Raw genomic sequence first — 55,494 nt, 5'->3', positions numbered from 1 at the left:
CGGAGCACGTCACCCAGCTCACCCGGCTCGCTCCCCTGCAGTCAGGTGCCCCCACGTTCACGCCACGCTGACCGACGCGGACGGGCGGGCGTCCGGTCACTCCGGCCCCGCCCGCGCCGTCGCGGTGGCGTCGGACATTCCGAATCGCCCGAGGAACACCGGTTGGCCCACGGTGACGATCACATCCCACTCGTCGATCGTGCACTTCCGCAGCTCCGTACCCATGCGCACCGCCAACCCCCGCGCCGTCTCACATGCATCGGCGACCCCACGATCGAGGGCCCCCGCCCCGGCCAACGCAGCGAGATCTGCCGCCGACTGCGCCTGATGGCGAGCACCCACCGCCGAGCCGACATGCATCACCATCACCACGACGGCGATCAACGCCGATATCGCCAGCGCCGCCAACACCGTCGCCCCACCCTCGTCGTCCCGCAATCTCATTCGGGTGCAACCGGTTCCGCGGCAGCAACTGCCTCCGCCGACAACGTCAATCCAGGCAAGGGACTCGCCACCTCCACCCGCGCGACGAAGAAGTCGCCGTCCTCCGTCACCGTCACCCGTGCGCCGTCCGGAGCGACACGTTCTCCTGCCGAGACCGCTTGCGCTGCATTACCTCTGGCCGCCAATCGAACAGCTTCTCTGGCAGCGTCGACGCACCCGATGTGCATCGTCACCGACACGATCGCCCCGATACACACCACGATCACCGCGACGATGGACGCGATCGCGAACGCCGCCTCCACCGTCACGGCACCGTCGTCACCGGTCGCTGTCAGACGGCAGTGTTCAACGCTCGATCGATGATCCCGGTCAACGCAGACAGAATGCTGTCGCCGGTCACCACCGTATAAAGCACCGCCCCGAATGCCGCGGCGGCGATGGTGCCGATCGCGTATTCCGCGGTGGACATCCCGTCGTCCTCCACCGCCAACAGCGCCATTCGAGTCTTCAACTCCTGCAATGCATTCTCGATCATCTCGATTTCCCTCCCTGTTGCCCGGTGCGGCTGTTCCGCAACCGAAAATCGTGTGCGCGGCTCTCACAGCAGGCCACCGCCCAGTACGTTCCCCGCCAGTCCGATCACCACGGGAATGATCCCGAGACAGATGAAGGCAGGCAGAAAGCACAGACCCAGTGGCCCGCTGATCAGAACGCCCGCGCGTTCGGCCGCAGCAGCCGACGCGTCCTCGGCGCGAGTTCGTTGTGTCGCAGCCAGTTCCGTCATCGCCGACGCCATGGACGAGCCTGCCCGAGCCGACCGGCGTGCCATCCTCGCCAGCGCCTCGGTGTCCGGATCGTGCGCGACGGCGTCCCATGCGGTCTCGGCATCGGCCCCGAGTTCTAGTAGATCGGCTGCCTTGCGCAACGCCGTCCCGAACGAGGCGGGCGCAGACTGCGCCGCGGCGGCAGCGGCCGTCGCTATCGGAAGCCCCGATCTCAAGCACGCCGCGAGTAGATCGAAGGTCGTCGCCACCGCCAGCGGGTCGGGCGTGGGCGCATCGACGATACCCACTTCGGTGTGGGGATCGGGCGCGTGTCTACGAAGCCCGCCACCTGCTGCGGGCAGAGTCACCAATGCCGTTGCGATACAGAGGACCGCTGCCCACATCATGTGGTCACCTTGCCGGTGATCGCGTCCGTCCACAGAAGACCGGCGCACCCGAGGGCCGTACCGATGCACAGCAGAATCCCGCCCATTCCACCGCCGAGCAGAATACGCAGCGGATCGGCACCCATAATCTGGCCGAGAGCGACCCCGAGAAGAGGCAGTCCGGCCAGGACCAGTGCCGTGGCCCTCGCGCCGGCCAACGACGCCTCCGTTCGTTCCCGAAACCGTCTGCGGCCCAGCATGTCGTCGCGAACTGCGTCCAACAACTCGGCGAGTGCGAGTCCGTGCTCGTCGGCTACCCGCCACGCTGCGGCCAGCCGGCCGAGCTCGGCGTCCAGCAGTGGATCGCACGCAGCGATACCGTCAGCAGCCTTGCCGCCGAGTCTCGACCGCGATGCCGCACCGCGCAGCGCAGCCGAGGCGATTCCCCCGCATTCGCCGGCCGCCACCGCACTGGCCGTAGCCGGGTGAGATCCGACGCGCAACTCACCGACGATGACCTCGACTCCCGTTGCCAACCAATTCAATTCGGTCGCCCGTCGATCGCGCTCGGCCCGCCGCCTGACGCGGCTCCACCCGGTACCACCCGCCACCGCCGCTGCACTCACGGCCCAGACGCCGCCCAGCCACCAGACCACGCCGACGGAAACCAGCGCAGTGCAACTCGGCACCAGCCATCGCGGAACTGTCGTCGTAGACCGGACAGACCTGCGCGTGAGTCCACGAGAGCTGTTCGGCCACAACAGTAATGCTGCGGCGGACAGCACCAGCACGGCAGTCATCGGGCATCACCGCACCGGCGGTCCAGCAGTTCGACCAGTCGGCTCTCACCCGGCGTCGCCTCGCGATCCACCGACCACGCAGGCACGATGTGTACCCGCCCGGTCGGATCGACGTCCACTACCCCGATCTCCCGGAGCCGACGCCTACCGTCCGCACTGCGATGAACGTGCAGCACCACGTGAACGGCGGCAGCAAGCTGACTGTGCAGCGCATCGCGGCCCATTCCACCGAGCGCGGCGAGCGCTTCGAGACGCGCAGGCACCTCGGCGGGAGAGTTCGCATGGATGGTTCCGGCTCCGCCGTCGTGGCCGGTATTGAGAGCCGTCATCAGGTCGATCACCTCGGCACCGCGGACCTCACCGACGACGAGCCGGTCGGGTCGCATCCGCAGCGCTTGCCGCACCAGCTGCCGCACCGTTACCTCCCCCACGCCTTCGACGTTGGGAGCACGAGCCACCAACCGCACCACATGCGGATGCGCCGGTGCCAGCTCCGCCGCGTCCTCCACACAGACGATCCGCTCGGCCGGATCCACTTCACCCAGCATCGCAGCGAGTAGCGTGGTCTTTCCCGCGCCGGTTCCGCCGACTACCAGAAATGCCAACCGTCCGAGAATGATTCGACGCAGCAGCTCGTAGCCGTCATCGGTGATGGCTCCCGATGCCCGCAGCGCCGCGAGGCCCTGGGTAGCGGGTCGCAACACGCGGAGCGACACACAGGTCCCACCGCTCGCCACCGGTGCCAACACTGCGTGCAACCGGACCCCGAAGACCTCGCGCCCCACTCCGGGAAGCCTGCCGTCGACCCAGGGTTGGGCGTCGTCCAATCGTCGACCGGCCGAGAGCGCGAGCCGCTGCGCCAACCGGCGCACGGCGGCCTCGTCGACGAAACGGATGTCGGTGCGTTCGAGGCCGTGTCCCCGATCGATCCACACCTGATCGGGGGCGGTGACCAGCACGTCGGTCACTCCCGGCTCGGACAGCAGCGGTTCGAGTGGGCCGGCTCCTGTCAGCTCGGTCTGCAGAACACGCAGGGCCGCAAGCATATCGGTGTCGCCGATGACACCGCCTGCTTCGGCGCGGATGGCCGCGGCGACGCTCGCCGGAACGGGAGCATCGGCAGAGGCGGCCAGGCGGTCACGGACGCGGTCCAGCAAATCGGCGGTCACGACGGCACTCATGCCGCACGCCGCCGCGCGCCGGGCTTGCGACCGAAGGTCTCGAGCACACTGTGCGCCGCCGCAGCCAGGGGCGACCGTCTACCGAGAACGAGTCCGCCTCGCTCGAGTCGCTCGGACAATCCCGGCTCGGCTCGCATGGACGTCAACAGTGGGAGGTCGAGGGCCGCGGCAATGTCCGCTGCCCTCAGCCCGCCCGGCGCAGGCCCGCGAACGACTATGCCGACGTTGGCATTTCGCTCTGCCACGTAGGAAACCACTTCCCCCGCGGACGTGACTGCGCGCAGCTCCGCCGGGAGCAACAGCACGACGAGGTCCGCTGCGGCGTAGAGCGCGTCCGAGATGTCGCCTGGATGCCGCGGGGCGTCGCACACCACCAGATCGCCCGCAGCCCGTCCTGCGTCGAGCACAGCGGTCACAGCGACGGCAGTCGGTCCGACGGTGCGTTTCTCGGATCTGCCCAACGCCAACACCGACAGCCCGTCCTGCGACGGTAGGGCCCCGTGCAAGGCGTCTGCGGATACTCGGCCACCTTCTACGACCAACCCGGACCACCGCAGACCGGGCCGGTTCTCCCAGCCGAGCAACAGATCCAGACCACTGCCGTACCGGTCGCCCTCCACGAGCAAGGCGCGCCGCCCCGCGCCGGCACCGCTCAGCCCGAGCGCAGCGGCGAGCGTCGACGATCCTGCTCCACCTCGCGCGCCCACCACGGCGATGACTCCACCGTCTCCTGACGGTACGGACATCGGCTCGCCGAGGAGTCGAACGAGGGCGTCCTCGTTGGTCGGCAACGACATCACGTGCTCTGCCCCGACTGCGGTGGCGGTTCGCCAGTCGTCGAGTGTCGGCGGTATAGCCGTGACCAGAATGACGCCATTCCGCCGCGGAAGTGCGGTCGACAACGCGTGCTCGGCGGACGACAAATCGATCAAAATAATTCCGGCGCGATCCCATATGGACCGTGTCGAGCCGTTACCGACCAGTAAGTTCCGCTCTTCCACAACACAATCCGCGGCCGCCGCAATCCGGTACACGTCCTCGCGCAAGCCGCGAAGTTCGATCGACATCGCGATCGTCGGCTGTGCGCTTCGCTGTCGCGAGTCCGATTTCATGCGCCAAGCCTGCGTGAGAATGTGCTCGAGGTGGGCGCGACTTGGGGAAATGTGGATGGATTCGGCCCTGTGGATGAATAACGGTACCCATGTACCATTTTTCGGCCTACCCCAGAAATGAGGACGACCCTCGCCAGGGGGGGAGGAGGCGAGGGTCGTCTGGTTCAGCCCCGGGGGGTCGGGCTGAACACCGCCCGGAATGAACCGGGCTCACAGAAAATACTACACCCGTGGACGTCCTTGTTTGCAAGTTCAACCGTCGGATTTTCCGGAGCGAGTTCTGCCGAGTCCGCCAGTGTCACCACGCAACATCCACCGGTCACCACCGGCCACTATGGTGACAAACGTGACCCAGACCGCGAGCAACGACGACGCCCCCGCCGCCCGACGCCCAGCGCGCGTCGCGGCATTCTTCGACCTCGACAAAACCATCATCGCGAAGTCCAGCACGTTGGCATTCAGCAAGCCGTTCTTCGATCAAGGTCTCATCAACCGGCGCGCAGTACTCAAGAGCAGCTACGCACAATTCCTTTTTCTCCTCTCCGGGGCGGATCACGACCAGATGGAGCGGATGCGCGCACACATCGCCGGCATGACGGCCGGTTGGGATGTGGAGCAGGTACGAGCTGTGGTCGCAGAGACCTTGCACAACATCGTCGATCCCCTGGTGTTCGCCGAAGCCGCCGACCTCATCGCAGATCACAAGCTTCGTGGACACGACGTCGTGATCGTCTCGGCGTCCGGCGACGAAATCGTCCACCCCATCGCCGAACTTCTGGGGGCCGACCACAGCATGGCGACCACGATGGTCACCGTGGACGGCAAGTACATCGGCGAGGTCGAGTTCTATTGCTACGGCGAGGGCAAGGTCGACGCCATGAAGTCCCTGGCAGCGCAACATGATTACGACCTCGCGTCGAGCTACGCGTATTCGGATTCGATCACCGACGTGCCGATGCTGCGCGCCGTCGGGCATCCGACGGCCGTCAACCCCGATCGCGCGCTGCGCAAGGAAGCCGCGACGAACGGGTGGCCGATTCTCACCTTCTCGAACCCGGTGTCGCTGCGCTCGCGCATCCAGACCCCGTCGGGAAAGACCGTAGCCTTCAGTGCCGCAGCAAGTTTCAGCGCACTTGCGGCCGGAGCCGTCACCTACGGATTACTTCGCAGAAAACGATGAGGCACAAACCCTTGATGTGAGGCGCGTCACGGGGTACAAATGACGTACGGAAGAACGCGAGGCCAAGAACGAATCGGAAGAGAAGATTCGCTCTCCCGACCGGGATTCCCAGCACGGACACCGGCACCCACGCGGAGCTTGCCACCTAATGGCAGAAGCGCTGTGGGCCTGCGAAATTCGAGAATGATCAGCAAGAACCCTGCACCGGTTGCAGGGATGACCTCATCACTGTCGAATTCTCGCCGAGGCCACGTGGTAGTCCATCACAGCCCACCTGTGCACGCTTGGTAACCAGGCGCTCCGTGCTAACGGGCGGCGACGTCGACGCAAGTCGGCATCGCCGCCCTTTTACGTGCTCACTACTGCAGGCTCCGCTCGCGGCCCTTTTACGTGTGCGCTACTGCGCAGCCTCGGCAATCGAAGTCGCTTCTGCTGCACCGGCTTCGAACGCTCCACAACACAGGATCACCCAACTCCCGACGCCCGTCGCGGTGCCCTCGGCAAATCCTGCGGCTCCGTCCCGGTATGCCTTCGCCCGACGCATCCAGCTCACCTCGGGCACGCCGAGGTTGTGGGGATCGAATCCCGACGATGCGGCGACCAATCTCGATGCGGCCCGCGCGACGAGACCGTCGGCCGACCCGAACGGTTCGAGCGTCAACAACTCACCGTGCACCACCGCTGCGATTACCGGGGCCGGGGCCGACGTTCCGCCGGTCACCAACTGAGCGAGTAGGTCGAGTCGCTCGCCGACTCCGGCATCCGCGCGCGGACGGCCGAGCGCGGAGGCGTCCTCCACGAGGTCGGCGGCGGCCAACAAGTGCAGCCGGGCAAGGGTCTGCAGTGGGGCGCGCTTCCACGTGGACAACGTGTTCTGCAGGGCGTCGCCGTCCAGAGCGGCAGCCACTCGCAGCGCACCCGCCAGAATCGGGTCGCCTTCCTCGCCTTCGCGAGGGAAATCCATCGAGCCACCCTCGAGCGCGGACGACGACCGAGCCGCCCGTACCGCAGCCTCGGCAGCGGTCGCCGGCCAGCCACGACGATTGGCCTTGTGCCGATGCACTGCGCCCAGGGCGTCACGCGCACGTTCGGCGGAGTCGACGACTCCGGGCAATTCCAGCAGCGGGGCGAGGGGGTCCGTCACGACAGACGACGGTACCCCCTCACCCACCGCGGTTATGCGCCCAGCTGCACCGAGCCACCCGGGATGGCTGCGAGCAGCTTCTGGGTGTACTCCTGCTGCGGGTTGTCGAAGACGGCATCGGTCGACGCCGCCTCGACGATCTCGCCGCTGCGCATCACGAGCACGTCGTCGGCGATCTGGCGGACCACTGCGAGGTCGTGCGTGATGAACAGGTACGTCAATCCGAGCTCGGCCTGAAGGTCGTTGAGCAGCGACAGGATCTGCGCCTGCACCAGCACGTCCAGAGCCGACACTGCCTCGTCACAGATGACCATTTCGGGCTCGAGGGCCAGCGCACGAGCGATTGCGACACGTTGCCGCTGGCCGCCGGACAGCTCGTTGGGGAACCTGCGCATCACCGACGACGGCAGTGCCACCTTGTCCAGCAGATCACGGACTCTGGCTTCCCGCTCGGACTTCGACCCCACCTTGTGAGTGCGCAGAGGCTCCTCGATAGTGCTGAAGATCGAATACATCGGGTCCAGCGTCCCGTACGGATTCTGGAAGATCGGCTGCACTCGACGACGAAACGCGAACGCGTCCTTGTTGTTCAACCCCGCCACATCACGCCCGTCGAACTTCACCGAACCTGCAGTGGGCTCGAGAAGTCCCAGAACCATCTGTGCCACAGTCGACTTGCCCGAACCCGATTCGCCGACGATCGCAGTGGTGGTGCCACGTGCGACTCCGAACGACACATCTTTGACGGCCGTGAACACGGATGACTTGAACGGGTTGCCGCCCCGGAGCTTGAATTCCTTCGTCAGCCCCTCGACCACGAGCACAGTGTCCGCGGCCGGCTCGAATGCCGAGTCGGTCTCCTCGGTGACGGCCTCGACCGCCACCTGCTTGGCATGCTCGACGATGTCCTTGCGCACCACCGACGACTTGAGTCGCTGAGACGCCAGAGACGGCGCGGCGGAGACGAGCTTGCGCGTGTACGGGTGCTGGGGATCCTGCAGGATCTCCAGTGCCGGACCGGATTCCACGATCCGTCCCTTGCTCATGACGACGAGGTGCTCGGCTCGTTCGGCAGCCAGGCCCAGATCGTGGGTGATCAGCAGAACCGCGGTGCCGAGTTCCTTCGTCAAACCCTCGAGATGATCGAGAATCTGACGCTGCACGGTCACGTCGAGAGCGGACGTCGGCTCGTCGGCAATCAGAAGTTTCGGACGTGCCGAAAGCCCGATCGCGATGAGCGCACGCTGACGCATACCGCCCGAGAACTCGTGCGGGTACTGATTGACCCGCTTCTCCGAATCGCTGAGGCCCGCTTCCTCGAGCAGCTCGGCTGCCCGAACCCGCGCCGCCTTGCCCTTGGCGATGCCGTTGGCAGCGAGGGCCTCCTCGATCTGGAAGCCGATCTTCCACACCGGATTCAAGTTGGACATCGGGTCCTGAGGAACCAGGCCGATCTGGCTGCCGCGGATGTCGACGAAGTCCTTCTCCTTGGCCTGCGCCAAGTCACGGCCCTCGAACAGGATGCGCCCCGCCGTCACCGTGCCGGTTCCGGGAAGCAGGTTGATGATCGAGTGCGCGGTGGTCGACTTACCGGAACCGGATTCGCCCACGATCGCAACGGTCTGCCCCGGGTAGACCGTCAGCGATACACCGCGAACAGCCGGGACCGCACCGGAGTTGGACCGGAACGAGACCTCGAGATCTTGGATGTCGAGCAGGGGCTGCTCCACTGCGATGCGTGCTGGATCCGTCATCGCTTCCTCGCCTTCGGATCGAGGGCGTCGCGCAGGGCGTCACCCATCATGATGAAGCCGAGCACCGTGATTGCCAGCGCTGCAGCAGGATAGAAGAGAATGGTCGAGCCCTGACGCAGGGTGACCTGGGCGGCACTGATGTCGCCGCCCCAGGAGACCTCGGTGGGAGGCAGTCCGATACCGAGGAACGACAGCGTCGCCTCGGCCACGATGAACGTACCGAGTGAAATCGTCGTGATGACGATGATCGGTGCCATCGCGTTGGGCAGTACGTGCCGGATCAGAGTTCGCAGTCGCGTCAAACCCAAAGCCTGCGAAGCCATTACGTAATCGTTGCCCTTCGCCGACAGCACTGCACCGCGGGTGATGCGAGCCATCTGAGGCCAACCGAACAACGCCAACACCAGAATGACTGTGAAGATCGTGCGATCGGTGAACAGCTGCATGAGGACGATGGCAGCCAGAATCAGCGGAACACCGAAGAAGATGTCGGTAATTCGTGAGAGCAACGAGTCCGCGATGCCGCCGTAGAAGCCGGCCAGAGCACCGAACACGACGCCGATGAACAGCACGAGGAACGTGACCCCGACTCCGGTCAGCACGGACGCCCGAGCACCGAACAGCACCCGAGAGTAGATGTCGCAGCCCTGTCGGTCGTAACCGAACCAGTGCCCGGATCCCGGGCCCTGCATGCTGAACTGCAGATCACAGAAGCGCGGATCGGTACTGGTGAACAGGCCAGGCACGGCTGCGACCACGATGACGGCCAGGATGATGATGGCCGAGACTATGAACATCGGACGCGTGCGCAGGTTCCGCCACGCATCGGACCAGATGCTGGCGGGTGCGTCGTCGATGACGACCGCATCGGTCTGCGACACGTCGATGACCTCGTCGGCCTCGACGAAACGTGCTTGGCGAGTAGCGCGATCGGCGTCGACGCTCTTCGGTGTGATGGGATCAGACATAGCGAATCCTCGGGTCGAGCGCGGCATAGAGAAGGTCGACGATGAGATTGGCGACCAGATAGACGACGATCAGCACGGTCACGAAAGACACGACGGTCGGTGCCTCACCGCGGATGACGGCTTGGTAGATGGTGCCGCCGACTCCGTTGATGTTGAAGATTCCCTCGGTGATGATCGCGCCGCCCATGAGGCTGGCGAGATCGGCGCCGAGGAACGTCACGACGGGAATCAGCGAGTTGCGCAGCACGTGCACGTTGACGACGCGGTTACGCGAGAGGCCCTTGGCCGTCGCCGTCCGCACGAAGTCTGCACTGAGATTCTCGGCCACCGACGTGCGCGTCAACCGCACCACGTAGGCGAACGAGACGGCTCCGAGCACGAATGCCGGCAGCAACAGGTTGGTGAAGCTGGTGTTGCCTCCCACTGTCGGCGGCACCCAACCCCACTTGATACCGATGAAGAACTGCGCGAGAAAACCGATGACGAAGATCGGCACGGCGATGATGACGAGGCTGACGACGAGGACAGTCGAGTCGAACAGCTTGCCCTTGCGCAGACCCGCGATGAGACCGAAGCCGATACCGAACACGGCCTCGATCACGAGGGCCATCGAGGCGAGCTTGGCGGTGATCGGAAACGCTTGTACGAGAACTTCACTGACGGGGCGGCCCGAGAAGGACATGCCGAAGTCGAACGTGAAAATGCCCTTGAGGTACAGCAGGTACTGCACGATGAACGGCTGGTCGAGGTGATAGCGGGCGCGCAGTTGGTCGGCGACGGCGGGACTGATCGCCTTGTCTCCGGCCAATGCCGCGATGGGGTCTCCTGGCAGCAAGAAGACCATGGCATAGATCAAGAATGTCGCCCCGATGAACACGGGGATCATCTGAAGTAATCGGCGTCCGATGTACCAGAGCATCGGATCACCTCCTTTGGAGGAAGGTGGACGTCACCGCAGAGGCGCAAGGATCAGCTGCAGCGGGGCGTCGAACGTAGATGCGGGAGTGAGCGAGCACACGAGAAGGGCGGTAGGTGGAAGACCTACCGCCCTTCTCGGTCTCTACAGCAGTGGAGCGAACGTGATCAGTTCTTCTCGATCTGGTTGTAGATGGGGATTCCGTCCCAACCGATCTTGACGTTGGTGACGTTCTCCGACCAACCACTGGCTGCGTTGCGGTACCAGGTCGGCACTGCGGGCAGGTCGTTGAGCAGGATTTCCTGAGCCTGGTTGGTCAGCTCCTGCGCCTTGGTCTTGTCGGTCTCACCTGCGGACTCGCGGAGCAGACGGTCGAACTCGGGGTTGGAGTACTCACCGTCGTTGGAGCTGCCACCGGTCTGGTAGTTCTGTGCCAGGAAGCCGTACTGCTGCGGGTAGTCACCCTGCCAGCCCGACCGGAAGGCGGTCGCGATGGTGCGGTTGGTGGCTTCGGTGCGCAGCTGAGCGAACGTCGGGTACGGCGCACCCTGCGCCTCGATGCCGAGCGTGTTGCGGATGCTGTTACTGACCGCATCCACCCATTCCTGGTGTCCACCGTCGGAGTTGTACGCGATGGAGAACGTTCCGGACCACGGCGCGATGGCGTCGGCCTGCGCCCACAGAGCCTTGGCACCCTCGGGGTCGTACTCGACGTTTCCGACGTCGGAGAGGTCGCCGGTCCAGCCGTCGATGGCCGGGCTGGTGAAGTCCTTGGCCGGGGTACGGGTCTTGTTGAAGATCTGCTCAGTGATCTGGTCGCGGTTGATGGCCTTGGAGATCGCCTGGCGACGCAGCACACCCTCTTCGCCACCGAAGTGCGCGAGGCGGCCCGGAATCGTGAACGTCTCGATCGACGCGGACGGCTGGTTCACCGTGCGGTCGGGAAGATCGGACTCGAAGGTGGTGACGGCCGAGGCCGGAACGTTGTCGAGAACGTCGACGTTGTTCGACAGCAGGTCCGTGTATGCAGTGTCGAGGTTGCTGTACAGAATGAAGCTCACGCCGCCGTTGGCGGGCTTGCGGTTACCGGCGTAGTCGGGGTTCGTGACCAGGTCGATCCGCACGTTGTGCTGCCAAGCGCCCTCCTGGGCGAACTTGTACGGGCCGTTGCCGATCGGGTTCTCGCCGAACGCGGCGATGTCCCGGTACGCAACCTCGGGTAGTGGGTAGTAAGCCGCGAAGCCGAGACGATCGGGGAACGCTGCTTCGGGCTGCTTGAGCTCGATGGTGAACGTCTTGTCGTCGACGACCTTGAGTCCGGACATGGTCTGCACCGTCGGGTTCTCGGCCGCGACCTCGTCGTAGCCCTGAATCGGATCGAAGAACGAGCCCTGCAGCTGCGCATTGGTCGACAGTGCGCCGTAGTTCCAGGCATCGACGAACGACTTGGCCGCGACCGGCGTGCCGTCGGTGAACTGCCAGCCGTCCTTCAACGTGACGGTGTAGTTCTGGCCGTCGGTGGTATCGATCGAGTCCGCGACCTCGTTCTCGACACCGCCCTCGGGGGTGTAGGACACCAGGCCGGCGAAGATCGAGTCGACGACACGTCCGCCGGTGTTCTCGCTCGTATTGGTGGGCACCAAGGGGTTCTGCGGCTCACCGCTCCACGCGTTGATGATGCCGGAGCCGTCTCCTGACCCTCCGCCGCCGGTCGAATCGCTCGAAGAGCACGCCGTCACCAGCGCCGCTCCCACGACAACTGCGATTGCAGCTGACGCGATGCGTGTTTTACGCAAGGAAATCCTCCATCCAGATGTGAGCACGGGGTCATCCGTGTTCAGGTTCCTCGGGCGCGACGCCCGGGGATTCGTGGGCGACCGCAAGACACGGCCTGTGAGCCGTACCAACGATCTGATGGAACGAACTTTAGACACATCCTGAAACGAACATGTGAACTCCCCCGAGTTTTGTTGACCGGCGAGTAGGTCGGAAACATGATCGAAACGTTTCGGCAAGTCGATTTCCCACAGTTCGGGCAGAGCCGCCGAGACGGCCTCGCGGCGACGACACCGATGACCGTCCATCGTGCGGAAACTACCGATCACCGCAGATCAAGGGGTTGCAGACGCTTGCAACGGTGCGATCGCCATCACATGTGACTACCCTCACTAGGGGCTCCAGACCGGCCTGTAAGTGCCGTTTCATGGGCGAAATGCTTCGGACGAAAGAGAGCTATAAGAGATGACGACCAGTACCTCCGGAAGCGACGAGACCGCGGTTGCCTCCTACGCACCGTCGGCCGAGTTCGCGGCGCAGGCGAACGCTCAGGAAGATCTGTACGCCGCCGCGGAGAAGGACCGGCTCGGCTTCTGGGCGGAGCAGGCTCGCCGGCTGCACTGGCACACTCCGTTCACCGAAGTACTCGACTGGTCCGACGCTCCCGTCGCGAAATGGTTCGCCGACGGCGAGCTCAATGTTGCCTACAACTGCGTCGACCGCCATGTCGTCGACGGCCACGGCGACCAGGTCGCCATCCACTGGGAAGGCGAGCCCGGCGACAGCCGCGACATCACCTACTCCGATCTGCTCGCCGACGTCAGCCAGGCGGCCAACACCCTGACCGAACTCGGTCTCGTCTCCGGTGACCGCGTCGCGATCTACATGCCGATGATCCCCGAGGCCATCGTCTCGATCCTCGCCTGCGCCCGCCTCGGCCTCACCCACTCGGTCGTCTTCGCCGGCTTCTCCGCCACGGCACTGCGCTCACGCATCGACGACGCCGAAGCCAAACTCGTCATCACCACCGACGGCCAGTGGCGACGCGGCAAGCCCGCCCCCATCAAGGACACCGTCGACGAGGCCGTAGACGGAGCCGCTTCCATCCAGAACGTTCTGGTCGTCAAGCGCACCGACTCCGACGTCGCCTGGACCGAGGGACGCGACCTGTGGTGGCACGAGACCGTCGAGAAGGCATCGAAAGAGCATGAGGCGCAGCCGTTCCCGGCCGAGCACCCCTTGTTCATCCTCTACACCTCGGGTACGACGGGTAAGCCCAAGGGCATCATCCACACCTCCGGCGGCTACCTGACGCAGACCTCGTACACCCACCACAACGTCTTCGACCACAAGGCCGGCACGGACGTCTACTGGTGCACCGCCGACATCGGCTGGGTCACCGGGCACTCCTACATCGTCTACGGACCCCTCTCGAACCGCGCCACCCAGGTGGTCTACGAGGGCACCCCCAATTCGCCCGACGAGCACCGGCACTGGAACGTCATCGAGAAGTACAAGGTGTCGATCTACTACACCTCCCCCACCCTGGTGCGCACGTTCATGAAGTGGGGCAAGGAGATTCCCGAGGCACACGATCTGTCCTCGATCCGCCTGCTCGGGTCCGTCGGCGAGCCCATCAACCCCGAGGCATGGCGCTGGTTCCGCGACGTCGTCGGCGGCGGCAGCGCACCGATCGTCGACACCTGGTGGCAGACCGAGACCGGCGCGATCATGATCTCGCCGCTCCCCGGCGTCACCGCCACCAAGCCCGGGTCTGCGATGACGCCCCTGCCGGGTATCTCGGCCAAGATCGTCGACGACGACGCCAAGGCACTGGGCAACGGCGGCAACGGATACCTCGTTCTCTCCGAGCCGTGGCCGGCGATGCTCCGCGGGATCTGGGGCGACATGGACCGCTACAAGGACACCTACTGGTCCCGCTACGCCGAAGAAGGCTGGTACTTCGCCGGCGACGGCGCCAAGTACGACGAGGACGGCGCCCTGTGGGTCCTCGGCCGCGTCGACGACGTCATGAACGTCTCGGGCCACCGCATCTCCACCTCGGAGGTGGAGTCGGCACTGGTCAGCCATCACAGTGTCGCCGAGGCTGCCGTCGTCGGTGCCGCCGACGAGACCACCGGTCAGGGCATCGTCGCGTTCGTCATCCTGCGGGGCGGCGAGGAGAACACCGGCGACGCGTTGATCGCCGAACTCAAAGCCCAGGTCTCCAAGGAGATCTCACCGATCGCCCGGCCACGGGAAATTTCCATCGTGCCGGAGCTGCCGAAGACCAGGTCCGGCAAGATCATGCGTCGCCTACTCCGTGACGTGGCCGAGGGCCGCGAACTCGGTGACGTCTCCACCCTCGTCGACCCGAAGGTGTTCGAGGCGATCAAGAAGGGTCGGTAAGCGCTTCGCGCATGTGCGCGGAAACCCGTAGTGGGCTACGAGGTTCCGTGCACATGCGGCGCAGCCGCTCAGGCCGCTGAGGCCGTCAGATCGAACACCGTGTAATCGCCGATAGTCCTCGATGTGAACGTGGCGGCCACCCAGTCACCGATCGCCGACGGCCTGGTCTTGCCCGTTCCGGCGATGAAGTAGTGGATCTTTCCCGCGGCCACGTCGGCCTCGAATTGGTCGAGTGTGGGCGACGGGTCGCTTCCGGAGAATCCACCCACCGGCATCACCGGGTCGTCGGTCGCGAGCTGCAGGACCGCCGCGGCATTGGATCCGATGGTCGCCGCCGCCCAGGTGTACTTCTGCGGATCGGCCTCTAGGAGTCCGGTCAGCTCGGAGTCAGGAGCCGATGGGGAGCCGAATTGCGTCGACCGCTCGGCGTCTTCACCCCCTCGACCACTTCGATTCGCGGCCTGGTCGGACGCAACCGCAGGCCCGGCCGACGGGCCACCTCCCGTGTGCGGAGTGACCACGGTATCGGCGACGTAGGCGACGGGGCCGGCAAGAGCGACCGCAATTGCCATCGCCCCCAATGCAATCGACATCGATCGGGACCGACGGAACATCAGAGCCACTGCGACGAAAACCCCGACTCCCAGCACCACCCACCGCAACCACGGCACAAATTCGGGGGTTCGCGCGAGAAAAACGAACGAGGTAGCCGTCGTGATCGCCGAAGCCAGCACCAGAACCGCACGCCACGAGGCTTTCTCGCGCCTCACCCACAGCTCGCGGACGGCCGCTCCGACGATGGCGGCGATCGCCGGAGCGACAACGATCGTGTAGTACGAGTGAAAAGTGCCCGACATGAAGCTGAACACCACCGAGCACCCGACGAGCCACAGCCCCCACATCACGAACCATGCGCGCTGAAAGTCCTGCCGAGGAGCTTTGCCGCGCAACACGATTCCCGCGATCACGAGTACCAGCGCGGCCGGAATCAGCCACGAGATCTGACCGCCCTGGGCGGCCGCGAACATCCGGGTGATGCCCGTCTGTGGTCCGTGCCCACCCGGCCCGAAACCGCCTGCCTGCGCTGCATCACCGGCAGACGATCCGGCGGTGCCCGCGTGTTCGTTACCGGTCAACCTACCCAAGCCGTTGTAGCCGAAGGTCAGATCCAGAATGCTGTCGGTCTTCGATCCACCGACCCAGGGCCGGTCCGCTGCAGGCACCAGTTGCACGATCGCCACCCACCATCCCGCGGAGACGAGCACGGCGGCACCGGCGGCCAGCAACTGCAGAAGTCGAGTTCCGAGCTTGGGCGGACCGAACGCCGCGTAGGCCACGGCAAGAGCCGGAACGACGAGGAACGCCTGCAGCTGTTTGGTCAGGAATCCGAGACCCATGACAGCGCCGGTCAGCACCAGCCAGCGAGTGCGTCCGTCTTCGAGAGCTCGCAGCATCGCCCACGCTGCCCCCAACAGGGTGAGGGTGAGCAAAGCGTCGGGATTGTCGTAGCGGAACATCAGCGCGAAGGTCGGGGTGGTGGCCAAGACGGCGCCTGCAATCAGCGCTGCCCCGTATCCGAATCGACGGGCGACGATCGCGTACATGATTCCCACGCTCAGCACGGCCATCAGCACCTGCGGCAACAACAGCGACCACGAGTTGAGGCCGAAGATTCGTACCGAGAGCTCCATGACCCACAGCGACGCCGGTGGTTTGTCCACCGTGATGGAGTTCGCGGCATCGGACGAACCGAACAGGAACGCCTTCCAACTGATCGAGCCGGCCTGAACGGCCGCCGCATAGAAGGAATTACCCCAGTGCTCGCGGTTCAGGTCGAGGGCGTAGGCCCCTGCTGTTCCGACGAGAAGTGCGGCAAGAGTTGGCATCGCCCAACGCGGTCGACTCACGTCGAGTCCAGAGTCGGCGCTCACAGATTGGATGGTCACAGTCGATCAGTGTCGACCTCGATCCTGAGGATGTGCACTCGACTTCCTGACAATCGGCCGTCAATGTGGACCGGAGCGCAATTTGCCCGAATTGTCTGCACCGCAACGTGATCGAGTAACGGGCCATCATTTCCTCGGTGGTTCACGCCTAAAACGGTCGTGCAACTGTGGGTCCGCGGCCCACCACAGTGCACCAGCAGAAGCGGGAGGATCCTCGCCGGCCACCACCGTCGACTCGGCCTCGCCAGGTCGAGTCGGATGTTTCTCGGCCTCATCGAGTTCCGCATCGATGAGGTCCGACGCAGCCTTCTCGTCGAGATGGAATGCTCGCAACAGTGCCAGCAGGAACGGCATACCGAGGATGTCCCCGAGGATCCAGAACACTCCGGCCCCGATTATCTGATCGGTCACCGGTGCAGGCCCCCACGTCCTCAGTGATCCCAGATAGTCCACCGCAGGCAGGAGCGGACCGAGCCACAGCACGATTCCGAGTACGCCATCGCCGAGCATCTCGGCGATGGTGATCAGCAGTGAAATCAACTGCGAGTACCGACGCGGTACCGGATCCGCCTGCAACCGAGCGTAGAAGTACAGAAATCCAACGGTCACGAACACGAGAGCAGTGCCGAAATCCGCGGCCGCATCGACAAGTACGGCGTGCAACCATGGAGTCAGGAAGAACAACCAGGGTGTACCGATCATCAGTACCGATGTCATCGCGGGGTGCACCGATATGCGAACGAATCCATGGGTGAGGAGCCGGTCGATTCTGTTCCGGCCGACCGTTCCTGAGCCTTCGCGCAGTGCCGTGAGCGGGCGGCCCATCGCCAGGCCGAAGGGAACGACCATCAACAGCAGCACCACCTGCAGGCACCGCGCCCAGAACAGTTCATCGGCAAGGACACCGACCGCAGAGCACGTCGCGACAACGAAGGTACCGACCCCGAGCAGGAGGAACCCGGCCCGGCGTGCCGCCCCTATGTGCGTCCCGCTGTGCGCCGATCGGCGCACAGCTCGCACATACGTCAAGGTGAGTACAGCAGCGACGACGATCGCGGCAGGATCGAATCGCCAGTCGAGTATCAGGGAGGTCCACGTAGGAGGCACCGGAACCAGTGTGCACCCGATCCGCTTTGCACGAACGAATCAAGTCCGTTGCGCCCCAGTATGTCCGATTGTTTCGGACATACCGGGCGACGGCCGGTGAATCCAACTACACGCTGTCGAGCGACTGGTCTCGTGTTTCCTTCATGACGATCAGCGAGATCAGTGTCAGTGCTGCAGCGATGGCCAGGTAGACGCCAACCCAGCCGACGCCGTAGCTGCTCACCAGCCAGGTTGCGATGAACGGGGCCACTGCGGCACCGAGGATCGACGCGGTGTTGTACGAGATTCCCGAGCCGGTGTAACGCACGTTGGTCGGAAACAGCTCTGGCAGAACGGCACTCATGGGTCCGAACGTCAGGCCCATCAGTCCGAGGCCGACGCACATGAACACCAGCATCTTGCCCGCCGACGCGGACGACGGGTCGGCGAACCAATGGAACGAGAGGCCGAACAGCACGATCGCCGCGGTGATGACGATGAGCGTCGGACGTCGGCCGTACTTGTCGGCGAGGAGCCCGGCGACCGGGATCAGGGCTGCGAAGAACAGCACCGCGATCAGCTGCAACTCGAGGAAATCCGTGTACGGGATGGCCAGCTTGGGCCCGCCCACGTCCGACACCTTGCCTGTTCCGTAGCTGACCACCCAGGTCGTCATGATGTAGAACAGCGTGTAGGTGGCCAGCATGACGAACGTGCCGATGATCAGCTGACGCCAGCTGGTCTTGAACACCTGAGCCAACGGGGTCTTGACCTTCTGGCCGCGCTCGACGGCCAGCTTGAACACCGGCGTCTCCTCGAGCTTGAGCCGGACGTACAGGCCGATGATCACCATGATCGCGCTGAGCAGGAACGGGATGCGCCAGCCCCACGTGAGGAACGCGTGGTCGGTGCCGGAGTTCGCGGAGTCGTAGCCGGTCGCGATGACGATGAGCAAGAAGATGCCGTTGGCGAAGAAGAAGCCGATCGGCGCGCCCAGCTGCGGGTACATCGCCGCCCAGGCCCGCTTGCCCGGCTTGGCGGTTTCGGTGGCCAGCAACGCTGCACCGCTCCACTCACCGCCGAGGCCGACGCCCTGGGTGAAGCGCATGATCGCCAGCAGAGCCGGTGCCCACAGACCCGCTGCGGCATAGGTCGGCAGGAGTCCGATCGCAAAAGTCGCGACACCCATCGTCAGCAGGGACCCGACGAGCGTCGCCTTGCGTCCGATGCGATCACCGAAGTGGCCGAACAGAATAGAGCCGATGGGTCGTGCGACGAACGCCAAGCCGAACGTCGCGAACGACGCCAGCAGCGCGGTCGTGTCGTTGCCCGCGGGGAAGAACAAGCGGGGGAAGACGAGCACCGCGGCGGTGGCATAGATGTAGAAATCGAAGAACTCGATCGACGTGCCGACCATCGAGGCGATCACGATGCGTGACCGAGGCACCTGGGGTGCGGGAATTGCGCCGTCGTCCGTGACGGCGTGTGTTGAACTCACGAATTGCTCCTGAAGAGGGAAGTTCCCTGAAAATTACCTGATGAACACCTGAGAATTTCACGCCCCCGGTCCGTTCGTTGCCGGTTCGTGCAGAATTTTCGTGTTTGTCCCGACGGGCGCAGAGGTAACCGACGATGGGCCGAGCGTCGCTCGGCTGCCGCGGAACAGATAATCTGCTTCTTAGGCACTACTGTCGATACGATCTTCCGCAACACAGAGCAGAGCGATCACCGCAACACCGAGCAGAGCGATTACAAGGGGTCGAGAGTTGAGCGTCAGCAATGACAAGGGATACGGCAACGGCGTCCCGAACACGATTTCGTCGATACCTCTGACCGATGTCGATGCCCGTACACCCGGTAGCGCGAGCATCGGAAACCTCGTCAAGGACGCAACCACTCAGGTCTCGACGCTCGTTCGTGCCGAGGTAGCCCTCGCCAAGGCCGAGGTCACCGGCGAGGTCAAGAAGGGCCTGCAGGGCAGCGTCTTCTTCATCGTCGCGTTGACGGTGCTGCTGTTCAGCACGTTCTTCTTCTTCTTCTTCGCCGCCGAACTGCTCGACGTGTGGCTCTACCGGTGGGCCGCGTTCCTCATCGTCTTCGCCTTCATGGTGTTGGTCGCGGGGCTGTTCGGGTTCCTCGGATATCGCAGAGTCAAGAAGCTGCGCAAGCCCGAGAAGACCATCGACTCGCTCAAGCAGGCGTCGACGGTACTGCCGAACCAGCACGATTCCATCCCCGGAATTCCCGGCTACAAGAAGTAGTCGACGCCCGGCGAATCGAGCGGTATGAATCAGCCCGATCCGTCCACGGTCCGCTACCCGGGACAGTGGATCCATCGCGACATCCACGCCAACGGAATTCGGTTTCACATCGTCGAGGTCGGCGAACACGAACCGAACGCCCCGCTGGTGGTTCTACTGCACGGCTTCGCCGACTTCTGGTATTCGTGGCATCACCAACTCGATGCGCTCGCTCGTTCCGGCGTGCGTGCGGTCGCCGTCGATCTCCGCGGCTACGGCGACTCCGACAAGCCTCCGCGTGGCTACGACGGATGGACCTTGGCCGGCGACATCGTCGGTCTCGTTCGTGCACTGGGTTACCCGCACGCGACGTTCGTCGGACACGCCGATGGTGGCCTGGTCTGTTGGGCCAGCTCGGCCCTGCATCCCCGGATGGTCCGCTCGATGGTGCTGATCAACGCGCCGCATCCCATCTCGTTGCGTCGTGCCGTCCTGAAGGATTCCGAACAGCGCGGTGCATTGTTGCCGCACTTCGTCCGATACCAAGTGCCACTGCGTCCCGAGAAACTGCTCACCCGTCGAGGCGGGGCCGCAGTCGAGGAGCTGATGCGGAGCCGGGCCGGGTCGCAGTGGCAGCACACCGAGGACTTCGCCGACACCGCAGGCAGGATGCGCTCGGCCATCCGAATCCCCGGGGCCGCGCACTGCGCACTCGAGTACCAACGCTGGGCGTTCCGCAGCCAATTCCGTTCGGACGGCCGACGCTTCATGGACGCCGTCGACGTCAAGACCTCGATTCCCGTCGCGCAGATCAGTGGCGACCTCGATCCGTACGTCCTGCCCACCACCCTCGATCGGGATCGGCATTGGGCCCCGGGCCTGACGCGTCGAACCGTGCGGGACGTGGGGCACTACGTGCACCAAGAAGCGCCGGACGTGGTGTCCGAGGAGATTCTGCGCGTCGCACTCGAACGCTGATGCCCCGCTAGACGATGCAGTCGCCGGTACCCACGCTGACCGGTGCATCGAAGCTCTGCGCCAGCTCGTCCGCGATTTCCGATGCGGTCAGGACGAATCCGGTGTCGGGGTCGTCGACGGCAGCGCCGAACACCACACCGAGTACCTCACCGGACGAATTGACCAGTGGTCCACCGGAATTGCCCTGCCGAACCGATCCACGCACCGTGTAGACCTCACGCTTGACCGTTCCGGTGCGGTAGATGTCCGGGCCACTGAGTTTGATGATCTCGCGGATTCGCGCCGGGCTCGCCGTATAGGGACCACCGCCCGGGTAACCGAGCACGATGGCGTCGGAACCGGATTCGGCCGGCGACGGAGCGAATGTCAGCACCGGTGCCTGCAGCTGCGAAACACGAAGCACAGCAACGTCTTCTTCTGGGTCGAACAGGACGACGTCTGCCTCGAGCGGTCCGTTCGGCGAATCGACCGTCACCTCGGAAGTACCGGCCACCACGTGCGCGTTGGTCATCACCAGGTCGGATCCGACGACGAAACCGGAGCCTTCCAGGGCTTTCTGGCAGCTCGGCGCGATGCCGTTGATCTTGATGACGCTGGACTGCAGCGCCACCGGAACGGGCCCCGCGGCGATCCCGGAATCCGGGGCGGCGACGTCGGCAACCGGGGTGCGCCCGAACGGGCCGATGACGTCCGGCAATCCGGACGTGTCGAGCAGCGCGGAGAATTCCTTGGGGACCTGACGCAACCAGTCGGGTGCCACCTCGTCGACCTTGCCCAGAACCGTCGACCCACGGACGGCACTGGCCACCTCCGGCTGAGAGGAGGACGTCAGCGGAATGGCGAGCAGCCACGCAGCGGCGAGAACAGCGGCGGCCTGCAGCCCGGCACCGATGGTGCTGTCCACGGATCTGGCTGCGCGCGAATGTATCCCGCTACGCAGAGCGCGCCCGAGGACCATGCCAGCTACCTCACCGATGATCACCAACACCACGATCAACGCAATGCCGACGAACACTCTCGTCCGAGACCCGTCGACGTGTTCGAGCACGTGCGGTGCCACCAGAATCCCGGCGACCGCACCCAACACGACACCGAGAAACGCCAGCGCCGACGCCACAGCGCCTTGTCGCCAACCCGACGTTGCCGCCAGCAGCGCGACGGCGATCACCGCGATATCGACCCACCCTGAACCCGTCACAGATCGAGCCTCGCTCCTACCGCAGTCAAGCTGGCCTCCAGATCACGTATATCCCCTGTGTCCCACTCGGACTCCCAGCCCGACACAGCGAGCAGGCCCGCCAGAATACCGCCCGTGAACCCCCACACCAGCATTCCCTGTGCCGAGAAGGCCGGTCCCTGGTAGCCGGCGGGGTGCCGCACCTGAAATCTGTTGTCCGGATCGAGCAACTCTCGCAACGGAACTCGTACCACCCGCTCGGTCTCACCCGCGTCGACCACCCGCACCGGACTGGGGTTCTGCCAGTACGAGAGCACCGGAACCACGTCGAATCGGGAGGGCGGCACATAGATGCCCGGCATCGTCGCCAGTGGCAGCACCCCGGCCGGATCGAGCCCGGTCTCTTCCTGGGCCTCGCGCAGCGCGGTACCGATGGGCCCGTCGTCACCGGGATCGGTGGCGCCGCCTGGAAACGCGATCTGCCCGCTGTGATCACGCAACGTCGACGCGCGCTGGGTCAGCAGCACGTCCGCCTCGGCAGGCAGCCCGCCGGGGGTGGTCGGGTCGGCAGCCGCAGGGCCGCCGAACAACACCAGCACCGCCGCCGAACGGGTTCGCTCGGCCGGCTGCGCATGGCGCTGCAGTACCGGGTTGATGCCGGTGGTGTCGGTGAGCCCGTTCGCACTGCCGGCGACGTCGAGCATGCGCCCGAGCCACTCGGGTGCGCTCACGACGTCACTCCGAGGTTCTCGCGCACGGCGTCGGCGATGTCGTCGACGCTTCTGAAAGGTTGAGGTAGCACCTTGGCGACAGTGCCATCCGCAGATATCAAAACGGATACGGGCAGTACGTTCGGAGCTCCCACCGCCGCGGCGACGCGTCCGCCGCCGTCCTGAACTCCGGGCAGGGTGACGCCGTAATCGGTGAGGCGAGTGAGGCCGTTCGCCTCGTTGGCGTCGTTGTGGACGGTCAGCACGGTGACGGCATCACCTGCCCGCTGCGCGTATTGCTGCAGGTACGGCAGTTCCTCCGCGCACGGTCCACACCAGTAGGCCCAGATGTTGAGCAGTGCGGGTCGACCGGCCAGTGCCTGGCCCAGATCGACGGCGGAGCCGTCGCCAATGCATTCGAGTGTGAGTCCGGTCAGCGGACCCGTCGACGCGCCCGAGGCCGTCGGACAGGCCGCCAAACCTGCGTTCTGCCGCAGGGGTTCGAGGGCTTCGGGGGTGTCGGCGGCCCGGCGCTCGGCCGTCGACGGTCCTCGCTGCCCCAGACCGGGACCGGCCCCGAGCTGCGGGTCCGAGGAGTCGCTACGCGGCCAGAGGGCGTAGACCATCCCGACGACGAGTACGAGCGCAAGCAGAGACCAGCGGAGAGCGGCCTTGTTCACGACACGATTCCGGCGAGAGCGAGCAGATGATCGGTCTCGGGGCCTCTCACCAGAGCGGCGGCGGTGGCCGGATCGGTCGGCCCCAGGCCGTACGACGGGCAGTCCTTCGCGAGGACACACACCCCACACGCCGGTGTGCGGGAGTGGCAGACGCGTCGACCGTGAAAGATGACGCGGTGCGAGAGCACGGTCCATTCCTTGCGCTCGATGAGCGCGCCGACGGCATGCTCGACCTTGACCGGGTCCTCCTCCGCCGTCCACTGCCAGCGGCGTACCAGCCGCCCGAAGTGGGTGTCGACCGTGATGCCGGGTACGTCGAACGCATTGCCGAGCACGACATTGGCCGTCTTACGGCCGATCCCGGGCAACGTCACCAGATCCTTCAACGATGCTGGGACCTCGCCGTCGAAGTTCTCCAGCAATTTCTGCCCCAGCCCGATCAGCGAGTTGGCCTTGTTGCGGTAGAAGCCGGTGGTTCGGATGAACTCTTCGAGTTCGGTGCGGTCTGCCTCGGCGTAGTCGCGGGCAGTGCGATATTTCACGAAAAGGGCCGGAGTCACCATGTTGACGCGTTTGTCGGTGCACTGCGCCGACAGGATGGTGGCCACGGCGAGTTCGAGGGGTGTGGTGAAGTCGAGTTCGCAGTAGACGTGCGGAAACGCGACCCCGAGCGTTCGGTTCATCCGGCGGGCCCGGCGCACGAGGCCGAGCGGCGTCTCCACGCGTTTGCGCACGTCGGGGCGTTTCGGGGCAGTCGATTCCACGCCACAACTGTACGGACAAGAATGCGTAACGTTCGTCGCGGCAGCAGCGCACCGTGTTTGTATCGAGACCTTTTCGGTGTTAACTGGCCGGTATGCAAGGACTCGCCGTGGTGCTCTTTCCGGTACTACTCATGCTCTTCGCACTCGCGATGGAACGCGTCGAGTTCCGGCTCAGCAAGCTCGGCGTTCGGGAGCACGAAGTAGAGGAATTCCTCGATCAGGCGAGCAAGTCGGAGGTCGCCACCCTGGCCAACGAGGGCTTCCCGCACGCCCTGGCTCGATTCAACAGCCGCAAGCGTCATCAGACTCCTCCTCGCACGATCGACACTCGTGACGGCATGGCCGACCAACGGGCAAGCTGAGCACCATTTGTCCGCATTTCGATGAATTTACGGTGAACGCGAACAGACGTCCCGTTCCTCTGGCAACCTGTGGTGGCGTCGATCACTCGGTTTCGGCAGAGTCGAAGTAGACTCCCCTGAGGTAATTGTTGTGTTTGAACATTGCATCGGCATCGACGCCTGAATCGTTCGCGCGATTCGGGGGTGAGACGAGTGTGTACAAACGCCTTCGGGGGTGCGGGTCACCGCATCGCCGACATCCCAAAAGGAGCGCAAGTGGACGACGTCCTGGCACGGGCCGGCATCTTCCAAGGAGTCGAGCCCTCTGCGGTTGCGGCACTGACGAAGCAGCTGCAGCCTGTCGATTTCCCCCGCGGACACGTCGTGTTCAACGAGGGTGAGCCCGGTGACCGGCTCTACATCATCGTTTCCGGCAAGATCAAGCTCGGACGACGCTCCCCCGACGGCCGCGAGAACCTGCTGACGATCATGGGACCGTCGGACATGTTCGGCGAGCTCTCCATCTTCGATCCCGGCCCGCGCACGTCCTCGGCCACCACAGTCACCGAGGTCCGCGCCGTCAGCATGGACCGCGCTGCGCTCAAGGATTGGATCGACCAGCGCCCCGAGATCGCCGAGCAGCTGCTGCGCGTCCTGGCCCGCCGGTTGCGCCGCACCAACAACAACTTGGCCGACCTCATCTTCACCGACGTCCCCGGACGCGTGGCCAAGGCACTGTTGCAGCTCGCGCAGCGCTTCGGCACCCAGGAAGCGGGATCGCTGCGCGTCACCCACGACCTGACGCAGGAAGAGATCGCTCAGCTCGTCGGAGCGTCACGCGAGACCGTCAACAAGGCACTGGCCGACTTCGCTCACCGCGGATGGCTGCGCCTCGAAGGCAAGTCCGTGCTGATCTCGGACTCCGAGCGTCTGGCTCGCCGCGCTCGCTAGCTTTCCCTGAGGTAGGCCAGCTGCGTCTTGACCGACATCCGCGCAGCCGGCCACAACTTCTTGTCGACGTCCGAATAGACGTGGCGCACCACCTGCATGGGTTTGGCGTTCTCACCGATCTCGGCCAACGCTGCCCGCACCTGATCCAACCGCTGCCGACGGTGTGCGCGATACGTTCGCGCCACCTCGGCGGTGTCCGGTAGCTCGGCCCCATGCCCCGGCAACACCGTCTTGCCCTCGCCGGCGGCTTCGAGGCGATCGAGCGAATTCAGATAGTCCGCGAGCGATCCGTCTTTCGGGTCGAGCACCGTCGTGCCGCGGCCGAGGATCGTATCTCCCGTCAGAACTGCGTCGTCGAGCACGAAGCTCACCGAATCCGCCGTGTGTCCGGGCGTGTACAGCACTCGAATCCGTAGACCCGCCGCGTCGATGACCTCGCCGTCGGCCAGCCGTTCGCCGCCGCCGAACAGAAACTTCTCCCCCACCGCCCGGACCGGCGCTCCCGTCTTGCGGTGAAACCGCTTCAACCCCGCCGTGTGATCGGCATGGCGATGGGTCACCAGAGTCAGAACAACCGTGCCCGACGCGGCGACGGCGTCGAGGTGGGCCTTGTCCTTCGGACCCGGGTCCACGACGATGCACTCCTCGGACCCCGGTGCCCGCAGAATCCACGTGTTCGTCCCGTCGAGCGTCATCTTGCCCGGGTTCTCGGCGAGCAGAACCGACGCGGTGGGCGTCACCGGGCGGAGCAGTCCGTAGGCGGGATGTTTCGATGTGGAATCGGCCATTGAAACACTGTAGGTCGCGCGCCGCGTCGAGTGGCGACGAGGACTACCGTCGACAGTCATGAGGATCGGACGCGCATGAAAATCGGACTGGTCGGGGCCGGCCCTTGGGCCCGCAAGACCCAAGCCCCGTCGTTGCTCGCTCATCCCGGCGTCGACTTCACCGGGGTGTGGGCGCGCCGACCCGAGGCAGCGGCCGAACTGGGAGCGCCGGTCTTCGAGTCCTACGACGCCCTGCTCGACGCCGTCGACACGGTGGCATTCGCCGTGCCACCCGCCGTGCAGGCCGGGTACGCACTGCGCGCCGCGCGAGCAGGCAAACATGTGTTGCTGGACAAGCCGATTGCCGCCACAGTGGCCGAGGCCGAGGAATTGGCCGAGGCCGTCACCGCCGCCGGCGTTCGCTCGATGGTGACGCTGACCCTCCGATTCGCTCCGGAGACAAGACAATTCCTCGACACGGCGGCCGGACGCCCATGGGCGGCCGGCTCGGGAACCTGGTTCTCCGGTGCCATCCTCGGCGGGGCGTACGCGGGCTCGCAGTGGCGGCACGACGACGGGGCGATCCTCGACATCGGACCACATGTGTTCGACCTACTCGACGCGGCGCTGGGAACCATTGTCCGCGTTGCCTACTCGCACCGAGAGGTGGCGTCGGACAGTTGGACGGTACTACTCGAGCACGAGGGCGGCGCCCGCAGCACGGTGCAGTTGTCGCTGCGGACACCGATCATGCCGTCGCTCATGCGCATCGAGTTGAGCGGTACCGACGGAGTCGAGACCCTCACCGATCGATCCACCTCGTCGACCGACTGCTTCGCCGTCCTGCTGGACGAATTTCTCGAATCGGTCGAGTCGGGTGTCGATCACGAGTGCTCCGTGCACCGAGGCCTGCACCTGCAGAAGGTGATCAATGCGGCTATGCCGCAGTGACGTGAGTGCCTTCGCAGGCACACCATCACGCCACTGGGGTCAGCGCAGTTCGACGATGAGTTCCACTTCCACGGAAGCACCGAGAGGCAGTTCGGCGACACCGACAGCCGAGCGGGCATGCTTGCCTGCGTCACCGAAAATCTCACCGATGACGTTCGACGCCCCGTTGATCACTCCGGGCTGACCGGTGAACCCGGTGGCCGACGCCACGAAGCCGACGGCCTTCACCACGCGCGCTACCGAGTCGATTCCCACGAGCGCGTGCACGGCGGCCAGCGCGTTCAGAGCACAGGTGCGCGCTGCTGCAGTGGCATCCTCCGCCGAGACCTCGGAGCCGACCTTGCCTGCGGTCGTCAGATTCCCGTCCACGATGGGCAGCTGGCCCGAGGTGTAGACGAGGGAACCCACCTGTACGGCCGGGACATACGCCGCCAGTGGCGGAACCACGTCGGGCAGTTCGATGCCCAGCTCGGACAGTCGCTCACTCCACGTCGCCACTCCCGCTCAGCCCTTCGGACGCTTGAAGTACGCGACCAAGGTGTCGCCGCCGTTGGGGCCGGCCATGATCGTCACGAGCTCCCAGCCTTCGGAGCCGTAGTTGTCGAGAATCTGCTTGGTGGCATGAATCAGCACCGGTGCGGTGAAGTACTCCCAGATGATCTTTTCGCTCATGACTGTCGACCCTATCGTTCGACCGATCACGAGGGGTGCGTCACTGCGAAGACGGGATTGCCGGTTCCGTCGGACGACCGGCATCGCATCTCTATATGGTCGAGGCGTGGGTACATCGAAGGTAGAGGGATGGCCGGCGAAGGCAGATGCCGCGCGGCTGCATTTCGTGTCCGGTAAGGGCGGCACCGGTAAGTCGACGGTCGCCGCCGCGTTGGCGTTGGCGCTTGCCGCCGGTGGTCGACGGGTGTTGCTGGTGGAGGTCGAGGGACGGCAGGGCATCGCGCAGCTGTTCGACGTGCCACAGCTGCCGCCGGTGGAGACGCGGGTGGCCACAGCGGACGGCGGCGGCGAGGTCTACGCACTGGCCATCGACATCGAGACCGCGTTTCTCGAATACCTCGACATGTTCTACAACCTGGGCTTCGCCGGTCGCGCCATGCGCAAGATCGGTGCCATCGAGTTCGCGACGACCATCGCACCGGGCCTGCGCGACGTCCTGCTGACCGGCAAGGTCAAGGAATGTGTGGTGCGGACGGACAAGAAGGGCAACCGCGCGTACGACGAGGTGGTCGTCGACTCGCCACCCACCGGCCGCATCGGGAACTTCCTCGACGTCACCAAGGCCATGGCCGATCTGGCCAAAGGCGGGCCGGTCCGCTCGCAGAGCGAGGGCGTGGTGCGGCTGCTGCACTCGGCGGAGACCGTCGTACACCTCGTCACGCTGCTCGAAGCCCTGCCGGTGCAGGAGACCGCCGACGCGGTTCGCGAACTCGAGGCGGCAGATCTGCAGCTGGGCACGGTCGTGGTGAACCGCACCGAGCCGACGTTCCTGCCGGACGACACGCTCGAGGCGATCGCCGAGGGTGACATCGACGCCGCGGCGATTCAGGACGGCCTCGCCAAGACCGGAATCACCCTCTCCGAGGCCGACTTCGCGGGTCTGCTCACCGAATCCATCGAGCATGCGTCGACGCTCTCGGCTCAGGTCGAGAGCGCAACGCAGCTCGACGAACTCGACGTCGCGCGCATGTCGTTGCCGATGTTGGCCGATGGTGTAGATCTCGGCGGCTTGTACGAGCTCGCCGCCAAGCTTGCAGAACAGGGTGTCCGATGACTCGACCAATAGCAACCGAACTCGACGTCGACCGCATTCTGACCGATCCCACGTCGAGGATCGTCGTGGTCTGCGGGGCGGGCGGGGTCGGTAAGACGACCACCGCCGCGGCGATGGCTCTGCGCGCCGCCGAACAGGGCAGGCGCGTCGTCGTGCTCACCATCGATCCGGCTCGCCGGCTGGCTCAGGCTCTGGGGCTCGGCGATCTGGACAACAGCCCGCAACCGGTGAAGTTGGGTGCCGGTGCCAAAGGCGAACTGCACGCGATGATGCTGAACATGCGGCGCACGTTCGACGAGATGGTCATCGAGCATTCGACGCCGGAGAAAGCCGCGCAGGTATTGGCGAACCCGTTCTATCAGACTGTGGCGTCGTCCTTTTCGGGCACGCAGGAGTACATGGCGATGGAGAAGCTGGGGCAGCTGTCGCTCGACACGTCGTGGGATCTGATCGTGGTGGACACTCCGCCGTCGCGCAATGCGTTGGATTTTCTCGACGCACCGCAGCGGCTCGGATCGTTCCTCGACGGGCGCTTCATCCGGCTTCTCACCGCTCCCGGCCGCGGCATCACCCGCGTCGTCACCAGCGCGATGAGCTTGGCGATGCGCGGAGTGTCCACGGTGATCGGAAGTCAAATGCTTTCCGACGCATCGGCTTTCGTGCAATCACTGGACTCGATGTTCGGCGGATTCCGGGAGCGCGCGACGCGTACCTACCAGTTGCTACGCGAGGAGGGCACCAGTTTCCTCGTTGTTGCCGCCGCCGAACCCGACGCGCTACGTGAGGCCGCGTTCTTCGTCGAACGCCTCTCGGCCGAGGAGATGCCGCTGGCCGGACTGGTGGTGAACCGGACGCACCCGACGCTGTCGTCGGTTCAGGCCGATCACGCTGCCACGGCCGCGGATCTGCTCGATCGGATCGACGAACCCGGTGCCGAACTCACCGCTGCCGTTCTCCGTATCCACGCTCAGCGTGCCGTGACGGCTGCGCGTGAGGTTCGGTTGCTTCGACGATTCACCGGTGCGCATCCCCGCGTGCCCATCGTCGGCGTTCCGTCCTTGCCGTTCGAGGTCTCCGACCTGGCCGCGCTGAGTGCGGTGGCCGATCAGCTCACCCGAAAGGGCTAGTTCGACCGGGCCCGAAAGCTGGGGCCCGGCCGGGCGCGGCAGGGGCTAGATAGCTGCTTGCTGCTGGCGTTGGGTCTCGAAGAAATCGGACCAGGAGTCGACCTCGGGGTGCTGCTTGAGCAGGGCCCTGCGCTGACGTTCTGTCATCCCGCCCCACACGCCGAACTCGACTCGGTTGTCGAGTGCATCCGCACCACACTGCATCAACACCGGGCAGTGCCGGCAGATCGTCGCGGCCTTGCGCTGCGCTGCACCCCGGACGAAGAGCTGGTCCGGGTCGGTTCCCTTGCAGCGGGCGTGCGACACCCAAGCGATGCGTGCTTCTGCTTCTTCTACATCGAGTCGCGTCGGCGCGGTTGTCGTATGCATGCGGATACCCCTTTGCGTGTCGGTCGCCCTAGCTGGACGTCCCGGAGGCTCCAAGGAAGTTTGTACCTCGCTGGCGAAGCACAAATTCTAAGAGCTGCCCCACAATCATTATCAAGTGTTACGTGAATCACACCGTGCTCATAATTTAGGTAAAGCCGGCCCCGAATGCAAGACGGCGAGGTCACATTTCTGGTACGGCCGTCCCGAGCAGGGGCGCAGCACACAGCGCATGCGGGCCTGATGCCGGTCCGAGCAGCACCCACGTACGCTGTGCTCTGTGTCAGTCGGAAAAACCGTGGCGAAGCTCGCCGGATGTTCAGCACTCGCCGGTGCGTTGCTCGCCGGCGTGATGTTCCCCATGGCCGGAGGATTCGGGTACGCCTCGAATCGCGCCGCCGATACCGTCGACAACGTTTCGGCCGAGTTGGTCGAGGGTGCCGTGCCCGCCGTCTCGACGATGACGGACGTCAACGGCACACCCATCGCCTGGCTGTACGAGCAGCGCCGATTCGAGGTGCCGAGCGACAAGATCTCCAACGAGATGAAACTCGCCATCGTCTCGATCGAGGACCGCCGCTTCGCCGAACACCGCGGCGTGGACTGGCAGGGCACGCTGCGTGCGTTCCTGACCAACACCACCAGCGGCCAGGTGGAGCAGGGTGCGTCCACCATCGATCAGCAGTACGTGAAGAACTACCAACTGCTGGTGGTGGCCAAGACCGACGCCGAACGCCGTGCGGCGATCGAGACCACGCCCGCTCGCAAGATCCGCGAGATCCGGATGGCGCTGACCCTCGACAAGGAACTGACCAAGGACGAGATTCTCACCAGGTACCTCAACCTGGTGCCGTTCGGTAACGCGTCTTTCGGCATCCAGGACGCGGCTCAGACCTACTTCGGCATCGACGCCAGCCAGCTCAGCGCCGTCCAGGCCGCGATGCTCGCCGGAATGGTGCAGTCCAGCTCGGCCCTCAACCCGTACACCAACGAAGAGGGCGTGATCGAGCGACGGAACACCGTGCTCGACACCATGATTCAGAACCTTCCCGAACGCGCTGCGGAACTGACCGCTCTCAAGGCCGAGCCTCTCGGAGTGCTGCCGGTCCCGCAGACTCTGCCCCGCGGATGCATCGCGGCAGGTGACCGCGGATTCTTCTGCGACTACGCCTTGCAGTACCTCGCCCAGGCCGGAATCAGCCAGGAGCAGATAGACAAGGGCGGGTACCTCATCCGCACGACGCTCGACCCCGCTGTGCAGAACTCCACCAAGGCCGCGCTGGTCGAGAACACCAGCCCGAGCCTCGACGGTGTGGCCACGGTCATGAACGTCGTCGCACCCGGCCAGGACCAGCATCGGGTTCTCGCGATGGGCAGCAGCCGTACCTACGGCCTCAATGCCGACGCAGACGAGACGGTCCAACCGCAGCCGCACTCCCTCGTCGGCAACGGAGCGGGCTCGATCTTCAAGATCTTCACCACAGCCGCCGCGATGGAACGCGGATTGGGCACCAGTGCGACGCTGCAGGTCCCCAAACGCGTGGAGGTCAAGGGCGTCGGCGACGGCGGTGCCCGTAACTGCCCCGCCTCCACGTACTGCGTGGAGAACGCAGGCAACTACCCACCCGCGCTGTCCATCACCGATGCGCTCGCTCAGTCCCCCAACACTGCGTTCGTCAAGCTGATCGAGTCCGTGGGCGTCACGCCGACTGTCGACATGGCGGTTCGCCTCGGCCTGCGCTCGTACACCGACCCGGGTTCGTCGGGCACCGAGCAGTCGATGGCCGATTTCCAGAAGAGTCAGAACCTCGGCTCGTTCACCCTCGGACCTACCTGGGTGAATCCGCTGGAACTGTCCAACGTGGCTGCCACGCTGGCTTCCGGCGGTAAATGGTGCCCACCCTCCCCGATCGACTCGATCTTCGACCGCGACGGCAAGCCCGTACCGGTCGCTCACCAGGCATGTGAGCAGGTCGTCGAGCCCGGTCTGGCGAACACCCTCGCCAACGCGATGAGCAAGGACGACCAGGCCGGCGGTACGTCCGCGTCCGCTGCGGGTTCGGCCGGCTGGAACCTCCCGATGTCCGGTAAGACCGGTACCACCGAGTCCAACCGTTCTTCGGGCTTCCTCGGGTTCACCAACAACTACGCAGCCGCCGTGTACACCTACGGCGACTCGCCTACCCCCAGCGAGATCTGTTCGTTCCCGCTGCGTCCGTGCGGCTCGGGCAATCTGTACGGCGGCAACGAGCCGGCGCGAACGTGGTTCGACGCCATGACTCCGATTGCCACGAACTACGGGCCCGTCGCTTTGCCACCCGTCGACCAGAAGTACGTCCGTGGCTCGGCGAACGGCCAGGTTCCCGATGTCACCGGTCAGAGTCAGTCTTCCGCGACGTCCACGCTGCAGGGCGCGGGCTTCCAGGTGACGGCTGTGACGACGGCAGATCAGGCTGCACGCGGCACTGTGGTGTCCACGTCGCCGTCGGGTTCGGCTGTGCCGGGGTCGAACATCACGATCTACGTCAGTGACGGCTCGGTTCGACCGGCCCCGGCTCCGGCCCCGGCGCTGCCGAACATTCAGATACCGGACCTACCGCCGGGCATTCAGATACCGGCGATCCCGGGGTTGACGGTTCCTCGCTAGAGCGGCTTCGCCGCACGTGAGCGGAACTTCGGTACCTGCTACGAAGTTCCACTCACGTGCCGTCGGCTACAAACGGTCTTTGACGGCCTTTGACAGGCGGGATCCATCGGCCTTGCCAGCGGCGAGCCCCGACGCGATCTTCATGACCTGACCCATCTGCTTCATCGCCGGTCGCTCACCCAGCTCCTCGGCGACCTGCGCGATGGCGGTGTCGACGATGGTGGCCAGTTCCTCGTCCGTGAGCGGGGTCGGCAGGTACTCGTTGATGATCTGAGCTTCTGCGTGCTCGTTGGCTGCGAGCTCGCCGCGCCCGTTCTGCGTGTAGATCTCTGCGGATTCGCCGCGCTTCTTCGATTCCTTCGCCAGCACCTTCAGGACGTCGTCGTCGGTCAGCTCGTGGGCCTCCTTGCCGGAGACCTCTTCGGTCTGAATAGCGGCGAGGATCATGCGCAGCGTTGCCAGGCGGAGCTTGTCCTTCGCCTTCATCGCTGCGGTCAGGTCGGTTCGGATACGGGCCTTGAGTTCGGACATGGCCGAAACGCTACGCGGCGCGGCTTCCTTCTCGCACGTCCATATCAGGTTGCTGCCGTATCGTGGATTCGGTGGCCGTTCAACTCAGTCCCTCGCTTCTCCGTTCTTCGACGCAGCTGCGCAGCGCCCCCGAGCAACTGCGCAGTGCCGCCGAGCACGTGCGTGACGCCGTCAGAGCGGCACCGCTGAAGAGTTCCGTCATCGGGACGGCGGGTGCCGCCGCGTTGGGGCTCGGCTACGCCACCCTCATCGAACGCAACGCCTTCACGCTGCGCGAAACGTCCATGGCCGTGCTCGAGCCCGGTTCGGCGACTCTACGGGTGCTTCATATCAGCGACCTGCACATGATGCCGGGCCAGCGGATGAAGCAGAACTGGCTCCGTGAACTGGACCGCCTCGAGCCCGATCTGGTCGTCAATACCGGCGACAACCTCTCCCACCAACGTGCCGTCCCCAGCGTCGTGCAGGCACTGGGGCCGATGCTGGCTCGTCCGGGTCTGTTCGTGTTCGGCAGCAACGATTACTTCGCACCCAAGCCGAAGAACCCGTTCAAGTACTTCGACAAGAACCACAAGCGCACGACGGGTGAATCGCTGCCGTGGCGTGACCTGCGAGCCGCGTTTTCCGAGCGGGGCTGGCTCGACGTCACGCACGTACGTCGCGAACTCGAGGTCGCCGGGGTACGTATCGCGGCTGCCGGCGTCGACGACCCGCACTTGAAGCGGGACCGATACGACACCATCGCCGGCCAGCCGAACCCGTTGGCAGACCTACGCCTGGGCATCACGCATTCGCCGGAGCCACGCGTGCTGGACAGGTTCGCCCAGGACGGTTACGACCTCGTCCTCGCCGGTCACACCCACGGCGGTCAGCTGTGCCTGCCGTTCTATGGCGCCCTGGTGACCAACTGCGAGATCGACCGTTCCCGGGTCAAGGGTCCGTCCAAGTGGGGTGCGCACACCCAGCTGCACGTCTCGGCGGGCGTAGGCACCTCGCCTTATGCGCCGGCACGCTTCTGCTGCCGCCCCGAGGCGACTCTGATCACGCTGACTCCGGCCCCCAGAATGGGTCCGAGAAACGTCTCCGACGAGGGCGTTTCGCGTTCCGAGGCAGTCGTGAGTTAGACTTCTCCAGCGGTACACGGGGTGTGGCGCAGCTTGGTAGCGCGCTTCGTTCGGGACGAAGAGGTCGTGGGTTCGAATCCCGCCACCCCGACAGTTGGACCACCGAAGGGACCCACTCGATTCAGTCGAGTGGGTCCCTTTTCTTCGCGTGATCGACGCTACTGTGAGTCATGCCGACACCAACCCGCGTCCACGTCACCCACCGGTTCGCCTCTCCCCCCGAGGTAGTCTTCGCGGCATTGTCCGAGCACGAAAACCTCGGGCCGCTGTTCATGGCCAAGATCCGCCGGGTTCGTGACGGCGACACCTCGCGCAACGGGGCCGGGTCGGTCCGCAGCCTGAAGCTGGGGCCGCTGCCCGCGTTCGAGGAGACCACAACCGCCTCCGAGCCGAACTCGCTCATCGAGTACCGCATCACCAAAGGTGGCCCCCTACGCGGCCATTGGGGCGTGCAGAAGCTCACCCCCACTACCGACGGCGGCACCGAGCTCGATTACACGATCGGGTTCGACGCACCGATCCCAGGACTCGCTGCGATCGTCGGCAAGGCATTGACGTCGAGCATCTCGAAGAACCTGCCCCGCCTGGCTCCCTGACCCGAGGTGGCTTCACGGTGACGCGGCGACTCGCGTCCAGTACGGTACTGGTCGATGACGGTGATCGAAGCCGCCCGGTCCGGCCGGGGCAACCTCACGCCTCTGGACTCTGCTGTCGCCGCTGCGATTTTCGTCTACAACATGCCGGTCCAGGGTTTCGCGGTCCCTGACAGCGCGGTCGATTGGATCGCCTATTCGCTGCCGGTCGGATTGTGCCTGCCGTACGTCTTTCACCGGCGTCGTCCGTTCGCGATGTTCGCGGTCGTCCTCGCGACCGCCTTTCTCCAACTTGCGCTCGGGGTGGAGCTGCTGGTCGCGGACGTGATGCTCGTTCCCGCTCTCCACGCCGTCGCTCAGAGTCGACCACCGTCGAACTCGGTCCCAGCGGCTGTCGCGGTGGCGGTGTGGACGATCACGATGACGATGCCGTCGATGGAGCGGTACAGCATGTCCTTCGGTGACGTGGGCCTGCTGGTATTGATCGTGGCGATCGCGTGGCTGACCGGAATGCTGGCGCGTGTCCGCAACGAGTACGTCCACAGCCTGCAGCTCCGTGCCGAGCAGGTGGAGCGGGACGCAGCTGCGGCCGAACGCACCCGGATAGCCCGCGAGATACACGACATCGTGTCCCACAGTTTGAGCGCGATCGTGCTGTTGTCCGAGGGTGCCGTCGGCACCGTCCGACAAGATCCCGATGCGGCCGCCGCGGCGATGGAGACCGTTCGAAACACCGGCCGAGAGGCAATGACGGAGATGCGGTCGATGCTCTCCGTTCTCCATTCCGACGATCCGGTAGACCGGGTGCCTGCACCGGGTGTGGCACAGCTCGACGGGCTCATCGAGCGATCGCGGGCGGTGGGCATTCCAGTCGACTACCGGGTGACGGGCGAGCCGGTCGAGTTGCCGCCCGGTCTCCAGCTGGTGATCTACCGTGTGATTCAGGAGTCGTTGACCAACGTGGGCAAACACGCGGGACCGGAGGTTCGAGCCGTGCGAGTGCATCTGAACTACGGACCGGCGAAAATCGAGTTGACCGTCGCCGACGACGGGCGCGGAACCGATTCGACGACCGTGTCCGGGTGGGGGCTGATGGGCATGCGGGAGCGGGTTCTCGCGCAGGGCGGTACCTTCGACGCAGGCCCGACTGCGGACGGATTCCTCGTCACGGTCTCACTGCCCACCGAGGCGGCCCGGTGACGATATCGGTTGTGCTGGTCGATGATCAGAACCTCGTGCGAGCCGGACTGAAATTGGTGCTCGGCTCGCGCCCCGAGGTGCGGATAGTCGGCGAAGCGGCCGACGGACGCGAAGGCATCGACGTGGTTCGGGCGACCACCCCCGACGTCGTTCTCATGGACGTCAGAATGCCGGTGATGGACGGCATCGAAGCAACCCGTGAAATCGTGCAGGCCACGAACTCGAAAGTACTGATACTGACCACCTTCGACCTCGACGAGTACGTGTTCGACGCCATACGAGCCGGTGCCGGTGGCTTTCTCGTCAAGGACGCTCCAATCGATGAGCTGATATCAGCGGTCCAGCATGTGCACGAGGGAGATTCGGTAGTCGCCCCGAGCACCACGCGGCGCTTGATCGAGCATTTCACTTCCGCAACCGCACCCCGAGCGCGACCGGTGTCCGCCTCTGTCGAACAACTGGCCGATTTGACTCCACGTGAAAGTGAAGTCCTGGTCCACCTCTCCAGCGGGCTGTCCAATGCTGAGATTGCCACTGCGATGACGGTATCGGAGGTAACCGTCAAAGCACACGTGGGGCGCATCTTGTCCAAGCTGGGTGTGCGCGATCGCACCCAGGCAGTGATCGCCGCGTACGAGTCGGGACTGGTCGGTCCGGGGACCGCCGGCTGAAGGGAGGGTATACCTGGGTATACCCCTCGAAATACTCCTGCAGGCGGACGATTCTACAGGCCGAATGCGGAACAGTCGGGGCATGGACATCGTCAGAACTCACAGCCTCGGCAAGCGCTACGACACGCATACCGTCGTCGACGACGTGAACCTTCGCATCCCTGAGGGCTGCGTCTACGGCTTTCTCGGTCCCAACGGATCGGGCAAATCGACGACCATGAAAATGCTGCTGTCCCTGATTCGACCGACCTCCGGTGAGGTAGAGATACTCGGCAGACCGATGAATCACGGCACCCGCCGCGAATTGCTCTCACACATCGGATCACTCATCGAAGCTCCACCCGGATACGGCCACCTCACGGGTGCAGAGAACCTTCGTATCGTGCAACGCTCGCTCGGATTGCACACCGAACAGATCGAACGGGCAGTGGCCACCGTCCGACTGCAGGAACACCTCGACAAGAGGGTGAAGAACTATTCGCTCGGGATGAAACAGCGCCTGGGCATCGCGATGGCGCTCGCGCGCGAACCACAACTTCTGATCCTGGACGAACCCACCAACGGATTGGACCCGGCGGGCATAGAAGAGATCCGCGGCTTGCTCCGCCATCTCGCCGAACACGGTGTGACAGTGATGGTTTCGAGCCATCTGCTAGGTGAGATCGACAAGACGGCCAACATGCTGGGAATCCTGAGCCAGGGTCGCCTGATTTTCCAAGGCACCCGCGACGAGCTGTTCGCCGCATCCACTCCGGACCTCCTCATCGACGCGATCGACCCCAACCGCGCGAGCTCGGTTCTGCAACAGAAGATCCCGGTTCAGATCGACGACCACACGTTGAGACTGTCCGGCATCGACGATCGAGGTACCGCGCAGGTGGTGGCAGAACTCGTCGGCGCGAACGCAGGCGTCTACGGCGTTCGGCGCGACGATCAGTCGCTCGAAGACGTATTCATGAACCTGACGAAGGGCGGCCGATTGTGACGACGGTACGCAACGAATTCGCCAAACTCAGGCACCTGCACATCGGCGCGATCGCCGCAGTGCTGGTCGCCGCAATCGTAGGTTTGACCTTCGTCGGCGCTCTCACCGCAGCGACGTCGAACGATTCGACCACGGTCTCCTGGGCACTGCCACTGGCCGGTCTGTCCCTTGCCGTCCCCATCGCCTCACCCCTGCTGATCGCTGTGATAGCCAGCCGCACAGTAGAAGTCGAGCACCAGTCGAACGGGTGGTTGCTGAACCAGTCCAATGGTGCCGACCGCGGAGCCCTCGTTCGCGCGAAGCTCGTCTCGACGGGCCTCGTCGTCGTTACCGCGACGGTGGTGGCCAGCGCGGCAGGTCTGTTCTTGGGAACTGCCATCGGAGTGACCCAGCCGTTGCCTGCCGGCCTGTGGTTCGGCTACACGGCGGCGGTGGTCACGGCGAACCTGGTGATACTCGGTCTGCATTTGCTGATCTCAGCGCGAGTGGACAACCAACTGGTCGCGCTGGGAATCGGCATCGTGGGTACCGTCATCGCGATCTGCGCCTCCGGATTCCCCTCCTGGGCAGCGCACCTGACGCCGTGGGGATATTACTCGTTGGCGTCTGCCGCCGACTACCGAGGCGAGCAGGTGGTGACGCTGAACCCGTCCTACGCCAGCATCGTCGCCCTCGGAGTTGTCGGGGCAGTGTTGTTCTGGCTCATGACCGTTCGACTGGATCGACAGGAGGTACGAGCATGAACGCGTTCTCGGCCGAAATGATCAAGCTCAAGCGCTCGCAGGCCTGGACGGTCGTCGTCCTCCTCCCGCTGATCATCGCGGGAGTCGGAACGTTCAACACGATCACCTCGGGCGAAGAGTTGGCAGACGGATGGCACACATTGTGGTTGCGCACAGTCGTGTTCTACGGCCTGTTCCCACTCGCACTCGGCGTCGCCGTATTGGCCTCGCTGGCATGGAAATCCGAACACCGAGGAGGGAATTGGAATGCCCTGATGAGTGGGCCGGTCTCGTCGGTGCGCATCGTGTTCGCCAAGACGGCCGTGGTGGCAACGCTGACCGCGGCGATGAACTTCGTCATGCTGGCAGCCGTCGTCGTCCTCGGCAAGGTGGTCTTTTCGCTGGACGGCATGCTCCCTACCGAGCTCTTCGCGACCAGTGCGCTCGTCGTGGTGGGCTCGCTACCGCTGGCGGCTCTGCAGTCCGGTCTGTCGATGGCGATCAGATCGTTCGCGGTACCGATCGCCATCGCTCTCGTCGGGGCCGGTCTATCGGTATTCCTCCTCACCGCCGAGGTGACCGGAGCAATCTTCGTGTTGCCCTATGCACTGGCGACTCGCGCAACCCAACTGGCAACGGGAACCTTCGGTGACTCCGGTTCGCTCACCACCGGGGCCGCACTGTCGGTCCTGACGGCCACGGCACTGCTCGCTGTCGCAGTCGTCGCATCGACCGGAAGAGCTCTCGACCGCAAGGACATTCACGTTCAGTGAGATCGCTGCGAAAGGAGAATCGACCATGAACGACAATCGAACGATCGCTCACACCGAGTACACCGAACCGGGCCGCGCGCATCCGCGCCCCGACGGGCGCGGTGCCGCTTCGCTCACGGCAGCACTGCTCGCACTCGTTCTGACACCCGTGCTGGTGATCTTTCCGTTCGCCGGCTTCGTCCCGGTCGGGCTCGCCGCAACCGGCGTCATTCTGGGGTGGCGGGCGACGCGACGCAATGCAACCGGGACAGCGCGTACGGGATTCGTACTGTCGACGATCGTGTTGTGCGTATCCGTGGCGGCTGCCGCCCTGTGGACCTTCTTCGTGGTGAATCCGTCGATCGCTCAGTACGGAGAGCTGCACGACGCAGTGAGCAACATCTTCTCCGGCTGATACGACGACGTCTCGGCGATCGATCCGTGAGACCTGTTCGGAACACTACGAACCAACTGGTCCCGTTATCATCGCCGCATGACGCTCACCACTGGATCCGAGCAACACCGCGTCCGAGCCATCGGACGCGGTGTTCTCTGCTTCGGCATCCTTTCCTATACGGGAGCAGTTTCGGTCGGCGTGTACTGGCGCGGTACGACGACCGTTCTCTTGACGGCCGTCGCACTGGGCCTGTGTCTGCCATGGTTGTTCGCGCATCGCTATCCGCTGAGGTCCTTTGCCGTGATGTCGGCTGCCGGCACCGTCCAGTTGATCGAAGGTTTCGGGCCGATCCCGGCGGATCTCATGTTGCTGGCCGGGGTGTACGCGGTGGCAGCGCACGCCACACGCCGCGCGGCACTGCTGTGTGCGACCGCCGTCGTGGCAGGCGCTGTTCTCGCCGCGATCCGGTGGGGTGAGACGTTCGCGGCATCTGCTGTGCCACTGTCGGCCATCGGGACGACGACCGTCGCGGTGTGGCTGTGGGGCACCCATACCGCCTTACGTCGAGTGCACGACGAAACTCTGCGAGCCCGTGCCGACCAACTCGAACGCGAGCAGGACCATTTGGCGCAAATAGCCGCAGCAGAAGAACGTGCCCGCATCGCGCGCGACCTTCATGACGTGATTTCGCACAGTCTGGCCGGCATCCTCACGATGTCCGAGGGAACGTTGCGGTCCTCACCCGAGATGGCGGAAGAACACCAGCATGCGCTACGCATGATCAACACCCATTGTCGTGATTCGCTTTCCGAGTTCCGCAAGCTGCTCAAGTTGCTGCGAGACGAACCGGCGGACATGACGCGCACCTCGCCCGTCGTGTCGAACCTCGAGTTCCTGGTCGAATCGGCCGCGTCCGATACCGTGGCAACGGATTTGACCGTGAAGGGCCGTCATTGCGACCTGCCACGGACGGTGCAGGAAGCCGTCTACAGAATCGTGCAGGAGTCGTTGACCAACGTTCGCAAACATGCAGGTACTTCGGTGACCAAGGTGACTGCTTCGGTCGACGTCACTCCAGAGAACGTGAGAGTCGAAGTCAGTGACGATGGAGATGGGTCGGCTGCCGACGTGGGTGCCCCAGGCTGCACCACGGACGGCTTCGGGCTACTCGGTATGCGCGAGCGCGTCGATTCCCTACAAGGGACGCTGTTCGCCGGGTCGCCGCCCGACGGCGGATTCGTAGTTCGGGCCACGATTCCTCTCAGCTCTGATGAACGCCGCTCGGACAACCGGTATGTTCGCACCGGAACCAGCTGATCGCCATCTGCTGACACGAACGTTCGGGGGGACAATGATTCGCACTGTCATCGTCGACGACAGTGAGCTGTTCCGAGCTGGGTTGCGCATGATCGTCGAGTCCGGCAGTGGAACAACCGTCGTCGGCGAAGCCACCAATGGGATCGACGCAGTCTCCTTGGTAGAGAGTTCGCCGGGTGAGATCGACGTGGTCTTGATGGACATCGACATGCCCGGACTGAACGGAGTGGACGCCACCGCGCGGATCCTCGAACTCGACGCGCCTCCGAAGATCCTCATCGTCACGACATACGCGGTGGACAACCTGGCGTACAACGCCATCATGGCGGGGGCCAGCGGATTTTTGCTCAAGGACACTCCACCCGACGCGCTTCTGTCCGCGATCGAGTCCACTCACCGAGGTACTGCGGTTGTCTCGCCGCAAATGACCCGGCAATTGCTGAGCTCGGTATCCCCGCAACGAGCCGGCGTCCCCGCAGACGATTCCGTTCGGCGACGGTGGGAGTCGCTGACGGACCGAGAACGTGACGTACTCCAGGCAATCGCGCAGGGACTGAACAACTCCGAGATCGCGGACAAGCTGTTCATCGCGGAGGTTACCGTGAAGACACACGTGGGGCGTGTACTGCGCAAACTCGATGTTCGCGACCGGATTCAGTGCGTGGTGTTCGCCCATACTGCGGGTTTGGTATCGGACTGACGGAGCGAGATCACTCGGCACGCGAGGTGGGTGCGGATATCTTGGCACCCGCATCGCGCCGCGCCGCGCGTCTGAGCACGAGCACCGCCGCGACGCATCCGACGACGCTCCACGTACCGAGAACCAATGCGGTCTCGGCGAGGTGCCACCGTCCACCGATCTCAGAGGCGGCTGCGGCATCACCGAGGAGCGCAGCACGCAGAGCCTGACCCAGCCAGTAGAGCGGAGTCGCCTGGCCGATTGCCTGCATCCAGGATGCCTGGTTCGCCAGCGGGTACAACACACCGGAGACGCTCACCAGAGCCATGAGCAGAAGCGATACGAAACTCAGGTTGCGCGGGTTCTTGACGAGCGAACCCAGGATCGCGCCGAACGGGAGGGTGGCCGTCATACCGAGGGGCAGAATCCACACGAGGTTCGCGAGTTCGATCGGATCGGCGGAGACGAACTGCCCGAACAGCGCACTTGCTCCGATCAGTACGACGCAGAAGGTGATGAACGTCAGGGCCACCTGGCTGCTGATCTTTCCGACGAGATAGGTGTGAATACCGTAGGGCAAAGATTTCACGCGCAGCAGACTACCGTCTTCACGCTCGGCAATGAGGTTGGTGGCCAACCCCATCAGTCCGCTGAACAGCACGTTGATCGCGAGCACTCCGGGAATGGCGAAGCTACCGAGCGAGGTTCCGGAGCCCGACACCTCCACTCCTCGAAGGAAATACATCACGATCAGTGCGATGCACGGAAAGAAGATGTAGTTGAGGACGAGGGTAAGGCTCTGTCTGAATTCGATCAGCCCGCGGCCGAGGCCGAGGCGAACGGTATCAATGAGCATGAAAGAGCACCTTTCCTTCATCTGGGCTCGGATCGAGCTCGGCGGCAACAGGATCGGCACTTCGAATCATGCGCAGGTAGGCGTCCTGCAGATTCAGTGGCCGGACGACGAGATCGGTCACGTCGGAGCCCCCCGATGCCAACAGTTCACGGACGAACTCGGTGGCGTTGTCGACCGTCGCCGTCTGTGAACGTCCACGGAGCCGATACGAGACCGCGGTACCCCAGGCGTACCGGCGGGCGAGCTGCTCGGTGGTTCCACGTGCGACGACACGTCCATCCACCAGAATCGCCACCGAATCTGCGAGAAGCTCGGCCTCGACCAGATCGTGGGTGGTCAGCACGACGGCCGTTCGCCGTGTACGGGTGATCGAGCCGATGAGGTCGTGAAAGTCCTGGCGCGCTTCGGGATCGAACCCGACTGTCGGTTCGTCCAAGAACAACAGTTCGGGATTGCCGACGAGTCCGATCGCGACGTCGAGACGACGCCGTTGGCCTCCGGAGAGTCGACCGACCTTGGTCTCGGCCCGGTCGGTCAGCCCGACAGCATCGAGCAACTCGTCCGTGTCGTACGGCAGTCGGCCACCCGACGGCCCGAGTACTCGATAGTGCTGTGCGAAGTGCAGCAACAACTCTCGAACTTTCCACCGACGATGGTCTCGCCACGACTGCAGCACGACGCCGATGCGCGACTGCCATTCTTCGTCGCCGTGGGCGGGGTCGACTCCCAACACACGCACGTACCCACTCGACCGGCGGCGAATTCCCTCGAGAATTTCGATGGTGGTCGTCTTACCCGCGCCGTTCGGCCCGAGCAATGCAACCACTTCGCCCGCCTCGACACGCAGATCGACCCCGGTCAACACATCGATCGACCCGTAGCGCATCCGCACGTCCCTGGCCTCGAGGGCCGGTACGTCGGATCGGTTCGGGTAGACGGATGTGTCAACGGAGTCGTTCGACTGCTCGTGCAGTGCCATCGTCATCGACGCTCCTTCTACGTTGCTGCCACAAGAGTTCGGTACGAAACGGAATCGGACCCCGGACCGGCGACCCGGCACATGATCGTGCCGGGTCGCCGTACCGGGTGCAGTCTCACTCCTTGGAGTGGTCCTCGAACGGCAGGATCGCTTCGGTGTGCGGACCGATGAACTCTCCGGTCTCGTCCTGGAAACGGCCCAGATCTGCAACAGCAGGTGTTTCGTATGCCTTGTTCACGATGCAACTCCTCGCTGGATTGTCGAGATGTCTCGAATTACCATGTATGACTGACGAATTCACTCCTTGGAGTGATCCTCGAACGGCAGGATCGCTTCGGTGTGCGGACCGATGAACTCTCCGGTCTCGTCCTGGAAACGGCCCAGATCTGCAACAGCAGGTGTTTCGTATGCCTTCGACATGTGCGTTACACCTCCTTTCCGAGGTTGATCATGCGGCGATGTTCGCGGCGGCGACGATCAGTTCTTGCGATCGGCGATGGGGTTCCAGCCTTCGGACTGGCCACCGATGCCGAAACCGGTCTCGTCCTGGAAGCTACCCAGGTCGACGACGGCGGGAGATTCGTAATCCTTGGTCATGGCGGTATTTCCTTTCGATTCTGTCCTGTCGAGCTTCTGAGATCCGGCGTCAGTTCTTGCGATCGGCGATCGGGTTCCAGCCCTCGGCCTGGCCACCGATGCCGAAACCGGTCTCGTCCTGGAAGCTACCCAGGTCGACGATGGTCGGGGCTTGGTAATCCTCGGTCATGTGTCACACCTCCTTTCGCATACTCAGGGGATCGGTCGATTCACTCCGGGGCCCGTATCGGGTCCCCCGGGTACGGGATCGACGGCGGTCGACGGCCGACGTCCCGAGTTCATGCGGCACGCCTAGAATTGCAGCTCACAAAGACTGCGGCAGTGCCGATTTCGAGGGGACCGAGAAGAACGTCGAGAAATCGGACTTGGCCATCGGTTCATCGACGATCACTCCGTCGACCTCGATCCACGCATGGGCGGTGAACGGCGGCGATGAGAGTACGCCCACACACCATTGTGGCCACGTGCCTCGCGCACGGCACACCAACGCTGTCGCGAGGGATCGAGGCAGACAGGCTGATCCACCTCTGCTGTAGGGGCTGGCGGTCAGGACCGCGTCTCGAGCCAGACGCGCCTCCTCGTACGTCGCCGGCCGAGCACCGGCTGCGATTCGTTCGAGCACCGAACGCAGGGAATTCGGCGGCATTCGGCTCAGGCCCTTGGCAAATCCGACGCTCGCCTTGATGCCGAGGGTGGGGAGCGGACCGAGGGTCGAAGGAATGTGTGGCAGTACGTCACTCACAGCAGACCGACCCCTTCGAGTTGCCGGTAGGCAGCGTCGACGTCGCGTCTCGCCAGTGCCGGGTCGATGGCGTACGTGTCGACCAACGCAGCGGCCGCGTCCTCGCGACTGCCACCCTCCCGCAGGCAACGTGACACTATCAGCGCACTGTCGTTGAGGTGCCAATATCGGCCTGCTGCACCGTCGAGAACGACGTGACCGTACTCGGTTGTCACCGTGTCGAGGTGCCTCGTCCTGCTGGAACGACCCGACTTTCGCTGCGCAGCAGTGTCCTTGGTCTTCCAGAACATAGGTTTCTCCTTCTTCGGTAGGCCCGGAATGGATCGATCACACAGATATATCGGTCCGATTTCGTTGAGCTGCAAGGAATACCGAGGCATTGATGGCTTGGTGAACATGTCCGACCGGTACCTCACGAGCTCGCGGCGACGTCGATTCAACGAATTCTGTTCGATCGACCAGTCCGGTATCGAACAGCCGTGCCTCGTCCATCAACTCGAGCAGTCGTCCGTAGTGGCGGGCGTACCCGCGTACGGACTGCGGTCCACCGCCGATTTTGTTCGTTCGCATCAGATAGTCGTTCGGTAGCAATCCGCGCATCGCGTCCTTCATGAGAGGCTTCCATTCGAGTGGGGTATCCCGTTCATCGCGTCGAACCGACAAGGCGGCCTCCACCACTCTGTCGTCGAGCAGGGGCGAATCGTAGGACACTCCGAGAGGCTGACCCAGTTGTGCTGTTCCGCGGATCAGTCGAGCTGCGTCGCGCGCAAAGTACAGATCGATGTGACCGGCAACGGTTCGGTCGAGCGGCTCTGCTGCATCGAGCGCGGAATCGATCTTGCTCCGGAGCAGTTCGCGAGCGTGCGGAGTCAGCCACGGTGGCACGACGGGCGGACTGGACCAATCGTTCATCCGCGGCACCTCGGGGTGAGGAGCTCCGGCGAGAGCATCACGCATCGTGTCCGCGAACCACTGTCGGTATGTTCGTCTGTCAGCCAACTCTCGCACCGTCGTCAGCAATCCGATTCCCGCGGGAATGTGCTGCGCCCTGGCTCTGTTCCAGCCGACCCACGGACGTGCCCTGACGATCGTGTGCTCCCACGCATTGACGCCGCGCAGGATATGGTCCCCTCCGAGACCGGTGATATGCGTCCGGATTCCCTTGCGGCGATCGTCGGCCAACATTCGTACGATCCGCGGCCCGGCGGTCGCAGCCTGTGTCGGCTCGTCGAGTCGAACATCGAGCCCGTCGACGCCCTCGTAGAAGTCCTGCATGTCGTCCGTAGACGTCACCTCGTGCGTATGCACTCCGGGCATGCTCTTGATCGCCCGGCGAGCCCAGTGGAGATCCTCGCGTCCGCCTGGGTCGTCGTTGAAGAGCGTGCGCGCAAGAACTCCCTGCTGAGCGTGTGCTGCGAAGTAGCACAGCGGAGTCGAATCCAGTCCACCGGACAGGTCGCAGGCCACCGGATCTCCGGTTGCGGTGCGAGCTCGAACCGAACCCTCGACAGCCGATCTGAAGAGAACTGCGCCATCGGACCTCGAGGTGTCGGCCTGTGGCGCGTGCCACCACGTTCCGGTCCGGCGTCGCTCTCCGCTTCTGTCGACGGTGATGTATCGATCTCCGGCAAGCGGTTCGACCTCCGTCCACAACGGGACGCGATCGAGTGGGTGTGGCATGGCACCGAGTAGTCGTATGGTGACGGCCGCTGGGTCGACGTCGAAATCCCCCAGGTCGGCCAGCACATCGGCACGGTCGCTGAGTACCACCACGCCGTCGATGCGCGCAGACCATATTCTGCGGGTCTCCATTGCCGCGGCGCTGGCATAGATCTGTCCATCGACCGACGCGATCGCCGCATAGCTGCCGTGAAAATTCGACGCTACGATAGTCGCCTGCGACGGCACCGAAATGTCCTCGGCAAGTCTCCGTAGACGAGACTCGGTCGCATCGGACCTGCCGACGACTGCGATGGTCGTGCGTCCAACCTGTGCGGTGACGAGTCGGTCGGTCGTGAGATGCCCGAGAAGCCACGGACGCCCCGAGTCGTGAGTGATCCGAGTCGTCGATACCTGCCCCAACCGGGCCGCCAACGCGCCTGCGCGGGGCGTATCGGGGAGCGCGACGAAAAACGAGCGGCCACCCGCCTCGACAGCATCTCGCGTGTTCATCGTCCGCCTCCCTGGGGTGAGTGTTCTGCTCTTTCGATGTGAACCACTCTGCCGCGCGGGAACTCTCGTCGCGTCCTGCCCGTCGACGATTTCTGTCCTGCGGCGGACGGACGTGGAGTCATACCGTGGGAGGACCGCCCGACGCGAACAACCCCGACCGAAGACTTCGGTCGGGGTTGTTCAGCGTGCGGACAAGCTCAGCTGGACGCGGCGCGCAGTTTCTCCAACAGCGGGCCTGCGGCCTCGGCGAGGAAGCGCTCCTGGGTTTCGTCGCCTACCTGCACGAGTGCGATGTCGGTGTACCCGGCCTCCCAGTACGGCTTGACGGCCTCGACGATGGCGTCGAGATCAGGTCCGCACGGAATCGTTTCGGCCACATCCTCTTTGCGCACGAACTTCGTGGCTCCAGCGAATCCGGCCGTCGTCGGAAGATCCGCATTGACGGCCCAGCCGCCCGCGAACCAGCGGAAGCGATCGTGTGCGCGATCGATGGCGGCGTCCTTGTCCGGATCCCAGGAAATGGGGATCTGGCCGATGGAACGCGCCGGGCCCTCGTGGTTGTCGGACCATGCCTTGACGAGATCGGCGTCCGGCTCGGTGGCGATGAGGTGATCGCCGTACTCGGCGAACCGCGCCACGGCCTTCTCACCGCCGGCTGCGATGCCGATCGGCACGCCACCCTCGGGCAGATCCCAGATGCGTGCGGAGTCGACGCGAAAGTGCTTGCCCTCGTACGTGACCAGGCCACCGGCGTGCAGTGCGCGGATGATCTCGAGGGCCTCGACGAACATGTCCTGCCGCTTGTCGATCGACGGCCATCCTTCACCCACAACGTGCTCGTTGAGGTTCTCCCCACTACCGAGGCCGAGGGTAAAGCGTCCGTCGGCCAGGATCTGCAGCGTCGCAGCCTTCTGGGCGACGACGGCCGGGTGGTACCGAATGATCGGGCACGTCACGTACGTCATCAGCTCGACGCGTTCGGTGGCCTGAGCCACCGCACCCAGCGTCGTCCATGCGTAAGGCGAGTGACCCATGGACGAGAGCCACGGTGAGTAGTGATCACTGCTGACCTCGAAGTCGAAGCCGACCTTCTCGGCTCCGACGGCGTACTTCACCAGCTCTTTCGGGCCGCTCTGCTCGGTCATCAACGTATATCCGAAATTGGTCATGCTGTTCTCCTAAATTGTTGCGACGGAACCGGCGTCGACTCGATAGTTGGATCCGTTGACGAAGGACGCGCGATCCGAGCACAGGAACGTGATCACCGAGGCGACCTCCTCGGGCTCACCTCGACGTCCCAGCTCCATGTACGGACGCTCCTCGTCGAGGAAACTCTCGATGGCACCGTCGCGATCGGTGCCCTTCTCCTCGGCGCGCTTGTCCATCATCGCGTCGGTCATCGGGGTGTGAATGAATGCCGGCGAGACCGCGTTGACCAGCAAGCCCTCCGACGCATAACTGCGCGAGAGTCCCTTGGCCAGGGCCAGCACACCGGCTTTGGCTGCGCAGTAGGGCAATTCGTCGTCGTACGGCTGCACTGCGTCCTCGGAGGTCAGCAACACGATGCGTCCCCAGCCGCCGCGCCGGAGGGCCGGCAGAAATGCCCGCAACAGTCGAACGGGGCCCATGAGATCGATGTCGAGGGTGGAGCTCCACCCTTCCTCGTCGATCTCATGGAACAGTCCCTGCGCGCCCGTCACTCCCGATGATTGGACGAGAATGTCGATGTCGCCCACGGCCTGCTGCGTCTGCGCCGCCAAGTGTTCGACGGCCGCAGTGTCGGTCACGTCCGCAGCGAAGGCGAACAACTGCCCATCGGCTGCGCCCAGTTTCGTTGCTGCGTCGTCGAGCGCATTCTGATCCTTGTCGCTGATCACTACCCGAACACCCTCGGCGAGCAGCATTTTCGCCGTGTGCCAGCCGATGCCGGAGTCTGCTCCGGTCACCAGTGCTGTCTTACCGTCGATTCCCAAATCCATGAAATCCCACCTTGTCCAAGAGAGTGCTGTCAGGCTGTGGCGTCGTGAGAGCGCGCAATGGTCAGCGCCGCGTTCACCAGGGCCAGGTGGCTCAAGCCCTGCGGGAAGTTACCCAGAAAGGACCCATCCGAAGCATCGATCATTTCGCTGTACAACCCGACGTCGTTGGACAGCTCCACCAACTCGTCCATCAGAGCCTTGGCCTCGTCGTCTCGGCCGACACACGACAACGCCGACACCCGCCAGAAGGCGCAGGCCACGAACGTCACCTCTTCCTGGGCGACTCCGCTGTAGCGGTACATCAGGGGCCCCGTACCGAGCTCGTCGACGAGTGCATCGATGGTCGACGAGAGTCGTTCTCCACGATCGAAATTCATCTCGGCGGCCAGCAGAACCGACGCGTCGAGCCCGTCGGCACCCGGGTAGGCGAGGTAGGCCTGCCGCTCGTCGGACCAGCACTCGGTTTCGATGTAGCGCCGAATGCATTCTTTCTCGGCCTTCCATCGATCCGGGATACCGGGGATCTCCCCCGCTTCCGCCAGGTGCACGGCGCAGTCGAGCGCCTGCCAGCAACCGAGTTTGGAACTGGTGTAGTGCTGCTCGTCCTCGAGCTCCCAGATACCGGCGTCCTTGCGCTGCCACGAATCACACGCCTCGTCCGCGATGGACGCCAGCAGTCGGCCGGTCTGCGCGTCGAGGATGTTCCCCGCGTCGACGTACTGCCGGATGATCGAGAACAGGTCGCCGAAGATCATCAGCTGGAGTTGGTCCGCCGCGGCGTTGCCGTTCACCACCGGCCCGATGCCCTTCCAACCGGGCACGTCGGGTTGTTCCGTCCCGCCGGGCAATTCACCACCGAGCGTGTAGAAGACGTTGACCAACGGATCATTGGAGCGGATGACTTTCAGCAGCCACGCCACCGCAGCATGGATCTCTTCACGAAGACCGAACCGCTGCAACGCACGAATAGTGTAGGCAGTGTCGCGAACCCACGCGTACCGATAGTCCCAGTTCTTCCCGCCGGTCCGGTTCTCGGGCAGTGAGGTCGTCGCGGCGGCGGCAATGGCACCGGACGGGCTGTGCAGCAACAGCTTCAGTGCCAGGGCACTGCGAGCCACGTGCTCGGCCCATGGGCCCTCGTAGGAGAACTCGTCGGACCACACCCGCCAATTGGCGATGGTGCGGTCGATTCCCTCGTCGACGTGCTGCGGATCCGGCAGCGGCAGCGGTTCGTTCTCGGTGCCCACTACGCCGAGTACGTGCCGGGAGCCTGGTTGGGTGGTGAAGACACCGCTGATGTCGCGGTCGGCGAGCTGCACGTTCTCGATACCCAATGTCCTGACCGCCAAGGTCAATCCGTCGACGCGTAGGACGGTGCCGTGCTCGGTGTCGTACGCCCACGGGGAGGCGACACCGAGCATGGTGCCCGGCGCGACCGCCCACGTCAGCTCGACCTCGCCGTCGAGACCGTCGACGCGACGCGCCAGCTCCACCCACGGCAACCGTCCGGCGACGCCGGTGTTCAGTGAGTCGGTGATCCGCACGGTGCCGGAGTCGGTTCGGAACGTGGTGCTCAGAACGTTGGTGCCGGAGACGAATTCGCGCTCGACGGTGAATTCTTCCCGGGGCGCGAGTTCGATGTAGCCGCCGTGTGGGGCGTCGAGCAGCGCCGCGAACGGGGGCGGTGAATCGAGATTCGGAACGGGAAACCAGTCGATGCGCCCGTCGTCGGCGATCATCGCCACGGTCCGACCGTCACCGATCGCGCCGTAGCTCTCGATGGGGACGTAACCGTCGACCCGGGGGTGCGGCTTGCGGAACTCGCTCAAGCACTTGCCTTTTCGTTGGAGTAGATGGGACTGTTCTCGATGTTCGCCAGCAGATCTGCTGGGTCGTCGAACACGGCCACCGCTCCCGCGTCGAGCAATTCGCTGCGCGAGATCCCGCCGCTCAAAACACCGATGGCGCGCACTCCCGCGCGTCCGGCCGATTCGATGTCCCACACACTGTCGCCGACCATCAGGGCACGCTCCGCTCGAACACCGGCACGCTCGAGCGCCACCGCGACGATGTCCGGCTCGGGCTTGGCCACGTCGGCATCTTCACCGGACGTCACGACGGCAACCGAGTCCTCGACGTCGAGCAGATCACGCAGAGTCGCGAGTTCGCTCTCGGGGGCCGAGGTCGCGAGCACCACGGTGATCCCGCGAGAGCCCAAGTCCGCCAACAGTTCACGGGCACCCGGCAACACTTCGAGATCGGACGAGGCATCGGCGTAGTGCTCGCCGTGCAGCTTCTTCGCTTCCTGCGCTACCGCGCTGTCGGACGACCCGACGAGCGCCTCGAGCAGCTTCGATCCGTCCATCCCGATGCTGCGGTGAATACGCCACGATGGAACTTTTCGGCCGGCCTCCCGGAACGCGCGGGACCACGCGTCCACATGCACGTAGTTGGAATCGACGAGCGTGCCATCGATGTCGAACAGGACAGCGTCGACCGTCGGCGTGGAAACAAGCATGACCGTCGGATACCCATGGTCGATACACGCAAACAGTCGACGGAGAAAACAACAGGCCCCTCGCAGTACGCGAGGGGCCTGTCGAGGTGAAAAAGCTCAGCTGGCTTGAGCCTGCCACATCCAGTGCAGCTGCTCGAGTCGCGCCGTGATGGCGATGAGCAGGTCCTGCGTCACCGGGTCGGCTTCGGCGGTATCGGCGACGCGTCCGCGAAGACGTTCGACGATGGCGGCGATGTTGTCGACCACGGCCGGTACGACCTCACTGTCCTGAGTCCACCCGGCACCGAAGCCCTTGGTGCCCGCCGTCGAGGAGACGGTGGCTGCGCGGCCGTCGGGACTCACTCCGATGGCCGTCGCGCGCTCGGCTGCCTGATCGGTGAATTCACGTGCAGCAGTGACCAGTTCGTCGAGCTCGAGGTGGACGGAGCGGAAGTTCTTACCGATCACGTTCCAGTGCGCCTGCTTCGCGATGAGCGAGAGGTCGATCAAGTCGACGACGGTGCCCTGCAACGCATCGCCTGCGATCTTCTGCTGACCTGCATCGAGGGTGCTGGTGATGGGGTTCGTCATGAGGTGGCCTCCCTGCCGTTGGCGACGACGATGTGCATCGCACGCCATTATTGTTCCTTGGTCTGTACTACACAACGGCAGGTCGGCTCACGTTGTTCCTGATCAGCGCCACCATTGCTGTGATGCCGATCCCTCCCATCAGACCTTGGCGGCCTCGTCGGCGGGATCGTCGACCGCGCCTGCACCGGTGGTCGGCGCAGTCTCGTCCTGCTGCGACCGAACACCTTCCTCGACCTTCTTACCGAGCTCGGGGTCGACGTTGGTCCAGTACTCGAACACGCGACTCAGAACGGGCTCGCTGACGCCGTTGAGGACGTGCCCCACGATGTTTCCGACGAGACGCTCACGCTGCGCGTCGTCCATGACCTCGCGAACCAACGCTCCCGCCTGGACGAAGTCGCCGTCCTCGGGGTGCTCGATGTATCCGGTACGGACGAAACGAGGCTCGAAGTCCCACGCGCCGTCGTCGCCGTACTTGTTCGTATCGGCCGACGGGCCGCCGAACGAGTTCGGCGCGTAGACGGGCGTCTGCGGGGAGTTGAACGAGTACCGCATGTTGCCGTCCTTGGAGTACGAGTTGACCTCGGACTTGGGGGCGTTGACCGGCAACTGCGCGTAGTTCGCTCCGATGCGATACCGGTGTGCGTCCGCGTAGGAGAACACACGGCCGAGCAGCATCTTGTCCGGGCTGAAGCCGATACCGGGCACGGTGTTCGACGGCTCGAACGAGCTCTGCTCGATCTGCGCGAAGAAGTTCTCCGGGTTGCGGTTCAAGGTCATCTTGCCGACCTCGATCAGCGGGTAGTCCTTCTGCGACCAGACCTTGGTGAGGTCGAACGGGTTGTACTTGTAGTTCTCGGCCTCGTCGTACGGCATGAGCTGCACCTTGAGGGTCCAGCTGGGGAAGTCGCCGTTCTTGATGGATCCGAACAGGTCCTGACGGTGGTGATCGGGTGACGTGCCCGCAACTTCGTCGGCCTTGTCCTGCGTCAGGTAGTCGATGCCCTGGTCGGTCTTGAAGTGGAACTTCACCCAGGTCTTGGTGCCGTCCTCGGCGATGAGCTGGTAAGTGTGCGAACCGAATCCGTCCATGTGGCGGAACGACTTCGGGATACCGCGGTCACCCATGAGCCAAGTCACCTGGTGTGCCGACTCGGGCGAAAGGGTCCAGAAATCCCACTGCATGTTGTTGTCACGCAGGCCGGAATCAGGCATCCGCTTCTGGCTGCGGATGAAGTCCTGGAACTTGATCGGGTCCTTGACGAAGAAGATCGGCGTGTTGTTGCCGACCAGATCCCAGTTGCCCTCGTCGGTGTAGAACTTCAGCGAGAAGCCGCGCGGATCGCGCCAGGTGTCCGGGCTACCTTGCTCGCCGGCGACGGTGGAGAAGCGTGCGAGCATCTCGGTCTTGGCACCGGGCTGCAGCACCTTCGCCTTGGTGTACTTGCTGATGTCTCCGGTGATCTCGAGTTCACCGAACGCGCCTGCACCCTTGGCGTGGACCACACGCTCCGGGACTCGCTCGCGGTTGAACTGCGCCATCTTCTCGATCAGGTAGTGATCGTGGAGCAGGATCGGGCCCTGCGCGCCTGCGGTGAGCGACTGGTCGTCACTGGCGACGGGGATTCCCGAATTGCTGGTGGTGGGCTTGCTGGTGGTCGGCTTGGTCATACGAAGCCTCCTGATGGCTGTGTCGAGTCCGAAAGGGCTGTCTCGAACGAGAACTGTGGGGCCTGGGGCAAGACCCGGTTTCTCATTGGGGATGCCCGTACTCACGCGGCATAAACCCCTGAGATCGACCACCAGCATGCCACTGATCTGTACTAAGTCAAGAAAAGCCTTTTCGTGAACCCCTCAGGGCACCAGACGCGCCTCGCCCGTCCGCATCGAACCGGAGACGATCTGCAGGCCGAAATACGTGCCGGACGGCAACCAGCTGCTGAGCGTCGGCCCCTTCGAGTCCACCTCGACCCGGGCCAACCTGGCCTTCCCCTTCAAGCTCGAGACACCGACGGACGACCCGCCGGTCACCGGCTGCGCGAACCCGATGGAACCGAGCATCGGGAACTGCGGCCCGAACCCGCGCGAATCTGTCCGCACCGACCACTCCTCACCACGCGCCCCGGCCTGACCAAGAACGTCACCGTCGAACTCGGCCAACACCTTGGGCAGATGCCAGTTCGTTCGGCCGCCGTGCACCGACGTGGCGGAGTCGACGGCGATGAACGGGACCGCCATCCGCGGAATCTTTCCGACGTCCCGGCGCATCACCGGACTCGCGAGTATCTCCCGGTAGGGGCCGACCGGCGACGTCGTGTAGTCGACGACCATGCACATCGTGATCGGCAGCGTCTTCGCACCGGCGGGCGCGAATTCCGATGACCGGGCGCGATGCCACCAGATCGTGGCTCGAACGTTCGCAGGCCACGGCGCGGCAGGGCTGACCGGCCAGTCGGTGCGCTCGGTCTCGGACTCGGCGACACTCCACATCAGGAATCCCTCCCCACGACGGTCAGCGGCAGACGCAGAGCGCCGGGCGCCGTCACCGGCACCACCGGGTTCGACGGCTGCACAGGTGCCACCTCGGTGTAGCTCGAGCCGACGGCGGGCCTACGGTCCGGCTCACCCTTGTTGGGCCACAACGCCATTGCGCGCTCGGCCTGCGCGGTGATGGTCAGAGACGGATTGACACCGAGGTTGGCGCTGACGGCGGAACCGTCGAGCACGTGCAGTCCGTCATAGCCGTAGACGCGCTGATA

Annotated in this window: 61 protein-coding genes, 1 tRNA gene and 1 pseudogene (2 of these 63 cut by a window edge); 22 read left to right on the top strand and 41 right to left on the bottom strand. The window is 64.5% G+C overall.

Annotation, left to right across the window (positions count from 1 at the left end):
* Positions 1-71, top strand: a pseudogene (locus ACFI9K_RS07090) (alpha-hydroxy acid oxidase) (it extends 1,191 nt beyond the left edge of the window).
* A 25-nt stretch (positions 72-96) separates the two neighbouring features.
* On the opposite strand, the gene ACFI9K_RS07085 reads toward ACFI9K_RS07090, so the two are convergent.
* The 7 genes from ACFI9K_RS07085 to ssd form a co-directional block, all read right to left on the bottom strand.
* Positions 97-444, bottom strand: a complete 348-nt coding sequence (locus tag ACFI9K_RS07085; RefSeq protein WP_462662849.1) for an Rv3654c family TadE-like protein — start codon at positions 442-444, stop codon at positions 97-99.
* Complete coding sequence (locus ACFI9K_RS07080; protein ID WP_462662848.1) at positions 441-752, bottom strand: TadE family type IV pilus minor pilin; 312 nt, start codon at positions 750-752, stop codon at positions 441-443. Before ACFI9K_RS07080 ends, ACFI9K_RS07085 begins: the two co-directional genes overlap by 4 nt.
* A 23-nt stretch (positions 753-775) precedes the next feature.
* Positions 776-979: a DUF4244 domain-containing protein gene (locus ACFI9K_RS07075; RefSeq protein ID WP_222095086.1), complete on the bottom strand. Its 204-nt coding sequence runs from the start codon at positions 977-979 to the stop codon at positions 776-778.
* 63 nt (positions 980-1,042) lie between these two features.
* On the bottom strand, positions 1,043-1,615 hold the full coding sequence (locus ACFI9K_RS07070) for a type II secretion system F family protein (protein WP_462662847.1): 573 nt from the start codon (positions 1,613-1,615) through the stop codon (positions 1,043-1,045).
* Positions 1,612-2,394 (bottom strand): type II secretion system F family protein, encoded by a 783-nt coding sequence (locus tag ACFI9K_RS07065; RefSeq protein ID WP_462662846.1) that lies wholly within the window; start codon positions 2,392-2,394, stop codon positions 1,612-1,614. The genes ACFI9K_RS07070 and ACFI9K_RS07065 overlap by 4 nt, the downstream gene beginning before the upstream one ends.
* Entirely contained in the window at positions 2,391-3,575 is a 1,185-nt protein-coding gene (locus ACFI9K_RS07060; protein ID WP_462662845.1) for a TadA family conjugal transfer-associated ATPase, read from the bottom strand. The genes ACFI9K_RS07065 and ACFI9K_RS07060 overlap by 4 nt, the downstream gene beginning before the upstream one ends.
* Positions 3,572-4,687 (bottom strand): septum site-determining protein Ssd, encoded by a 1,116-nt coding sequence (ssd, locus tag ACFI9K_RS07055; RefSeq protein WP_462662844.1) that lies wholly within the window; start codon positions 4,685-4,687, stop codon positions 3,572-3,574. Before ssd ends, ACFI9K_RS07060 begins: the two co-directional genes overlap by 4 nt.
* A 334-nt stretch (positions 4,688-5,021) precedes the next feature.
* Between ssd and ACFI9K_RS07050 the strand changes: the two genes are divergently transcribed.
* Entirely contained in the window at positions 5,022-5,867 is an 846-nt protein-coding gene (locus ACFI9K_RS07050; RefSeq protein WP_462662843.1) for an HAD family hydrolase, read from the top strand.
* A 397-nt stretch (positions 5,868-6,264) separates the two neighbouring features.
* Here ACFI9K_RS07050 and ACFI9K_RS07045 read toward each other — a convergent pair whose 3' ends face one another.
* The 5 genes from ACFI9K_RS07045 to ACFI9K_RS07025 all read right to left on the bottom strand — a co-directional run bounded on the left by ACFI9K_RS07045 (position 6,265) and on the right by ACFI9K_RS07025 (position 12,445).
* Complete coding sequence (locus ACFI9K_RS07045) at positions 6,265-7,011, bottom strand: oxidoreductase (RefSeq protein WP_462662842.1); 747 nt, start codon at positions 7,009-7,011, stop codon at positions 6,265-6,267.
* Positions 7,012-7,043: 32 nt separating this feature from the next.
* Positions 7,044-8,765: a dipeptide ABC transporter ATP-binding protein gene (locus ACFI9K_RS07040; protein ID WP_027494481.1), complete on the bottom strand. Its 1,722-nt coding sequence runs from the start codon at positions 8,763-8,765 to the stop codon at positions 7,044-7,046.
* A complete protein-coding gene (locus tag ACFI9K_RS07035) occupies positions 8,762-9,733 on the bottom strand; it encodes an ABC transporter permease (protein ID WP_462662841.1) in 972 nt (323 codons plus the stop codon). Before ACFI9K_RS07035 ends, ACFI9K_RS07040 begins: the two co-directional genes overlap by 4 nt.
* Positions 9,726-10,652, bottom strand: a complete 927-nt coding sequence (locus tag ACFI9K_RS07030; RefSeq protein WP_135044368.1) for an ABC transporter permease — start codon at positions 10,650-10,652, stop codon at positions 9,726-9,728. The genes ACFI9K_RS07035 and ACFI9K_RS07030 overlap by 8 nt, the downstream gene beginning before the upstream one ends.
* 164 nt (positions 10,653-10,816) lie before the next feature.
* Positions 10,817-12,445, bottom strand: coding sequence for a peptide ABC transporter substrate-binding protein (locus ACFI9K_RS07025; protein WP_462662840.1), 1,629 nt, complete (start codon positions 12,443-12,445; stop codon positions 10,817-10,819).
* A 445-nt stretch (positions 12,446-12,890) separates the two neighbouring features.
* Here ACFI9K_RS07025 and acs point away from each other — a divergent pair, with 445 nt between their 5' ends.
* Positions 12,891-14,834 (top strand): acetate--CoA ligase, encoded by a 1,944-nt coding sequence (acs, locus tag ACFI9K_RS07020; RefSeq protein WP_462662839.1) that lies wholly within the window; start codon positions 12,891-12,893, stop codon positions 14,832-14,834.
* A gap of 68 nt (positions 14,835-14,902) precedes the next feature.
* Here the strand turns inward: acs and ACFI9K_RS07015 are convergent, their stop codons facing one another.
* The 3 genes from ACFI9K_RS07015 to ACFI9K_RS07005 form a co-directional block, all read right to left on the bottom strand.
* Positions 14,903-16,765 (bottom strand): glycosyltransferase family 39 protein, encoded by a 1,863-nt coding sequence (locus ACFI9K_RS07015; RefSeq protein WP_462662838.1) that lies wholly within the window; start codon positions 16,763-16,765, stop codon positions 14,903-14,905.
* Between the two features lie 141 nt (positions 16,766-16,906).
* A complete protein-coding gene (locus tag ACFI9K_RS07010; RefSeq protein WP_462662837.1) occupies positions 16,907-17,887 on the bottom strand; it encodes a cytochrome c oxidase assembly protein in 981 nt (326 codons plus the stop codon).
* Between the two features lie 106 nt (positions 17,888-17,993).
* The gene (locus ACFI9K_RS07005) at positions 17,994-19,364 is read right to left on the bottom strand and encodes an MFS transporter (RefSeq protein WP_462662836.1); all 1,371 of its coding nucleotides are present in this window, start codon (positions 19,362-19,364) and stop codon (positions 17,994-17,996) included.
* A gap of 268 nt (positions 19,365-19,632) precedes the next feature.
* On the opposite strand from ACFI9K_RS07005, the gene ACFI9K_RS07000 reads away from it, so the two are divergent.
* Together ACFI9K_RS07000 and ACFI9K_RS06995 are read left to right on the top strand one after the other, a co-directional pair.
* The gene (locus ACFI9K_RS07000; protein WP_462662835.1) at positions 19,633-20,127 is read left to right on the top strand and encodes a phage holin family protein; all 495 of its coding nucleotides are present in this window, start codon (positions 19,633-19,635) and stop codon (positions 20,125-20,127) included.
* A gap of 24 nt (positions 20,128-20,151) precedes the next feature.
* On the top strand, positions 20,152-21,084 hold the full coding sequence (locus ACFI9K_RS06995) for an alpha/beta fold hydrolase (protein WP_462662834.1): 933 nt from the start codon (positions 20,152-20,154) through the stop codon (positions 21,082-21,084).
* A 7-nt stretch (positions 21,085-21,091) separates the two neighbouring features.
* On the opposite strand, the gene marP is transcribed toward ACFI9K_RS06995, so the two are convergent.
* Genes marP through nth form a run of 4 tightly spaced genes read right to left on the bottom strand, consistent with a single transcriptional unit; the run spans position 21,092 to position 24,415 of the window.
* Positions 21,092-22,282 carry an acid resistance serine protease MarP gene (marP, locus tag ACFI9K_RS06990; RefSeq protein ID WP_462662833.1) on the bottom strand — a complete coding sequence of 397 codons (1,191 nt, stop codon included), beginning with the start codon at positions 22,280-22,282 and terminating at the stop codon, positions 21,092-21,094.
* On the bottom strand, positions 22,279-22,965 hold the full coding sequence (locus tag ACFI9K_RS06985) for an NUDIX hydrolase (protein ID WP_462663025.1): 687 nt from the start codon (positions 22,963-22,965) through the stop codon (positions 22,279-22,281). Before ACFI9K_RS06985 ends, marP begins: the two co-directional genes overlap by 4 nt.
* Positions 22,966-22,988: 23 nt before the next feature.
* Complete coding sequence (locus ACFI9K_RS06980; protein ID WP_462663024.1) at positions 22,989-23,597, bottom strand: TlpA family protein disulfide reductase; 609 nt, start codon at positions 23,595-23,597, stop codon at positions 22,989-22,991.
* A gap of 50 nt (positions 23,598-23,647) precedes the next feature.
* A complete protein-coding gene (gene nth, locus ACFI9K_RS06975; protein ID WP_462662832.1) occupies positions 23,648-24,415 on the bottom strand; it encodes an endonuclease III in 768 nt (255 codons plus the stop codon).
* A 92-nt stretch (positions 24,416-24,507) separates the two neighbouring features.
* Here nth and ACFI9K_RS06970 point away from each other — a divergent pair, with 92 nt between their 5' ends.
* Complete coding sequence (locus ACFI9K_RS06970) at positions 24,508-24,777, top strand: hypothetical protein (RefSeq protein WP_462662831.1); 270 nt, start codon at positions 24,508-24,510, stop codon at positions 24,775-24,777.
* Positions 24,778-25,032: 255 nt separating this feature from the next.
* Complete coding sequence (locus ACFI9K_RS06965; RefSeq protein ID WP_027494494.1) at positions 25,033-25,707, top strand: Crp/Fnr family transcriptional regulator; 675 nt, start codon at positions 25,033-25,035, stop codon at positions 25,705-25,707.
* Here the strand turns inward: ACFI9K_RS06965 and ACFI9K_RS06960 are convergent.
* Positions 25,704-26,495, bottom strand: a complete 792-nt coding sequence (locus tag ACFI9K_RS06960; protein ID WP_462662830.1) for an MBL fold metallo-hydrolase — start codon at positions 26,493-26,495, stop codon at positions 25,704-25,706. The two genes, ACFI9K_RS06965 and ACFI9K_RS06960, sit on opposite strands and share 4 nt — an antisense overlap.
* A 75-nt stretch (positions 26,496-26,570) precedes the next feature.
* Between ACFI9K_RS06960 and ACFI9K_RS06955 the strand changes: the two genes are divergently transcribed.
* Positions 26,571-27,425 carry a Gfo/Idh/MocA family protein gene (locus ACFI9K_RS06955; RefSeq protein ID WP_462662829.1) on the top strand — a complete coding sequence of 285 codons (855 nt, stop codon included), beginning with the start codon at positions 26,571-26,573 and terminating at the stop codon, positions 27,423-27,425.
* Positions 27,426-27,464: 39 nt separating this feature from the next.
* On the opposite strand, the gene ACFI9K_RS06950 is transcribed toward ACFI9K_RS06955, so the two are convergent.
* Both ACFI9K_RS06950 and ACFI9K_RS06945 read right to left on the bottom strand, forming a co-directional pair.
* Positions 27,465-27,923, bottom strand: coding sequence for a RidA family protein (locus tag ACFI9K_RS06950; RefSeq protein ID WP_462662828.1), 459 nt, complete (start codon positions 27,921-27,923; stop codon positions 27,465-27,467).
* Between the two features lie 6 nt (positions 27,924-27,929).
* Positions 27,930-28,097, bottom strand: coding sequence for a DUF4177 domain-containing protein (locus tag ACFI9K_RS06945; RefSeq protein WP_072691993.1), 168 nt, complete (start codon positions 28,095-28,097; stop codon positions 27,930-27,932).
* 106 nt (positions 28,098-28,203) lie between these two features.
* Between ACFI9K_RS06945 and ACFI9K_RS06940 the strand changes: the two genes are divergently transcribed.
* Together ACFI9K_RS06940 and ACFI9K_RS06935 are read left to right on the top strand one after the other, a co-directional pair.
* The gene (locus tag ACFI9K_RS06940) at positions 28,204-29,211 is read left to right on the top strand and encodes an ArsA-related P-loop ATPase (protein ID WP_462662827.1); all 1,008 of its coding nucleotides are present in this window, start codon (positions 28,204-28,206) and stop codon (positions 29,209-29,211) included.
* Positions 29,208-30,338, top strand: a complete 1,131-nt coding sequence (locus ACFI9K_RS06935) for an ArsA family ATPase (protein WP_462662826.1) — start codon at positions 29,208-29,210, stop codon at positions 30,336-30,338. The genes ACFI9K_RS06940 and ACFI9K_RS06935 overlap by 4 nt, the downstream gene beginning before the upstream one ends.
* Positions 30,339-30,383: 45 nt before the next feature.
* Here ACFI9K_RS06935 and ACFI9K_RS06930 read toward each other — a convergent pair whose 3' ends face one another.
* Positions 30,384-30,707, bottom strand: coding sequence for a WhiB family transcriptional regulator (locus ACFI9K_RS06930; RefSeq protein ID WP_462662825.1), 324 nt, complete (start codon positions 30,705-30,707; stop codon positions 30,384-30,386).
* Between the two features lie 295 nt (positions 30,708-31,002).
* Here ACFI9K_RS06930 and ACFI9K_RS06925 point away from each other — a divergent pair, with 295 nt between their 5' ends.
* The gene (locus ACFI9K_RS06925) at positions 31,003-33,351 is read left to right on the top strand and encodes a penicillin-binding protein (protein ID WP_462663023.1); all 2,349 of its coding nucleotides are present in this window, start codon (positions 31,003-31,005) and stop codon (positions 33,349-33,351) included.
* Between the two features lie 66 nt (positions 33,352-33,417).
* On the opposite strand, the gene ACFI9K_RS06920 is transcribed toward ACFI9K_RS06925, so the two are convergent.
* Positions 33,418-33,882 (bottom strand): GatB/YqeY domain-containing protein, encoded by a 465-nt coding sequence (locus ACFI9K_RS06920; RefSeq protein ID WP_057477143.1) that lies wholly within the window; start codon positions 33,880-33,882, stop codon positions 33,418-33,420.
* 185 nt (positions 33,883-34,067) lie between these two features.
* Here ACFI9K_RS06920 and ACFI9K_RS06915 point away from each other — a divergent pair, with 185 nt between their 5' ends.
* From ACFI9K_RS06915 to ACFI9K_RS06865, 11 genes are all read left to right on the top strand, one after another.
* On the top strand, positions 34,068-35,006 hold the full coding sequence (locus tag ACFI9K_RS06915) for a metallophosphoesterase (protein WP_442970926.1): 939 nt from the start codon (positions 34,068-34,070) through the stop codon (positions 35,004-35,006).
* Between the two features lie 17 nt (positions 35,007-35,023).
* Positions 35,024-35,097, top strand: a tRNA-Pro gene (locus tag ACFI9K_RS06910).
* A gap of 79 nt (positions 35,098-35,176) precedes the next feature.
* Positions 35,177-35,602 (top strand): SRPBCC family protein, encoded by a 426-nt coding sequence (locus tag ACFI9K_RS06905; protein ID WP_462662824.1) that lies wholly within the window; start codon positions 35,177-35,179, stop codon positions 35,600-35,602.
* A 54-nt stretch (positions 35,603-35,656) separates the two neighbouring features.
* On the top strand, positions 35,657-36,799 hold the full coding sequence (locus ACFI9K_RS06900) for a sensor histidine kinase (RefSeq protein ID WP_462662823.1): 1,143 nt from the start codon (positions 35,657-35,659) through the stop codon (positions 36,797-36,799).
* Positions 36,796-37,470: a response regulator transcription factor gene (locus tag ACFI9K_RS06895; RefSeq protein ID WP_462662822.1), complete on the top strand. Its 675-nt coding sequence runs from the start codon at positions 36,796-36,798 to the stop codon at positions 37,468-37,470. The genes ACFI9K_RS06900 and ACFI9K_RS06895 overlap by 4 nt, the downstream gene beginning before the upstream one ends.
* An 82-nt stretch (positions 37,471-37,552) precedes the next feature.
* Entirely contained in the window at positions 37,553-38,455 is a 903-nt protein-coding gene (locus ACFI9K_RS06890) for an ABC transporter ATP-binding protein (protein WP_462662821.1), read from the top strand.
* Positions 38,452-39,198 (top strand): ABC transporter permease, encoded by a 747-nt coding sequence (locus tag ACFI9K_RS06885; RefSeq protein ID WP_462662820.1) that lies wholly within the window; start codon positions 38,452-38,454, stop codon positions 39,196-39,198. The genes ACFI9K_RS06890 and ACFI9K_RS06885 overlap by 4 nt, the downstream gene beginning before the upstream one ends.
* Entirely contained in the window at positions 39,195-39,950 is a 756-nt protein-coding gene (locus ACFI9K_RS06880) for an ABC transporter permease (RefSeq protein ID WP_462662819.1), read from the top strand. Before ACFI9K_RS06885 ends, ACFI9K_RS06880 begins: the two co-directional genes overlap by 4 nt.
* A gap of 25 nt (positions 39,951-39,975) precedes the next feature.
* The gene (locus ACFI9K_RS06875) at positions 39,976-40,344 is read left to right on the top strand and encodes a hypothetical protein (protein WP_462662818.1); all 369 of its coding nucleotides are present in this window, start codon (positions 39,976-39,978) and stop codon (positions 40,342-40,344) included.
* Positions 40,345-40,422: 78 nt separating this feature from the next.
* Positions 40,423-41,643 (top strand): sensor histidine kinase, encoded by a 1,221-nt coding sequence (locus tag ACFI9K_RS06870; protein ID WP_462662817.1) that lies wholly within the window; start codon positions 40,423-40,425, stop codon positions 41,641-41,643.
* Between the two features lie 34 nt (positions 41,644-41,677).
* On the top strand, positions 41,678-42,343 hold the full coding sequence (locus ACFI9K_RS06865) for a response regulator (protein ID WP_462662816.1): 666 nt from the start codon (positions 41,678-41,680) through the stop codon (positions 42,341-42,343).
* A 10-nt stretch (positions 42,344-42,353) separates the two neighbouring features.
* On the opposite strand, the gene ACFI9K_RS06860 is transcribed toward ACFI9K_RS06865, so the two are convergent.
* The 17 genes from ACFI9K_RS06860 to ACFI9K_RS06780 form a co-directional block, all read right to left on the bottom strand.
* The gene (locus ACFI9K_RS06860) at positions 42,354-43,178 is read right to left on the bottom strand and encodes an ABC transporter permease (protein ID WP_462662815.1); all 825 of its coding nucleotides are present in this window, start codon (positions 43,176-43,178) and stop codon (positions 42,354-42,356) included.
* The gene (locus tag ACFI9K_RS06855) at positions 43,168-44,163 is read right to left on the bottom strand and encodes an ABC transporter ATP-binding protein (RefSeq protein WP_462662814.1); all 996 of its coding nucleotides are present in this window, start codon (positions 44,161-44,163) and stop codon (positions 43,168-43,170) included. Before ACFI9K_RS06855 ends, ACFI9K_RS06860 begins: the two co-directional genes overlap by 11 nt.
* A 109-nt stretch (positions 44,164-44,272) precedes the next feature.
* A complete protein-coding gene (locus ACFI9K_RS06850) occupies positions 44,273-44,395 on the bottom strand; it encodes a hypothetical protein (RefSeq protein ID WP_254925625.1) in 123 nt (40 codons plus the stop codon).
* Between the two features lie 59 nt (positions 44,396-44,454).
* The gene (locus ACFI9K_RS06845) at positions 44,455-44,577 is read right to left on the bottom strand and encodes a hypothetical protein (RefSeq protein WP_256978825.1); all 123 of its coding nucleotides are present in this window, start codon (positions 44,575-44,577) and stop codon (positions 44,455-44,457) included.
* 57 nt (positions 44,578-44,634) lie between these two features.
* Positions 44,635-44,754, bottom strand: a complete 120-nt coding sequence (locus tag ACFI9K_RS06840; protein ID WP_462662813.1) for a lasso RiPP family leader peptide-containing protein — start codon at positions 44,752-44,754, stop codon at positions 44,635-44,637.
* A 49-nt stretch (positions 44,755-44,803) separates the two neighbouring features.
* The gene (locus ACFI9K_RS06835) at positions 44,804-44,923 is read right to left on the bottom strand and encodes a keywimysin-related RiPP (RefSeq protein ID WP_141216059.1); all 120 of its coding nucleotides are present in this window, start codon (positions 44,921-44,923) and stop codon (positions 44,804-44,806) included.
* A 135-nt stretch (positions 44,924-45,058) separates the two neighbouring features.
* Positions 45,059-45,496 (bottom strand): lasso peptide biosynthesis B2 protein, encoded by a 438-nt coding sequence (locus ACFI9K_RS06830; RefSeq protein ID WP_462662812.1) that lies wholly within the window; start codon positions 45,494-45,496, stop codon positions 45,059-45,061.
* A complete protein-coding gene (locus tag ACFI9K_RS06825) occupies positions 45,493-45,786 on the bottom strand; it encodes a lasso peptide biosynthesis PqqD family chaperone (protein ID WP_462662811.1) in 294 nt (97 codons plus the stop codon). Before ACFI9K_RS06825 ends, ACFI9K_RS06830 begins: the two co-directional genes overlap by 4 nt.
* Positions 45,787-45,823: 37 nt before the next feature.
* A complete protein-coding gene (locus ACFI9K_RS06820) occupies positions 45,824-47,668 on the bottom strand; it encodes an asparagine synthase-related protein (protein WP_462662810.1) in 1,845 nt (614 codons plus the stop codon).
* Between the two features lie 197 nt (positions 47,669-47,865).
* Positions 47,866-48,837, bottom strand: a complete 972-nt coding sequence (locus ACFI9K_RS06815) for an LLM class F420-dependent oxidoreductase (RefSeq protein ID WP_222060938.1) — start codon at positions 48,835-48,837, stop codon at positions 47,866-47,868.
* A gap of 9 nt (positions 48,838-48,846) precedes the next feature.
* The gene (locus ACFI9K_RS06810; RefSeq protein ID WP_462662809.1) at positions 48,847-49,647 is read right to left on the bottom strand and encodes an SDR family NAD(P)-dependent oxidoreductase; all 801 of its coding nucleotides are present in this window, start codon (positions 49,645-49,647) and stop codon (positions 48,847-48,849) included.
* A gap of 29 nt (positions 49,648-49,676) precedes the next feature.
* Positions 49,677-51,476: a glycoside hydrolase family 15 protein gene (locus ACFI9K_RS06805; protein WP_462662808.1), complete on the bottom strand. Its 1,800-nt coding sequence runs from the start codon at positions 51,474-51,476 to the stop codon at positions 49,677-49,679.
* Positions 51,473-52,165: an HAD family hydrolase gene (locus ACFI9K_RS06800; RefSeq protein WP_462662807.1), complete on the bottom strand. Its 693-nt coding sequence runs from the start codon at positions 52,163-52,165 to the stop codon at positions 51,473-51,475. The genes ACFI9K_RS06805 and ACFI9K_RS06800 overlap by 4 nt, the downstream gene beginning before the upstream one ends.
* Before the next feature lie 96 nt (positions 52,166-52,261).
* The gene (locus ACFI9K_RS06795; protein ID WP_462662806.1) at positions 52,262-52,735 is read right to left on the bottom strand and encodes a Dps family protein; all 474 of its coding nucleotides are present in this window, start codon (positions 52,733-52,735) and stop codon (positions 52,262-52,264) included.
* Between the two features lie 138 nt (positions 52,736-52,873).
* Positions 52,874-54,406, bottom strand: coding sequence for a catalase (locus ACFI9K_RS06790; RefSeq protein ID WP_462662805.1), 1,533 nt, complete (start codon positions 54,404-54,406; stop codon positions 52,874-52,876).
* 183 nt (positions 54,407-54,589) lie between these two features.
* Positions 54,590-55,225 (bottom strand): hypothetical protein, encoded by a 636-nt coding sequence (locus ACFI9K_RS06785; RefSeq protein ID WP_462662804.1) that lies wholly within the window; start codon positions 55,223-55,225, stop codon positions 54,590-54,592.
* Positions 55,225-55,494: the 3' end of a GMC oxidoreductase gene (locus tag ACFI9K_RS06780; protein WP_462662803.1), read on the bottom strand. Its footprint extends 1,422 nt past the window's final position; 270 of the gene's 1,692 nt are visible here — the last part of the coding sequence; its start codon lies beyond the right edge, outside the window; its stop codon occupies positions 55,225-55,227. The genes ACFI9K_RS06785 and ACFI9K_RS06780 overlap by 1 nt, the downstream gene beginning before the upstream one ends.

Source organism: Rhodococcus sp. PSi06 (genome assembly GCF_054960675.1).
The sequence above is the reverse complement of the archived record's forward strand: the minus strand, read 5'-3'. Positions and strand labels throughout refer to the sequence as shown.

What these genes read in the sequence shown, in the direction of transcription:
- ACFI9K_RS07060 (WP_462662845.1), bottom strand. Translation starts at nt 3,575, where the DNA reads ATGAGTGCCGTCGTGACCGCCGATTTGCTGGACCGCGTCCGTGACCGC.
- ACFI9K_RS07065 (WP_462662846.1), bottom strand. Translation starts at nt 2,394, where the DNA reads ATGACTGCCGTGCTGGTGCTGTCCGCCGCAGCATTACTGTTGTGGCCG.
- ACFI9K_RS06840 (WP_462662813.1), bottom strand. Translation starts at nt 44,754, where the DNA reads ATGACCAAGGATTACGAATCTCCCGCCGTCGTCGACCTGGGTAGCTTC.
- ACFI9K_RS07070 (WP_462662847.1), bottom strand. Translation starts at nt 1,615, where the DNA reads ATGATGTGGGCAGCGGTCCTCTGTATCGCAACGGCATTGGTGACTCTG.
- ACFI9K_RS06825 (WP_462662811.1), bottom strand. Translation starts at nt 45,786, where the DNA reads ATGTTCTGGAAGACCAAGGACACTGCTGCGCAGCGAAAGTCGGGTCGT.
- ACFI9K_RS06870 (WP_462662817.1), top strand. Translation starts at nt 40,423, where the DNA reads ATGACGCTCACCACTGGATCCGAGCAACACCGCGTCCGAGCCATCGGA.
- ACFI9K_RS06875 (WP_462662818.1), top strand. Translation starts at nt 39,976, where the DNA reads ATGAACGACAATCGAACGATCGCTCACACCGAGTACACCGAACCGGGC.
- ACFI9K_RS06785 (WP_462662804.1), bottom strand. Translation starts at nt 55,225, where the DNA reads ATGTGGAGTGTCGCCGAGTCCGAGACCGAGCGCACCGACTGGCCGGTC.
- ACFI9K_RS07040 (WP_027494481.1), bottom strand. Translation starts at nt 8,765, where the DNA reads ATGACGGATCCAGCACGCATCGCAGTGGAGCAGCCCCTGCTCGACATC.
- ACFI9K_RS06815 (WP_222060938.1), bottom strand. Translation starts at nt 48,837, where the DNA reads ATGACCAATTTCGGATATACGTTGATGACCGAGCAGAGCGGCCCGAAA.
- ACFI9K_RS07085 (WP_462662849.1), bottom strand. Translation starts at nt 444, where the DNA reads ATGAGATTGCGGGACGACGAGGGTGGGGCGACGGTGTTGGCGGCGCTG.
- ACFI9K_RS06900 (WP_462662823.1), top strand. Translation starts at nt 35,657, where the DNA reads ATGACGGTGATCGAAGCCGCCCGGTCCGGCCGGGGCAACCTCACGCCT.
- ACFI9K_RS06800 (WP_462662807.1), bottom strand. Translation starts at nt 52,165, where the DNA reads ATGCTTGTTTCCACGCCGACGGTCGACGCTGTCCTGTTCGACATCGAT.
- ACFI9K_RS06995 (WP_462662834.1), top strand. Translation starts at nt 20,152, where the DNA reads ATGAATCAGCCCGATCCGTCCACGGTCCGCTACCCGGGACAGTGGATC.
- ACFI9K_RS06880 (WP_462662819.1), top strand. Translation starts at nt 39,195, where the DNA reads ATGAACGCGTTCTCGGCCGAAATGATCAAGCTCAAGCGCTCGCAGGCC.
- ACFI9K_RS06920 (WP_057477143.1), bottom strand. Translation starts at nt 33,882, where the DNA reads ATGTCCGAACTCAAGGCCCGTATCCGAACCGACCTGACCGCAGCGATG.
- ACFI9K_RS06980 (WP_462663024.1), bottom strand. Translation starts at nt 23,597, where the DNA reads ATGGTCTACGCCCTCTGGCCGCGTAGCGACTCCTCGGACCCGCAGCTC.
- ACFI9K_RS06905 (WP_462662824.1), top strand. Translation starts at nt 35,177, where the DNA reads ATGCCGACACCAACCCGCGTCCACGTCACCCACCGGTTCGCCTCTCCC.
- ACFI9K_RS06795 (WP_462662806.1), bottom strand. Translation starts at nt 52,735, where the DNA reads ATGACGAACCCCATCACCAGCACCCTCGATGCAGGTCAGCAGAAGATC.
- ACFI9K_RS06820 (WP_462662810.1), bottom strand. Translation starts at nt 47,668, where the DNA reads ATGAACACGCGAGATGCTGTCGAGGCGGGTGGCCGCTCGTTTTTCGTC.
- ACFI9K_RS06960 (WP_462662830.1), bottom strand. Translation starts at nt 26,495, where the DNA reads ATGGCCGATTCCACATCGAAACATCCCGCCTACGGACTGCTCCGCCCG.
- ACFI9K_RS07050 (WP_462662843.1), top strand. Translation starts at nt 5,022, where the DNA reads ATGGTGACAAACGTGACCCAGACCGCGAGCAACGACGACGCCCCCGCC.
- ACFI9K_RS07030 (WP_135044368.1), bottom strand. Translation starts at nt 10,652, where the DNA reads ATGCTCTGGTACATCGGACGCCGATTACTTCAGATGATCCCCGTGTTC.
- ACFI9K_RS06835 (WP_141216059.1), bottom strand. Translation starts at nt 44,923, where the DNA reads ATGACCGAGGATTACCAAGCCCCGACCATCGTCGACCTGGGTAGCTTC.
- ACFI9K_RS07075 (WP_222095086.1), bottom strand. Translation starts at nt 979, where the DNA reads ATGATCGAGAATGCATTGCAGGAGTTGAAGACTCGAATGGCGCTGTTG.
- ACFI9K_RS06935 (WP_462662826.1), top strand. Translation starts at nt 29,208, where the DNA reads ATGACTCGACCAATAGCAACCGAACTCGACGTCGACCGCATTCTGACC.
- acs (WP_462662839.1), top strand. Translation starts at nt 12,891, where the DNA reads ATGACGACCAGTACCTCCGGAAGCGACGAGACCGCGGTTGCCTCCTAC.
- ACFI9K_RS06955 (WP_462662829.1), top strand. Translation starts at nt 26,571, where the DNA reads ATGAAAATCGGACTGGTCGGGGCCGGCCCTTGGGCCCGCAAGACCCAA.
- ACFI9K_RS06945 (WP_072691993.1), bottom strand. Translation starts at nt 28,097, where the DNA reads ATGAGCGAAAAGATCATCTGGGAGTACTTCACCGCACCGGTGCTGATT.
- ssd (WP_462662844.1), bottom strand. Translation starts at nt 4,687, where the DNA reads ATGAAATCGGACTCGCGACAGCGAAGCGCACAGCCGACGATCGCGATG.
- ACFI9K_RS07035 (WP_462662841.1), bottom strand. Translation starts at nt 9,733, where the DNA reads ATGTCTGATCCCATCACACCGAAGAGCGTCGACGCCGATCGCGCTACT.
- ACFI9K_RS06970 (WP_462662831.1), top strand. Translation starts at nt 24,508, where the DNA reads ATGCAAGGACTCGCCGTGGTGCTCTTTCCGGTACTACTCATGCTCTTC.
- ACFI9K_RS06810 (WP_462662809.1), bottom strand. Translation starts at nt 49,647, where the DNA reads ATGGATTTGGGAATCGACGGTAAGACAGCACTGGTGACCGGAGCAGAC.
- ACFI9K_RS06930 (WP_462662825.1), bottom strand. Translation starts at nt 30,707, where the DNA reads ATGCATACGACAACCGCGCCGACGCGACTCGATGTAGAAGAAGCAGAA.
- ACFI9K_RS06985 (WP_462663025.1), bottom strand. Translation starts at nt 22,965, where the DNA reads ATGCTCGACGTCGCCGGCAGTGCGAACGGGCTCACCGACACCACCGGC.
- ACFI9K_RS06890 (WP_462662821.1), top strand. Translation starts at nt 37,553, where the DNA reads ATGGACATCGTCAGAACTCACAGCCTCGGCAAGCGCTACGACACGCAT.
- ACFI9K_RS06845 (WP_256978825.1), bottom strand. Translation starts at nt 44,577, where the DNA reads ATGTCGAAGGCATACGAAACACCTGCTGTTGCAGATCTGGGCCGTTTC.
- ACFI9K_RS06790 (WP_462662805.1), bottom strand. Translation starts at nt 54,406, where the DNA reads ATGACCAAGCCGACCACCAGCAAGCCCACCACCAGCAATTCGGGAATC.
- ACFI9K_RS06865 (WP_462662816.1), top strand. Translation starts at nt 41,678, where the DNA reads ATGATTCGCACTGTCATCGTCGACGACAGTGAGCTGTTCCGAGCTGGG.
- ACFI9K_RS06860 (WP_462662815.1), bottom strand. Translation starts at nt 43,178, where the DNA reads ATGCTCATTGATACCGTTCGCCTCGGCCTCGGCCGCGGGCTGATCGAA.
- ACFI9K_RS06855 (WP_462662814.1), bottom strand. Translation starts at nt 44,163, where the DNA reads ATGACGATGGCACTGCACGAGCAGTCGAACGACTCCGTTGACACATCC.